A 57,671-nucleotide genomic window follows, 5' to 3' on the forward strand; every position below is an offset into this window, starting at 1 on the left:
AAAGCTTTTGCCCAAGGGAACATTTTCGGCGATGGTCACGACGCGGGAGTTTTCATGGGGACGAAGGCGTACTTTGGCGACCAGACTGCCACTGCCTTTACTGGCCTTGTATTGGTATTCAAGCTTGAGCATGGGTTGTGTGCTCTGGAAGGCATGAATTTGCCCGATGACCACCTTGCCCGAGGAGGGCACCTGATTGACGGTCAGCGTGGCATTCAAAAAGTTGTCGGAGGCGGTGTAGAGCCAGTTACGCAAGGCGCCGTCCGAGCGGGTTTCACGTAATTCGCTGCGCGGGTAGATGGCATTTTCGGTTTTGCTGCCGGTCACGGGAGCCCAGAAAAACAAGGTGCCTGTGTGTGAATGGAAATAGTTGTTCTTATAACCGTTGAGCAACTGCGGGGTAGTGATGGTCGCGGGAGGATTGCCGACAGGAACGCTTAAATTCCAGGTAGCCAAATCGATCATTACGAGCCTCAAATTATGGGCACTTACAGGCATAAAACCCGTTCGAAGGGTCTAAACCAAGGCTTGGAAGGGACTTCTTTATAAAGCGTAGCGGGTAGCCAGTAACAGTAGTGGCACCACTTAAATCTCAAATTCGCTACACTGTCGACCTTTTACGCTGTAGCGTTGCGCCTCATGAATGCCCTCAAATACCTTCAGGCTTATCCCCAGACCTTACAGGATCAAGTACGCCAATTAATTGAGCGCGATCAATTGGGCAGTTACTTGAGTGAGCGTTATCCACAACGTCACGCCGTGCAAAGCGACAAAGCCTTGTACGCCTACGCGCTGGAACTTAAACAGGAACACCTGCGTAACGCGCCCTCTTTCGATAAGGTGCTGTTCGATAATCGCCTTGACCTGACTCATCGCGCGCTGGGGCTGCACACCACCATTTCGCGGGTACAGGGTGCCAAGCTCAAATCCAAGAAAGAGCTGCGCGTGGCATCGTTATTCAAAGACGCCGCGCCCGAGTTTTTAAAGATGATCGTTGTCCACGAGTTGGCGCATCTCAAAGAGTCGGACCACAACAAGGCGTTTTATAAATTGTGCGAATACATGCTGCCGGGTTATCACCAGCTGGAGTTTGACCTGCGGGTGTATCTCACGTGGCGGGATATGCAAGGCAAATAGTATTCATAGGGAGCGTGTGATGGACGTCAGCAAAACCAAAAGCAGTTTCTACCGGCGTTTGTATGTGGCCTGGTTAATTGATAGTCAAATCGCCAGCAGTGTACCGGCGCTGACCGAGGTCACCGGTATGCCGCGCCGCACAGCTCAAGACACCATTGCCGCCTTGGCCGATCTGGATATGGTCTGCGAGTTCGAGCAGCAGGATGGCGCCCGTAATCATGCCGGACGCTATCAGATTCGCAGCTGGGGCCCGATTGACAAGGCCTGGGTGGGCGAACATGTCGCCCAGATCAAGCAGGTCCTGGGTTATCCCTGAATCGTCTCGGCACGGCGCATGCCGATGTGCTCAATGCCATCTTCAAGGTAGGGATCGCCGGCAGTGACGAATTCGTAGCGCTCATAGAACGGCGTCAGGTACGTTTGAGCGGACATGAAAATCGGCATCCCCGGCCAGTACTCTTCGATGTTTTCCAGTGCTTTGGACATGAGTGTATGCCCCAGCTTTTGCCCTCGGCCGTCGGGGGCAACGATCACGCGGCCAATGACCACGTCACCGCCCTGTGATTCCGGGTCGAGCAGGCGTGCATACGCCACCAGCTCATCTTCTTGCCAGCCCATCAGATGCAGGGTGTCGCCTGTGAGGTCTTGCCCGTCAACGTCTTGATACGCGCACTTTTGTTCAACCACAAAGACTTTTGAACGCAGTTCGAGGATGGCATAAAGCTGCTCTTTGCCCAGGTCGTTGTGGTGTTTGCACAGCCAGTCGGTCTTCACAGTCTTATCCTTGTTATAGAAACGATGACTGCGATAGTAGGCGTCATCTTTGTTCTCGCCAAGGTTTAAGGCGCTTTGATCAAGTGCGCTGCAAGTGTGCGTAAGGGGCCAAGCTGGCGGCAAATCAGCGCCAGTTGGGTTTGCACCAGACGCTGGTTTTCATCGATGTCATCGGGCATTTGCTCAAGTTCGTTGGCCAACGCCTCTTCGTCATCACTTTGTACGGCAACAGGGTGTTTGGTGTTCAGGCCGTGCGCGATCAGGTCGATGCTGTCGGCAATTTTACGTCCGGCGCCTTCGATCAGGTGCTCGCGAACCTCCGCTGGCAACTGGGCGTCACGGTGCGCGCCCAGGCCGGACAGGTAATTGAGCAGCGTGTGCGAGAGCACTAAAAAGCGAAAGCCCATGTCGGCATCCTTACGGAAGTGCCCTGGCTCCATCAGCATATTGGCCAGTGTGGTCGACAGCGCCGCGTCGGCGTTGTGGGCGTTGCGTCGAGCCAGTCGATAGGCCAGATCGTCACTTTTGCCTTGCGCGTATTGATGCATGATCTGACGCAGATACTGGCTGTTACAACTTAAGGTATTGGCCAGCACCTTGTTCAAGCGGCGCCCTTGCCAGTCGGGCAGGAACAGGAACACGGCGGCTGCGGCAATGACGCTCCCTACCAGGGTGTCGAACAGCCTTGGCAGAAACAAGCCGTAACCATCGCCCACCTGATTGAAGCAAAACAGAATCATCAGCGTGATCGCCGCGGTGCTCAAGGTGTAGCGCGTGGTGCGGTTGATGAAGAACACCACCCCGGCCACCACCGCAAACATTGACTGCACCAGCGGGTTGGGGAACAGGTCGAACAGCGCCCACCCCACGGCCAGGCCGATGGCGGTGCCGATGATGCGCTGGCTGAACTTGCGCCGTGTCGCGCCGTAGCTGGGTGAGCAGACAAACAGGGTGGTCAGGATGATCCAGTAGCCTTGGCTGGGGTGAATCCAGTGCACCATCGCAAAACCGATGCTCAGGGCCAGCGGCAAACGCAGCGCGTGGCGAAAAATCAGTGAGGTGGGTGTCAGGTGCTGGCGCAAGCGCGACCAGACATCCTTCAGGTTACGCGGTGAGCGATCCAGCAGGCTGCTGTCGGTGGCATCAGCCAACGTGTCAGGATTGCTTGCATCGCTGAGTAACCGGTCGAGGGTTGCGAGGTTTGCGGCCAGCGCCCGCAGCGAACGCAACAGCCCGCGCCAGGCCGGGTTGCTTTGAATGCGCAAGTGTTCGAGCGAGGCGTGCAAGTCGCCCAAGGCTTCGGCAAAGCTGTCGTCATAGACGAAGGGCTGGCGCAGCTTGATCGACTCCGACAGTCGCTGGCAGGCGACGCCTTGCTGGCGCAGCAGGCGCTGGCAACGGAACATCACATCGCTGTGGAAAAACGCATCGGCCAGCGCGTTATACGGGTAATGCGACGAACTGGCACGCTCGTGGATGTCCTGGGCGAGGAAGTAAAGCTTGAGGTAACGGCTCAGCTTGGAGCCCGGCCGCGAGTTGCCGACACGGTGCAAAATGATTTCTTTGGCGGTATTGAGCGCAGCCACGACTTTGCCGTTTTGTTGCGCCAGCTCCAGTCGTCCGGCCTCGATATCCATGTTGCGGATGGGCTCAAACAACGAGGATTTGATTTTCAGGTACAGGCCCAGTTCCCAGAACAACCGCGCCAGGCTTTGCTGCACCGGCTGATTGGAGAACAGCGCTTGCCACAGCACTGACAGCAGCCCGTACCAGGCGGCCCCTGCCACCAGCAGCAGCGGCTCGTGCCAAAAATCGGTGACTTGCCCACCGCGCTGATCGACCCCGATCATGGTGTAGACAGCCAGAATCAGGGTGGCCGAGGCAATCGCACCATAGCGTTCGCCCACTGCACCGAGCATGGTCAGGGCAAAGGCGGCCAGCGCGAGTGCGCAAACCATCAGCAGTGGATAAGGGAAGAGCAATTCGACCGTAAACGCCGAAGCACTGAAACACACCAACGTGACCAGCAATGCATTCAGGCGGCCTTGCCAGCTGTCATCAGTCTCGGACAGCGCGCTGGCGATGATCCCCAGAAACAGTGGGATCAACAGCGACATCTCGTCTTGATACCAGCAAAAAGCCATGCTGCCGGTCAAAGCGATAAACACACGAACGCTGTAACTGAACTTGTCCCGCGCCCACAGGCGGCGCAGGGAGTGACTAACGCTTTTCGATGACATGAAGTGGCGGTGCCTTGCGAGTCGATTCGCTAAATTGAGCCAGTTATGACGACAGTGCAATGACACTGTTCACATCCGCTGCAAAATATTTTTGGCTATTACAGGATGTTACACAAACTGTGCGGCGGCGTAGCCCGAGGCCCATGCCCACTGGAAGTTAAACCCGCCCAGATGCCCACTCACATCCAGCACTTCGCCGACGAAATACAAACCGGGGCTTTTGAGCGATTCCATGGTCTTGGACGACACCTCGCGGGTATCGACCCCGCCCAGTGTAACTTCGGCCGTACGGTAGCCTTCGGTTCCGGCGGGCACAACTTTCCAGCACGCCAGTTTGTCGGCAACCTCAGCCAGTTCAGCCGGTGTGTACTGCTTCATGGGCTTGGACACAAACCAGTGCTCAGCCAACAGGTTGGCCATTTTCTTGGTGAAAATTTCACCCAGCAGGGTTTTAAGCTCGCTGTTCGGGCGCTCCGCCTGCTGAGTGTGCAGCCACTCCAGCGCATCCAGGTCCGGCAGCAGGTTGATTTCAACCGTGTCGCCCGGGTTCCAGAACGACGAAATTTGCAAAATCGCCGGGCCGCTTAACCCGCGGTGGGTGAACAGGATGTTTTCGCGAAAGCTCTGATCGTTACAGCTCACCAAGCAGTCCACCGAGGTGCCGGAGAGTTCGGTGCAGATCTCTTTGAGCTGGTCGGTGATGGTGAACGGCACCAGTCCGGCACGCGTGGGCAGCACGCTGTGGCCAAACTGGCGAGCCACTTGATAGCCAAAACCGGTCGCGCCCAAGGTCGGAATCGATAGACCGCCGGTGGCGATTACCAGTGACTGGCAATTCAACTGACCCAGCGTGGTGTTAAGGCGATAGCCCGTGTCGGTTTTTTCGATCTGCTCAACCGAGGTGTCCAGGTGCAGGCTGACGCCCGCCTGTTTGCACTCATCGAGAAGCATCTCAAGGATGTCACTGGATTTGTTATCGCAGAACAGCTGGCCCAGTTTCTTCTCGTGATACGGCACACCATGCTTGGTGACCATCTCGATAAAGTCCCACTGCGTATAGCGGGCCAGGGCCGACTTGCAGAAGTGCGGGTTCTGGGACAGGAAATTGTTGGGCTCTGTGTACATGTTGGTGAAGTTACAGCGACCGCCGCCCGACATCAGGATTTTTTTCCCGGCCTTGTTGGCGTGGTCGATCAGCATCACCGAGCGCCCACGTGCGGCGGCGGTCAGCGCGCACATTAAACCTGCGGCGCCTGCGCCAATAATCACAACGTCGGTGGTACGCAAAGCAATGTCCTCGGTGAAGCTGCCCTCACCCCAGCCCTCTCCCTAAGGGAGAGGGAGCTTGATTGAGGTGATTTCGAATGTTGTGTAAATCAGCCCCCTCTCCCTAAGGGAGAGGTAGCTTGATTGAGGTGATTTCGAATGTTGTATAAATCTGCCCCCTCTCCCTCAGGGAGAGGGTTGGGGTGAGGGGGCGTTTAAAGCGTCTTACAAAACCCGAACACGCAACACGCGGCCTTTGATTTTGCCTTCGCTCAAGCGCTGGGCGGCCTGTTTGGCCACGGTGCGGTCAACGGCAACATAGGCCTGGAAATCAAAGATCGCAATTTTGCCGACCTGAGCGCCGGGGATGCCGGCGTCGCCAGTCAGAGCACCGAGAATGTCGCCCGGACGCACTTTGTCTTTACGACCGGCACCAATCACCAGCGTGCTCATGGAAGGCAGCAGCGGCGCGCCACCCTGAGATTTCAGGGTGTCCAGCGTTTCCCAGTTCAGAGGCGCTTTTTGCAGCTGTTCAATGGCCTGAGCGCGGTGCGCTTCCGACGGTGCAACCAGGCTGATGGCGATGCCTTTTTCACCGGCACGGCCGGTACGGCCAACACGGTGGATGTGGATTTCCGAATCACGCGCCAGTTCGACGTTGATCACCATGTCCAGTGCGTCGATGTCCAGACCACGTGCCGCCACGTCAGTGGCGACCAGGACGGATGTCGAGCGGTTGGCAAACATTGCCAGCACCTGATCGCGGTCGCGCTGTTCCAGATCGCCATGCAGGCCGACTGCCGAAATGCCTTTGGAGGTCAGGTGGTCGACCGTTTCTTGAACCTGCTGCTTGGTGAAGCAGAAGGCCACGCACGATTGCGGACGGAAATGCGCGAGCACTTTGGTCACGGCGTCCATGCGTTCTTCTGGGGAAATCTCGTAGAAGCGCTGTTCGATCTGGCTGTCGGTGTGCATCGCTTCCGCTTTAACTTGCTGCGGGTTGCGCATGAACTTGGACGACAGCTGTTTGATGCCGACCGGGTAAGTGGCCGAGAACAGCAGGGTCTGACGACGCTCCGGGGTTTGACGGATGATGTCTTCGATGGCGTCGTAGAAACCCATGTCGAGCATGCGGTCGGCTTCATCGAGCACCAGCGTGTTCAAGCCGTCCAGCACCAGCGAGCCTTTGCGCAAGTGCTGCTGGATACGACCCGGTGTGCCGACAATGATGTGCGCGCCGTGTTCCAGCGAGCCGATTTGCGGGCCGAACGACACACCACCACACAGGGTCAGTACTTTGATGTTGTCTTCGGCACGGGCCAGACGGCGAATTTCTTTGGCGACCTGGTCGGCCAGTTCGCGCGTCGGGCAGATGACCAGCGCCTGGCAACCGAAGAAGCGCGGGTTGATCGGGTTCAGCAGGCCGATGCCGAAGGCAGCAGTCTTGCCGCTGCCGGTCTTGGCCTGAGCGATCAGATCCATGCCTTTGAGGATCACCGGCAAGCTCTGCGCCTGAATCGGCGTCATCTGGGCATAACCGAGGGAGTCGAGGTTAGCCAGCATGGCGGCGGACAGAGGCAGAGTGTTAAAAGCGGTGGCAATGGTGGTCACGAGACTGGCCTGCAAAACAAAATGTCGCGCAGTGTACCAGTCCCGTGCCCTTCGCCAGAAGATTCTGGACGAGATGTCATCCAGATCGCTTCAAAAAACCGCTTAATGTTCCAGTTCATGCTCTGAGTTGGCTTTGGGTTTGCGTCCGTCCTGCGGTGACAGCTGCAGGAAAATCGCCGCCGCCAGCATGGCCATGACCCCTACGGTCAGGAAGGTCAGCTGAAAGGCCCCGAGCACAGTGTCAACGCCATCCCCGCCACCGCCGCCGGTGAATCCGCCCAACAAGGCACCGGCACAGGCCACCCCCAGACTCAGCGATAGCTGCGCCACCACGGACAGCAAACTGTTGCCACTGCTGGCGCTGGCGTCATCGAGGTCGATCAGGGTCACGGTGTTCATCGCCGTGAACTGCAAGGAGTTGATCGCGCCCAGTACCGCCAGCATCCCCAGCAGCAACGGGTACGGTGTGTGCTCAGTGACCAGCCCCATGCTGGCCAGCATGATGCCCAGCGCGAAGGTATTGACGGTGAGCACGGTGCGATACCCCGCCCGCTCAATCAGAGGGCGCGCCACCCACTTGGCCAGCATTGCCGCGCCAGCCAGCGGCAACATGCTCATGCCAGCCTGGGACGGTGAATAGCCCAGCGCCACCTGCAACAACAACGGCACCAGAAACGGCAAGGCGCCGCTGCCGAGACGGGCGAACAGATTGCCCAGAATACCCACGGCAAAGGTTTTGGTCTTGAACAGCACGGGGGAGAACAGCGGGTTACTGATATTGCCTGCGCGCAACCAGTAAGCGGCCAGGCAGGCCATACCGGCGAACAACAGCAGCATCACTCGCAAATGCGGTAAATGCAGCTCGCCCAAGCCCTCCATGGCAATGGTGATAAACACCATCGCCGCGCCAAACAGCACAAAGCCCAGCGCATCGAAACGGGTACGCTCGTTGCCGCGCAGGTCAGGGATAAAGTGCCACACCGCCCAGCACCCGAATGCCCCCACGGGCAGGTTGATCAAGAAAATCCAGTGCCAGCTCAGGTACTGCACCATCCAGCCGCCCATCGTCGGCCCGATCAGCGGGCCGAGCAGGCCGGGGATGGTGATAAACCCCATGATGCGCACCAATTCCGAGCGCGGGTACGCCTTGAGCACCACCAGCCGCCCGACCGGTAACATCAGGGCACCGCCCAGCCCTTGAATCACCCGAGCGCCGATCAGTTCATTGAGGGTGCCAGATACGGCACACAATAATGAGCCAAGGCTGAACAGCAAAATGGCGCTGAAAAAGATTTTTTTGGTGCCAAAACGATCGGCGATCCAGCCGGAGGCCGGGATCAGCAAGGCCACGGTGAGCATGTAAGCAACGATGACGCCTTGCATGCGCAGCGGGTTTTCATCGAGACCGCGGGCCATGTCGGGCAGGGCCGTATTGAGGATAGTGCCGTCAAGCGACTGCATGAAAAACGCGATGGCGACTACCCAAGGCAACCAGCGAAGGGTTTCAGGACTGAGAACCGGACGTGCGGGCATAGGACCTCTTTGTTATTGGGCTAACCGGATTTTCGTAGCAGCTGCCGCAGGCTGCGTCCGGTTGCGAAGCAATCGTAAAAACTGTGAGTGCGGTTTTACAGGATGGCTACGCAATCGATTTACGACGACTACGTCGCCGGACGCAGCCTGCGGCAGCTGCTACGAGATCGTTACAACGTCAAAGTAATACGTTTAACCAGTGCCCCCGGCAGCAGGTTGGAGGCGGTCTGGCGTTGGTCGTAGGTGCTTGCCGACAGCAGTAACTCGCGTTCGGCCGTCAGGGCTTCGAGTTGCGACCCCAGCAGACTATAGACGCTGTCATCAAAGCGCATGGTATTGACCGGCGCCTTGATCTCGCCGTCCTCGACCCAAAAGGTTGCAAAGCGAGTCATGCCGGTCAGGCGTGCCGCGGGCTGGTCAGAGTAGTTCAAGTACCACAGGTTGCTGATGTACAGCCCGGTGCCCAATTGCTTGAGAATGTCGGCCTGTTCCAGTGTGCCTGCACCCATCGCCAGTGCGCTCGGCGCTTCGCCCTCCGGAGCACCGTTGACTTGCAGGCCGTACTCGGCAGCACTGCGCGAACCGACGAGTTGCTGGTTGGCCTTACCGTGTTTGACCAGGGACAAATCCTGACGCGGATAGCCTTCGCCGGAAAAGGCCGGGCTCAGCGACTGGCTGACCTGTTCATCGAATGACACCAGCGGGCTTAACTGAGCGTCCCCTGCATAGAGTTTTTGCAGCGAGCTGGCTTTACTGGCCAGCGCCTGTGCCGAGAAGCTGCCCAAGCTCAGCAGGCTCATCACCTCTTCCAACGCCGCCGGGGCCAGGTAGGCGCGGTACTCACCGGGCGCCAAGGCTTTCACCGGGCGATCCAGAAACGCCAACTGTTCGCGCGCCAGTTGCATGCGTTGGGCGAAGCGCTGGCTGTCCCAGTCGGCGCCGGCGTAGCTGGCTTTGACGGCTTGGCCATTGCTATGGAACAGGCTCCAGTCGAAGTTGAAACTGTTGGCCTGATGCCAGCCGAATGCGCCTTCGGAACTGGCGTAGCCATAGCAGATGGGCCCGCTGGCATAGAAACCGACCAAATCGACGCCGTCAGCGGCGCGACGAATATCGTCCAGCACGGCAGCGGTGTCGGGCAGCGGCTGATCCTGAACCTTGTGGCTGTGCCAAGGTTCAGGGTTGAGCAGCAGGTACGGGTCGGTCGGCAGCAGCGGCAAGGTCTCGCGCAGTTGTTTGAGCGCTTGGGCCAATCGCAGTTGATCGACCGCCGGGTTACCGCCCAGGGTGATGGTCACGTCAGCATGACGGCCCTCGTTGATCAGCTTGAGGCTCAAACTGGCCTGCTGCACCTGACCGGCCTGACGCACCTTGGCCTTGTTGAAGCGGATAAATTCCGACGACTCGGCGTCGTAGCTCAAGGTGAACTGCTCTGGAGCCTTGATCGCAGCGCGTAGCCACTGCACCAGCGCCTCGAACTGCTCGGCCTGACTCTTTAATGGATTCATCAGGCATCGCCTCCAAACACGTCGATTTGACTGAACACACACGCCGGGGACGCATGCCCCACACGGATCACCTGGTTAGGCTCGCCCTTGCCGCAGTTCGGCGTACCGAGCACCTTGAAGGTGCTGGCGTCGCCCACGGCGCTGAGGTTTCGCCAGAACTGCTCGGAAATGCCCCGGTAGTTGGGGTTTTTCACCACGCCTTTGAGCTCACCGTTTTCGATCAGTTGGCCCCACTCACAACCGAACTGGAATTTGTTGCGCGCGTCGTCAATTGACCATGAACGGTTGGTGGCCATCAAAATGCCGTTTTCGATACCGCCAATCATCTGATCCATCGATTGATCGCCCGGCTCGATGTTGAGGTTGGCCATGCGGTCAATCGGCGGGCGGTTCCAGCTGCTGGCGCGGCTGTTGGCCACGCCTTCGAGGCCCGAGCGGAACTGCGACAGGGCGCTGCCCAATGGTCGCAGCAATACCCCTTGGCGAATCAGGAACTCCTTGTGCGCCGGGGTGCCGTCATCGTCATGGCTGTAACTGGCGAGTTGCTCCGGGATGTCAGGGTCGAAGGTCACGTTCAGCAGGCTGGAGCCGTATTGCAGGCTGCCAAAGTCGCTGGTTTTGACAAAACTGGTGCCCGCGTAATTGCGCTCGTCGCCCAGGATGCGGTCCAGTTCCAGCGGGTGGCCGATGGATTCGTGGATTTGCAGAATCATCTGGTCGGGCATCAGCAGCAGGTCGCGTTTGCCCGCTGGCGTGTTAGGCGCCAATAGCAATTGCAGGGCCTGATCGGCGACGTTCGGGGCAGCGCCGATCAAGCCGCAGCGGCTGATCACATCTACGCCGCCTTGCTGGCCAAAGTTGTCGCGGCCCAGGCTACGGGTCTGGCTGTCTTGTCCGTCATAGCCGGTGACTGTCATGCCGGGGTAAACGAAACGCTGCGCCTGACGCAACTCGGCGCCCGCGCTGTTGAGGTAGATCTGCTCGACGGTGTTGAGGCCCAGCGATACGACCCAGCTCACCAGACGCTCATCCTTGGGCACCGCAGCGGACTCGCTGGCCAGCAAATCAAAGCAGTGGTTCAGCGACGGGAAGGCTTGATCGAGGTGGGGTGAAAAATAGTCGGCGCGCTCATGGGACACCGGCTCCCGGCTCAGGTTGAGCAGGGCATGTGCGGCAATCAGTTGCGCCTGCGCTTCGGCGCGATCCAGTGCGGCTTGCAGGCCGGTTTGGGACAGGTCGTTGGTGGCGGCATAAGCTTCAATGCCGCGCAGGCGAACGGCCAGCATGGCGCCTTGGTCGTGCTTGAAGGCGGGAGGTTCTGCGACGTTCTTGCGCACTGACAGGTATTGCCCGGCTTCGCTGACGTAGCGAAGGGAGAAAAACTCGGCCCGGGTGCGCAGTGCGTCAAAGCGCTGTTTGAGCTGAGGGTAAAAGTCGAACATGCACAGACCTCCTTGTTAGAACCAGAAGCCCCTCACCCTAGCCCTCTCCCAGAGGGAGAGGGGACTACAAGCGGAAGCAGATCAAAGCCCCCTCAGCCTAGCCTTCTCCCGGAGGGAGAGGGACTAAATGCGGAAGCAGAAACGCGCAACGCCACTGATCAGCTCCCTCTCCCTCCGGGAGAGGGTTGGGGTGAGGGGCTTGCAGTTAAACCGGGCAACCCTTGGCGCGCAAAATCGCGTCAAAACGGTCAGGGTCCAGCGTGCCCGCTTCAATGGCTTTAAGCGTCGCCTGTTCACGGGCCAACAAATCATGGCAGCGCTTGAGTAATTCCGGCAGTTCACTGCGCGACGCTGCGACCACGCCGTCACCGTCGCCAATCATCAAGTCACCCGGCATCACCAACATGCCTGCACACGAAATAGGCACGTTGATTTCACCGCCACCATCCGTACTCGGGCCACGGTGTACGCCGCCGATGGCGTAGGCCGGCAGTTCACCGGTTTGCCACTCGTCGAGGTCGCGCAGGGCACCGTTGATCACCACACCGACAATGCCGGCCTTGAGCGCCATAGCGCGCATGATGCCACCGAACACGGCACGGGTCAGGTCGGCACTGCCGTCAATCACCAGCACATCGCCGGGGCGAGCCATTTGCATGGCTTTAAGGATCATCAGGTTGTCGCCGGGGCGAACCCGTACGGTCAGCGCGCTGCCCAACATCGGGCGCGTGCCGTGGAACGGCTTGAGACCCAGCCCACCTACGTTGCGGCCCAGACAGTCACTGACGGCGGCGGCAGGGATCTTGCTGAATTCGGTGAGCCATTTTGGATCGAGAGGTTCTGCGTTTGGATTAATCAGAAAGCCGGTCGGCCATTTGCTGGATGAGACAACATCAAACATAGAAAACCTCTTGGCCAGGCAAGGCTGGCATGTCGGGTGGGGCGGGGGGGTGTTACGCGAAACGAGGCACTAGATTAGGCCTGCGCTCAAGCGGGGGCAAGCAGGGGAAGATGAAAGTAAAAATTACACAAAATTCGTAGCAGCTGCCGAAGGAACGAGGCTGCGTTCGGTTGCGAAGCGACCGTAGACCAGAGAGCGCGATTCATCAGAGGAATCGCGTCAGCTGAATTTACGACGGCTGCACCGCCGAACGTAGCCTCGCTCCGCTCGTCAACTGCTACGCAGGTTCCTTATTGCACAGCACGCAGCGGTTTGCCACGTACCGGTGCATCGCCTGCCACGTAGTAGTCGGCAGTGCTGCGCGGCAGCGGTTGGCGACCACGGATCTTGTCGGCGATTTTCTCGGCGATCATGATCGTCGGTGCGTTCAGGTTGCCGGTGGTGATCAATGGCATGATCGAGGCATCCACCACACGCAACCCCTGCATCCCGTGAACACGGCCTTCGCCATCCACGACAGCCATCTCATCGGTGCCCATTTTGCACGAGCAAGACGGGTGGAACGCGGTCTCGGCATGCTCGCGAATGAAGGTGTCGAGCTCTTCATCAGTTTGCTTGTCGATGCCGGGGCTGATTTCACGGCCACGGTAAGCGTCCAGTGCCGGCTGCTGCATGATTTCGCGGGTCAGGCGGATGCCGTCACGAAATTCCTGCCAATCCTGCTCGGCAGCCATGTAGTTGAACAGAATGCTTGGGTACTCACGCGGGTCTCTGGATACAACATTGACCCGGCCACGGCTTGGCGAGCGCATGGAACCCATGTGCGCCTGAAAACCGTGCTCTTTCACACCATTGCTGCCGTTGTAGTTAATCGCAACGGGCAGGAAGTGGTACTGAATGTTCGGCCACTCGAACTCTTCGCGAGTACGGATAAAACCACCGGCTTCGAACTGGTTGCTCGCGCCAATGCCCTTGCCCAGGAACAACCACTCAGCACCAATTGCAGGCTGGTTGTACCAGAGCAGCGAAGGGTACAGCGACACCGGCTGAGTGCAGGCGTATTGCAGGTACAGCTCAAGGTGATCCTGCAAGTTCTGGCCCACGCCCGGCAGGTCATGCACCACAGGAATATCGAGGCTGTTGAGCAGCTCTGCCGGGCCAACACCGGAGCGTTGCAGCACGGTCGGTGAACCGATGGCGCCGCTGCACAGCAACACTTCCTTGCGCGCCTTGGCTTCGATACGCACGTGGTTGTCGCCGATCATGTAATGCACGCCAACCGCACGCTTGCCTTCAAACACAATCTTGTCAGTCAGGGCGTGGGTGACGATTTTCAGGGTCGGGCGCTGCTTGGCCGTGTCCAGATAACCGCGTGCGGTGCTGGCGCGACGGCCGTTAGGCGTCACGGTACGGTCCATCGGGCCAAAGCCTTCCTGCTGATAACCGTTCAAGTCTTCGGTACGTGGGTAACCGGCTTGCACGCCCGCTTCAACCATGGCGTGGAACAGCACATTGTTACCAGGTTTAGGCGTGGTCACGCTGACCGGGCCATCGCCACCGTGGTAATCGTTGGGGCCGATGTCACGGGTTTCGGCTTTGCGGAAATACGGCAAGCAGTCCAGATACGACCAGTCTTCGAGGCCAGGGTTTTTTGCCCAGCCGTCGTAGTCCATCGCGTTACCACGGATGTAACACATGCCGTTGATCAGCGACGAGCCGCCCAGGCCTTTGCCGCGGCCACATTCCATGCGGCGGTTATCCATGTGCGGTTCTGGATCGGTTTCAAAAGCCCAGTTGTAACGGCGGCCTTGTAACGGGAAGGCCAGCGCCGCCGGCATTTGAGTGCGGAAATCGAAACGGTAATCCGGGCCGCCTGCTTCAAGCAGCAGCACGGTGACGCCTTCGTCTTCAGTCAGACGGGCTGCCAGGGTGTTACCGGCAGAGCCGGCACCAATGATGATGTAGTCGTATTCAGTCGTCATGCTTCCTCCAGCGGGAAGTTACACGCTTCAAGCTGCAAGTCAGAGCAGCGAGCGTTGTCAGTGAGAAAGGATGGGCAAGTTAAAGCCGTTTTTAATCTGGCTTTAACTTGCCGCTTGCAGCTAAAAGCTTGCCGCTATCAAAACACCGAAACGTAATCGCCCAACTCGACCTGCACCGATTTGATCTGGGTGTATTGCGCCAGCGAGCTGATACCGTTTTCACGGCCAATGCCCGACTGCTTGTAACCGCCCACCGGCATTTTCGCGTCGGATTCGCCCCACGCATTGATCCAGCAAATGCCCGCTTCCAACTGATGAATCACGCGGTGGGCGCGGCTCAAGTCTTTGGTCACAAGGCCTGCCGCCAAACCGAACTCGGTGTCGTTGGCGCGGCGGATCACTTCTTCTTCGGTGTCGTAAGTGAGGATGCTCATCACTGGGCCAAAGATTTCTTCTTTAACGATGGTCATGTCATCGGTGCAGTCGCTGAACACGGTCGGTGCCACGAATGCGCCTTTGCCCAGTTCGCCTTCCGTCAGACGCTGGCCGCCGCACAGCAGGCGCGCCCCTTCTTCCTTGCCCTTGGCAATGTAGCCCAGCACGCTTTCCATGTGAGCAAAGCTGACCAGTGGGCCGAAGTTGGTGTTTTCATCTTCCGGATTGCCGATGCGGATGCGAGCAACGCGCTCCACAATCTTGGCTTCAAACGCGGCTTTGAGCGCAGTCGGGATAAACACGCGGGTGCCGTTGGTGCACACCTGGCCCGAACTGTAGAAGTTGGCCATCATCGCGGTATCCGCTGCACGATCCAGGTCGGCGTCGTCGAAAATGATCAGCGGCGACTTGCCACCCAGCTCCATGGTCACTTCTTTCAAGGTCGATTGCGTGGCGCTGGCGGTTACTTTCTTGCCGGTTTGAACGCCGCCGGTGAACGAGATTTTCTCGATGCGCGGGTGCTCGGTCAGCCAGGCGCCGACTTCACTGCCACTGCCCGTCAGCACGTTGAAAACGCCGTCTGGCAGGCCAGCTTCGGTGAAGATTTCCGCCAGTTTCAAGGTGGTCAGCGAAGTCACTTCGCTGGGTTTGAAGATCATGGCGTTGCCCGCGGCCAGTGCCGGTGCGGATTTCCACAGGGCGATCTGGATCGGGTAGTTCCACGCGCCGATACCGGCGACCACGCCCAACGGCTCGCGACGGGTATAAACAAACGAGGTGTCACGCAGCGGGATTTGCTCACCTTCGATGGCAGGCGCCAGGCCCGCGTAATACTCCAGCACGTCAGCACCGGTGACGATGTCAACGTAGCGGGTTTCAGAATAGGCCTTGCCGGTGTCCAGCGTTTCCAGCGCGGCCAGCTCATCGTTGCGCTCGCGCAGGATGTCGACAGCACGACGCAGAATGCGTGAACGCTCCATGGAGGTCATGGCGGCCCAGATTTTCTGGCCTTTTTCGGCGCTGACTACAGCACGTTCAACATCTTCTTTGGTGGCGCGTTGCACTTGAGCGAGGACTTCGCCGTTAGCCGGGTTGATGGCATCGAAGGTAGCGTCGCTACCGGCGTCGGTGTAGCCACCGTCGATGTAGAGTTTTTGCAGTTCGAAACGGGCCATAAAATCCTCGCAAGTGCATAAAGTGGTTGGCGTTGGTCGTGAAGCCGGTTGCCATCTAACTGGGGCAACTCAACGTCACGACAGTTCAGGGGTTAAGCGTTTATTGAGGCCTAACTCACCTGTTTCGCCAGTTGTAGATCCATATATTCGTAGCAGATGCGTTGTGCCTGATCGGTGTCGAAGCCATCACCGGAAAGGGCACCCCGCAACCATAGACCATCAATCAATGCCGCCAGACCGCGCGCCGCACTGCGGGCCTGGGCCTGGGGCAGTACACGTCGAAATTGGCAGCACAGATTGGAATACAAACGGTGGTCGTTGATGCGCTGCAATCTGTGCAACGACGGCTGGTGCATGCTGGCGGCCCAAAAGGCCAACCAGGTTTTCATTGCCGGGCCATTGACCTGGCTGGCGTCGAAGTTGCCCTCGACGATGACCTGCAAATGAGCCCGCGGGCTGTCGTCACTCAGCGCCTGACGACGTTCGGTGACGTTGTCGATCAAGACGTTCATCAAGTACCGCATGGTGGCGGCAATGAGTCCGTTCTTGTCTTTGAAGTAGTGACTGATGATGCCGTTAGACACACCGGCCAAACGGGCAATCAGCGCAATGCTGGCATCCGCCATCCCGACCTGATCGACCGCCTGTAACGTGGCTTCGATCAACTGCTGACGGCGTATGGGTTGCATACCGACCTTGGGCATTTCGTGCGTCTCCTTGGGCCGGCGAGCAGTGCAATTGAATCACTGAACGACGGCCAGTCTATTTTGTTTTGATTGAACGTTCAATCAACAAAGAATAAGCTCTGCGACAATTCGTCGCGATTCATGCCGTTTTCCTACGCGTGAATGGCGCAAAACGGCACTTTTAATTCCCGGTAACCCCTGTGGGCGCCTACGCATACGACAGGGTGAATCAGGTTTTTTAGCGGTGCCTTTATATCACCCGACCGTTGGTCGCTATCTAGGAAGATGGTCGGGTGGCGTGCTGCCTCAAGTTTTCTCTCGCGCTGCCTGGAGCATCCGTGCCATGAGTTCTGCTTCTCTAATAAAGACCCCACCGCAAAAGGTGACGGTCAACGGTTGGGTGTTTTACACCTCCACTGCCTTGATACTGTTGCTCACTGCCATTTTGATCGCGGCTCCCGAAGAAGCGGGCCGTATTCTGGGAGTTGCCCAGCAATGGCTGTCGCGCAGCTTCGGTTGGTACTACATGGTAGTGATCGCCGCTTACCTGATTTTTGTCGTCGGGCTGGCGTTCTCTTCCTACGGTAAATTGAAACTGGGCACCAAACAGGACACCCCCGACTTTAGCTACGGCGCGTGGGCGGGGATGCTGTTTTCGTCGGGTATCGGTATTTCGCTGTTGTACTTCGGTGCTTCGGAGCCGCTGGACCACTACTTCAATCCGCCCGAAGGCGTGTCGGGCAGCCATGAGGCCGCACGGCAAGCCTTGCAGCTGACGTTTCTGCATTGGGGCCTGCATGGCTGGGCGATTTACGCGTTGGTGGGGTTGGCGGTGGCGTACTTTGCCTACCGTCACAACCAGCCGCTGGCCTTGCGTTCGGCGCTGTACCCGTTGATGGGCGAGCGTTGGGTCAAAGGCGCGGCGGGCCACGCAGTGGATGGTTTTGGCATGTTCGTGACGTTGCTCGGGTTGGTGACCAACTTGGGCATCGGCTCGATGCAAGTGTCGTCGGGGCTTGAGAACCTGTTCGGCATGGAGCACAGCAACACCAACTTGCTGATCGTGATTATCGTGATGAGCACCGTGGCTACCATCGCGGCAGTCTCGGGGGTAGAAAACGGCATTCGTCGGCTCTCCAACCTCAACATCGTTTTGTTCAGTGGTTTGCTGATTTTCGTGTTGCTGTTTGGCCCCACCCTGCACCTGCTCAATGGCCTGGTGCAGAACACGGGTGATTACCTGAACGGCATCATCATGAAAACCTTCGACTTGTACGTGTACGTGGGCGATACACCGAGAACCGAAGGCTGGCTGGGCCTGTGGACCTTGTTCTACTGGGCGTGGTGGATTTCCTGGGCACCGTTTGTGGGCATGTTTATCGCGCGTATTTCCCGTGGTCGTACGGTGCGTGAACTGGTGGCAGGTGTGTTGCTGATCCCGCTGGGCTTTACCTTGGCGTGGCTGTCGATCTTCGGTAACTCGGCGCTGGAGCTGGTGGTCAATCAAGGAGCGGTCGAGCTGGGTAAAACCGCGCTGGAACAACCGTCGATGGCCATCTATCAACTGCTTGAGCATTACCCTGCGTCGAAAATCGTGATTGGTGTGTCGATCTTTGTCGGTTTTGTGCTGTTCCTGACCCCGGCGGACTCTGGCGCGGTGATGATGGCCAACCTGTCGTGCAAAGGCGGTGACGTTGATGAAGACGCCCCGCACTGGTTGCGTATCTTCTGGTCGGCGGTGATCACGCTGGTGACCATTGGCCTGTTGTTCGCCGGTAACTTTGCGGCCATGCAAACCATGGTCGTGCTGGCGGGCTTGCCGTTTTCGGTGGTGTTGGTGCTGTTCATGTTTGGCTTGCACAAGGCCATGCGTCAGGACACCCAGATGGAATTGGAACAGGCTGAACTGGCGGCGCGTGGTCGTCGCGGATTCAGCGAGCGTTTGACGGCCCAAGACCTGCAACCCACGCAAGCGGTGGTGCAGCGTTTCATGGACAAACACGTGACCCCGGCCCTGGAAGAAGCCGCCGTACAGCTGCGCAGTCAGGGGCTGGACGTGCAAACCCTGTTGGGCAGTGCCAAGCGCTGCATGGGCTTGCGGGTGGAGATGGACGAAGGGAATCCGTTTGTCTACGAGGTCAGCTTGGACGGCTATTTGGCGGCACCGAGCGACTCGGGTGACGATGAAGTGCGCAGTCGTTATTACCGGGCCGAGGTGTACCTGCACAACGGCAATCAAGAGTACGACCTGATGGGCTTTACCCAAGAGCAAATCAGCCGTGATGTGCTCGACCAGTTTGAAAGCCATCGCCAGCTCCTTGGCAGGGTTTATAGCTGAGGAGTGCCAAAGCCCCTCACCCTAACCCTCTCCCGGAGGGAGAGGGGACTGACCGCGTCGTGTGTGGTTGCAGCTGTGTCCTGTCAGGTCAATGCAAAACGTCAATAACCCCCAATCGGTTCCCTCTCCCTCCGGGAGAGGGTTAGGGTGAGGGGCTTTTCCGCTAACCCAGATTCTTGCCCAACAACGCGTGGTACAACTCGGTATCCCCCAATATCCCCACCACTTTCTGGTTGTCATGCAGCACCAGCTTGTTGCCCGTCTGATAACGAATCTGCAATGCATCGCGCATGCCAATGTTGCTGTCCACCAGCGTCGGACCGCGTCCTAACCCTTCTACCGCCTGCCCGCTGCGCCAATGTTGCAAGTCCAGCGCGCCCGCACCCTGGCGCACGCCTTTGATGGTGTTGCCTTCAGCCAGGTCGATCCACGAATCATCCCCCGGATCAATGCACACCGAGCCATTGACGCGTTTGCAGTTGTCCAGCGTGCGCATCAGGCTGCGGCCACACAGCACGTTCAGCGGGTTGGTATGGGCGACAAAGGTGCGCACGTAATCGTCCGCCGGGTTGAGCACGATCTCTTCCGGCTTGCTGTACTGGATGATCTTGCCGTCTTTCATGATCGCAATACGGCTACCCAGCTTGAGCGCTTCGTCGAGGTCATGGCTGACAAACACAATGGTCTTGCTGAGCTTTTGTTGCAGCGCCAGCAACTCGTCTTGCAAGCCTTGGCGGATCAACGGATCAAGCGCTGAAAACGGCTCGTCCATCAACAAAATATCGGCATCCATCGCCAGCGCCCGGGCCAGTCCGACCCGTTGCTGCATGCCGCCGCTCAGTTCATCCGGTTTTTTATTCCGCCATTGGGTCAGGCCCACCAACTCCAGCTTTTCGTCCACCAGCGTGCGCCGTTCCTTTTCCGGGCGGCCCTGCATTTCGAGGCCAAAGCTGATGTTTTCACGCACCGTCAGCCACGGCATCAACGCGAACTTTTGAAACACCATCGCAATGCGTTGGGTGCGCATCATTTTCAGCTCGGCAGGCGTGCATGAGGCGATGTCGATTTGCTTGCCTTCATGCTCCACAAATAACTGACCGCGGCTCACCGTATTAAGGCCGTTGATACAGCGCAAAAGGCTGGATTTGCCGGAGCCCGACAAGCCCATCAACACACAGATCTCACCTTTGTCGATGTCCAGGCTGGCCTTTTCGACGCCGACAATTTGCCCGGTTTTTTTCAGGATCTGATCCCGCGACAAGCCTTGATCCAGCAGGCCAAGCGCCTCGCGCGGGTCTTTGGCGAAGATAACGTCGACCTTATCGAAACGAATAATGCTCATGCGTCGGCTCCTGCTTTGGCGTCGGGCTGTTTGCAGATCCGGTCAAGCATGATGGCCAGCAACACAATGGCCAGCCCGGCTTCAAAGCCCAAGGCAATATCGGCCGTGTTCAGGGCATTGACCACCGGCTTGCCCAGCCCGTCAGCGCCCACCAGCGCGGCAATTACCACCATCGACAGCGACAGCATGATGCATTGGGTGATCCCCGCAGCGATGCTCGGCATGGCGTGGGGCAATTCGATGCGGGTGAGCAACTGGCGGCGCGAGCAACCAAATGCCTTGCCCGCATCAAGCAATTCATGGGGCACGTTGCGAATGCCCAGATAGGTCAGGCGAATCGGCGCCGCAATCGCAAACACCACCGTTGAAATCAGCCCCGGCACCACCCCAAGGCCAAACAGAGTCAGCGTCGGAATCAAGTAAACAAAGGTCGGCACGGTCTGCATCAAGTCCAGAACCGGGCGCATAAAGGTGTAAAACATCGGTTTGTGCGCGGCGAGAATCCCCAGCGGCACGCCAATGATCACGCACACAAAGGTGGCGAACAGCACCTGCGCCAGGGTTTCCATGGTCTCTTGCCAATAGCCCAGATTGAGGATCAGCAGAAACGACAGGGCCACAAATACCGTGAGCCCCCACTTGCGCTGGATCACATGAGCCAGCAGCGCCACCAGCCCGATAAAGGCAAAAGGGTTGAACCAGGTCAGCGCAAACGTCACGCCGTGGATCATCGTTTCGAGGGTGCTCGCGATGGCATCGAAGGTGCTGGCGCCGTGTCGCGTCAACCAGTCAACGAAGCCTGCGATGTACTCGCCCAGCGGGATTTTTTGATCGATCAGCATGGTTGTGAACATCCGCATGCAGGGGGAATTGAAACGGCACCAGACGGGCAGGCCGCCTGGCACCCGCGATTACTGCGCGAGGCTGGCTTTTACGGCCTCGGCGCCCGGCTTGCCATCAACGGTGGTCACGCCCGCCAACCAGGTGTCCAGCACCTGCGGGTTCTGCTTGAGCCACGCGCGGGCGGCCACGTCCGGTTTGACCTTGTCATCCAGCACCTTGCCCATCAGGGTGCTTTCCATGTCGAGGGTGAACACCAGGTTTTTCAGCAGTTGGCCCACGTTCGCGCACTCTTCGGTGTAGCCCTTGCGCGTGTTGGTGTAGATGGTTGCCTGGCCGTAGTTGGGGCCGAAAAACTCATCACCGCCGGTGAGGTATTTCATCTTGAAACGGGTGTTCATCGGGTGCGGCTCCCAGCCCAGGAACACCACGTCGGTGCCCCGGCGTTGAGCGCGATCTACCTGCGACAACATCCCGGCTTCGCTTGACTCGACCACCTTGAAACCGGCGTCCTTAAGGCCAAAGGCGTTCTTGTCGATCATGGTCTGAATCATGCGATTGCCATCGTTACCCGGCTCGATGCCGTAGATCTTGCCGTCCAGCTCCTTTTTGAATTTCGGCAGGTCGGAGAAGTCCTTTAAACCCTTGTCATACAGCGCTTGTGGCACGGCGAGGGTGTATTTGGCGTTCTCGAGATTGGCGCGCACCGTTTCGACAGTGCCCGCGTCACGGTAGGGTTTGATGTCGTTTTCCATGGTCGGCATCCAGTTACCCAGAAACACGTCCATGTTCTTGCCATCGGCCAGCGACTTATAGGTAACGGGCACTGAAATCATGGTGGTTTTGGTTTTATAGCCGAGGGCTTTGAGCACCTCGCTGGTCACGGCGGTGGTGACGGTGATGTCGGTCCAGCCGACATCCGAGAAATTGACCGTGTTGCATTGCTCCGGCTCTGCAGCCTGGGCAGAGACGTTCAGACTCAGCAATGCAGCCAACAACAACGGTGAGGAATGTTTCATGGAACGACTCCTGAGTGTCTAAATGGCGGTCTTCGATACGAAAACCCGCCCGTAACAGTTGCGGTTGGGTGATGCTCGGCACGCTGAAGCCCGCGCATCTTGCAATCGAGTCGAGACTGATCATGTAACAGCGAAAATCAAACGCCTACAGGGGGCGTCGCATCCAGTACAGGTAGGGTCGTATCTGATGCCAGCCAGGTCGTATCTGGACGTTTATGCGCCAAAAAGTGATGGATTCACCTGTCAGCACCGGCAAAAACGGCCAAGGCGCTGGCAGGCAATAGCGGGTCGTAGCTGGACGTTTTGGCGCGCCACAAAGAGCCGATGATGCAGGCAATCACTGTCGAGGTTCCTGTTCATGGCTATCAGCGTGTTTGACCTGTTCAAGATCGGCATTGGCCCTTCCAGCTCCCACACCGTGGGCCCGATGCGGGCGGCGGCGCTGTTTGTGCAGGGGTTGCGCGAGCGAGGCCAGTTGCCACAGGTGCGCCGCGTTGAAGTGCAACTCTATGGTTCGTTATCGGCCACCGGCATTGGCCATGGCAGCGACAACGCCGTGATCATGGGCTTGATGGGCGAGTGGCCGGATGCCATCGACCCGGCCTGCATTGGCCCACGCATTGCCCAACTGCGTGAGCGTCGAACGTTGCTGCTGGACGGTCATTTGCCGATTGCCTTCGAGTGGTCGCAGGACATGCGCCTGATTGACGAGAACCTGCCTTTCCACCCCAACGCCATGTCCTTGATCGCTGAAAGTGCGCAAGGCGAGTTATATCGCGACACGTACTACTCCGTCGGGGGTGGTTTTGTGGTGGACGCCGCCCAAGCGGCCAGTGGCGTACTGGACATGGACCGCACGGCCTTGCCCTATGACTTTTGCAGTGCTGCGCAATTGCTGCAGCTGTGCCATGAACATCATCTGAGCGTCGCTGCATTAATGATGGCCAACGAACGTATCTGGCGCAGCGAAGACGAAATCCGCTGTGGCTTGATGACGCTCTGGCGCGCCATGCAGGACTGCGTGGAACAAGGCCTCAAACACGAAGGCATCCTGCCCGGCGGCTTGAACGTGCGCCGCCGTGCTGCACGCTTGCACCGCAGCTTGCAGGAGCTGGGTAAACCCAACGTCATCGGCTCAACCTTGAGCGCGATGGAATGGGTCAACCTGTTCGCCCTGGCGGTCAATGAAGAAAACGCGGCGGGCGGGCGCATGGTCACTGCGCCCACCAACGGCGCGGCGGGCATCATCCCGGCGGTGCTGCACTACTTTATGAAATTCAGCGATGACGTCAGCGAAGCCCACGTGGTGGACTACTTATTGAGTGCGGCGGCGATTGGCATTTTGTGCAAAAAGAACGCCTCCATTTCGGGGGCCGAAGTGGGGTGTCAGGGCGAAGTGGGTTCTGCCTGCGCCATGGCGGCAGCGGGGCTTGCGCAAATCCTCGGCGCCACGCCGGAACAGCTGTGCAACGCGGCCGAAATTGGCCTGGAACATAACCTGGGCCTGACCTGCGACCCGGTGGGCGGGCTGGTGCAAGTGCCGTGTATCGAGCGCAACGCCATAGCGGCCGTCAAAGCCATCAACGCCGCGCAAATGGCCCTGCGCGGCGACGGCCAACACTTTATTTCGCTGGACCGCGTGATCCGCACCATGCGCGACACCGGCGCCGACATGCACGACAAATACAAAGAAACCTCACGCGGCGGGTTGGCGGTGAGTGCGGTGGAGTGTTGAGGGCGGATTAGTTTTTTTCGCGCGGTACCCAAATATTGCCGATGGAGAGGCTGATGAGATAACGCTCCTCATCAGGGTGCCTGTCGTCCTTGAATCGGTGCAGGCTTAGCATGGTCTGGTAGGTGTCATCGGCCTGCCAGAAAGTGGTCCCGCCTTTGTTTATGTCGCGCAGCCGTGTACGCCACTCGGGCGTGTCGGCAGAGGTTAATTCCCAACCTAGAGGATCAATCCCTCGACATATCTGCCTTTGGCGGGCGTTTTTTAACGCGTCACTCCGTATCCATAAATGAGCTGTCGCCTGGCGCGATTTAACGAGATTTAACAGCGCTGAGAGACCTTGCGAGTACGGTCTTTTAGTCAGAACGACCAGTAGGCAGACGGTGCCCTCGGGAGCACGCTCGTTGCACTTTCCTACTTATCTCGAAGCCTGCCCATGTTGACTCATCATTACCGATACGACCCGTTGAATCGCTTGACTCATTCGGCAAATACTCAGCGTTTTTATCATCACTCACGCATGACGACTGAGATTCAGGGCACGGTGCGCTACAGCGTTTTTCAAAGTGGCGACACGGTATTGGCCCAGACACGCGCTGATGGTGAGGCCAGTGAATGCAGCTTATTGGCCTCAGGCATGCAGCGGTCGGTCTTGCAGGTGGTCAGCCCTGATGGCAGTCGCAGCGCTGCCTATAGCCCCTATGGCCATAGTTGCGAGCCTCCTGTGCTGGGGTTTAACGGCGAACGTGCCGACCCGGTCACGGGTCACTATCTATTGGGCAACGGCTATCGGGCGTTTAACCCGGTATTGATGCGCTTTAACAGCCCGGACAGTTGGAGCCCTTTTGGGCGAGGCGGGATTAACAGCTATGGCTATTGCGAGGGTGACCCTGTTAATCGAGTCGATCCGAGCGGGCATTTCTGGCGGCGATTAATCCGCGCAGTTACCGGGCTGGCGGGCAAGCGTTCAGCCGCAAAGCCGATAGCGCTCGCCGCGCCACCTCTTGCTTTGGCGAAAAGGGGGTATGAAGCACTGGAAGATTTCAGACAGTTGATACCGGACATCTACGTGGCGAGGCAGCAAGATGAATTTGGCAAATTCACCACGCAATTGGTCGCAGGCCATGGAAACATTTATACAACCCGTGGTGGCATAAGTTTCGGGTATATGCTCTCAGGGGACCGCCCCCTCGGTGCACCCATGCTCAGCAAACTGTTATCAAAGAAGGTGAGTTTTAAGGGCATTAAAGAAATAAATTTAGTGATGTGTCACTCGGCCGATTTAAAAGAGGCTTCATTTGCCCAGTACTTGGCAAATGATATGGGGCTTCCGGTCACCGGCTATTTGAACAAACCCTGTCGTATAGAGCCTGAATTTATCGCGGAACATGTGCCTCGAATCGAACCCTGGCCTAGAAGAGTATTACTTAAAGACGGCTTTGTTTTCGATCAAGCGAGGATTATCAGAGAGGGGGTGCAGGGTGGTTCCTACGATCCAGTACGGTTTCTACCTTCGCCCAGAAATGGCAGTTAGTGCCTGCGGGTTGAGGCCAAACACACAACATCAGGACTGACCGGGTTTTAACGCGCCTGCTTGCCTCAGGCGCGCGCGGCTCAGTGCGTCGTCAGACCGTCCAGCGATTTATCGACATAGGCTTTGGCCAGCTCCACCAAATGCGTCACCGATAACACCAGATCGCGCTGCAACCCGCTCAACCCCTTCCCCGCCTCATTCGCCGAAGCCCCCGCGCAGCGCAACAAGTCTGACGCTTGGGCCAAAGCCGCTTCTAAATTGACACTGTCGGGGATGGCATACGTGGGCATACCCGCGGGGCATAGAGGCTTAGGGGGGAGCAGGTAGTGGTCGAGGGCGCGATCAGCGGCGGCGCGGTCCAGCGACTGTGCATCGCGCTGAGCAGCATCGTGCAGGGTGAAACAGGGTGGGTCGGGGGTAATCTTTTTCATGGCACATCTCCCAATCAATCAAAGGAGCTGTCACCTGTCGCTACTAAACGAATGGGTGGCAGCCGTACGCAGGTTAGTAGACCGGTGATCAGGAAACCGGCGCACCCGAAGGCGCCCTGCGCACGGCCACCATAAAGTTTGGCCGAAAAAAAGCGCCTCGCTAAGGTGGCGCCTTGCGCCTGATCACATCGTCGAGCTACTAAACCCGACCGCTGATGGACAGCGATGGGCCGAGACTAGACCTCGAGATTGGCAGGCGCAAGCGAACGGGATTTTCTCGGAAGTTTCACCGGATTGAAAGGGACGCGTCGTACAAAGGACTGATTCGGGCGCTGTTTAAGTGCGCAACGACCTCTTATGGAGCACTGTGCGTTTTGTGACATGTGCACAGAGCTTAACGCGTGGTGCTTCCCACAAATGCTACCGATGTGCTCAACACGGTCGGTGCCCGATGTTACAGCCGTTTAAATTGCGTTTACGCGCGGGTTTGCTGCCCCGTTGACTAGACACTTTGCGACGTCGTTTTCAGGTGTTGTTGAATGGCCATTCAAGTTTAGGCATGGCAATTGCGTTGTGATTGCCAAGCCTCCTTGACCGGCGGCCAGAACAAGAGCCTGCGCCTGAGGCCATCACCCGCTTGTGTGAGGAGATACCGCGATGACGTCGTTCAACTCCGGGGCCCAACCCCAGAACCGTACGCCTCAATCCATCGGCTTTTTGCTGCTGGACAATTTCACGCTGATTTCACTGGCGTCAGCGATTGAACCCTTGCGCATGGCCAACCAGTTGTCAGGCCGTGAACTGTACCGCTGGAGCACCCTCAGCGCTGACGGCAGCCAAGTGTGGGCCAGCGACGGTCTGCAAGTGACCCCCGATGCCAGCATGTACAAGGCACCCGCGCTGGACATGGTGATCGTCTGCGGCGGTATTGGTATTCAGCGCACGGTGACCCGCGAGCATGTGTCCTGGCTGCAAAGTCAGGCACGCCAGTCGCGTCGCCTCGGCGCGGTGTGCACCGGCAGTTGGGCGCTGGCGTATGCCGGTTTGCTCGATGGTTTTGATTGCAGCGTGCATTGGGAATGCCTGGCGTCGATGCAAGAGGCCTTCCCGCGGGTGGCCATGAGCACGCGGTTGTTCACCCTTGATCGCACCCGTTTTACCAGTTCGGGCGGCACCGCGCCGCTGGACATGATGCTGCACTTGATCAGCCGCGATCATGGCCGGGAGTTGTCGGCGGCCATCTCGGAAATGTTTGTGTATGAACGCATTCGCAATGAACAGGATCACCAGCGAGTGCCGCTTAAACACATGCTGGGCACCAATCAGCCGAAGTTGCAGGAAATCGTCGCCCTGATGGAGGCCAATCTGGAAGAGCCGATTGATCTGGACGAGCTGGCGGTGTACGTGACGGTGTCACGGCGCCAGTTGGAACGGCTGTTTCAGAAGTATTTGCACTGTTCGCCGTCACGGTATTACCTCAAGTTGAGGTTGGTGCGGGCGCGTCAGTTACTCAAGCAAACGCCCATGTCGATTATCGAAGTGGCGGCGGTGTGCGGGTTTGTGTCGACGCCGCATTTTTCCAAGTGTTACCGCGAGTATTTCGGCATACCGCCACGCGATGAGCGCGTCGGTTCCAATACGGCTCAGCAGACTTCAACACTGGTGCCGATTACGCAGTCGCTGCTGCTGGCGCCTTTGGCTGGGCCGATGTCGGCGTTGCATCAGGCGCGCAACGAATCGACCTTTGCCAGTGTGAGAATTTAAAGCCCTTACAGGCCCCTTACTCTCAGTGGGGTGAGGGGTGCTGGAACTGCGCCAGGCCCGGCAGCAGGTGCCGGTCAATCGCCTCGCGTACGGCGGGCAAAATGGTTGCGCTGCCGGTGTAGAGCTTTTCGACCAGCCCCTTGAGCGCCTGCGCGCTGGTATCGTTCAAACCACAGACCACGGCTTTGCACGCCTCGTCGGCGCTGCCCGACACTTCAAACCCCAGTGAACGCAGTTGGTTAAGCAAGTCGTGCTGATCAATCAAATCCGCGTGCATCATGCTTTTTATCCTTCTGTGAAACGCGTTGGAGCTTTGATTCTGGTAGGGCTTTGGCAAAGCGGCAAGGGAGGTGTCCGGTTTGCCTAATTACGGGTCGTTTTGAGACTCGCTTAGCCCTTGAGCAACGCCGCGCACGCGACCTTGAACGCTTCATGCTGATACTTGTTCAGCGTGGCGGGCAGTTCGAAAGCGTGCTTTTTGAATTGTGCGTTGAGGGTTTGCGGTGACAGCAATTGCACGTCGCAATCGTCCAGCAACTGGAGGATGCCTTCAATTTTGAAGGTGGTCGGGCCGCCCGCGAACTCACCTTTTTTACTGCGCTTTTTGATCACCATGCGGGTGATGCCCTGGGCTTTTACAAACGCTGCCAGGTTGGCCGCAAAGGCTTTGACGCTGGCCGCGTCCTCATCGTCGTCGAGGGCGAGCTTTTTAGTGGCAACGGCCACGTGTTCCAGGTGGGGCGTTACCAGCGCGAAGATCGCTTCGCTGCCTTTGATTTCGATACCGCAAATAGTCATATAAAACCTGTGCTCATCAAGTCGAATGCCAATCCGTAGCAGCTGCCGAAGGCTGCGTCCGGCTGCGCAGCAGTCGTAAACCCACTGGGCACATTCTGCCTGCAAGGTTGCAATCTGCAGTTCTACGGCCGCTTCGCAGCCGGACGCAGCCTTCGGCAGCTGCTACGGGTATCAAATGCTGTGCTCACTCCTGGCCGATCGATTCCAGAAACTCTGAACGGTCGTCGCTGATGGCGGCCATGCAGTCATTCAGGGCGATGTTGTAGGTGTCTGTGCCGGCCGTGGCCGGGAACACCGCAATGGCGCAATCGGCGTCACGCTGATGCAGCCACAGCGCCTGCGCGGCTTTGATCTTGCTGATGATGTTATTGAGTTGGGTCGGATTTGAGCCGTACAGCGAGGTCATGCGCGCCTGCAGGGCTTCGTAGTTTTCGGTCAGCAATTGCTCGGCGGCATTTTTGCTGAACACGGAACACGCCAGAGTTTGCTGGTCGTTTTCGACGGCATCACACGGGTTGTAGTCGGCATCATCGGCTGCGTAGGCGCCGCTGGTGATCAACGCCAAGGCCAGGAGAATCGATTTCATTGCGGCTTCCTAATCCAGAGTTGGAGCCGATTCTGGCTGATGCGTCGGCCAATGAACAGCCAAGGCGCTGATTGACGCTTTCGGCAATCGCGCTGTCGCTTTTGCACCCGGCTGTTTTTGACCCCAAGCCTATGCTGGCCCCAAAGCGCCGGCAGACGATTCGGCGCAGCAATCGCCGATAAGGGGACGCCTGATGAGCCCAGCCGAGTTGCACGCAGACAGCATCGTTATCGACGGGCTGATCATTGCCAAATGGAACCGCGATTTGTTTGAAGACATGCGCAAGGGCGGCTTGACCGCTGCCAACTGCACCGTGTCGGTGTGGGAAGGGTTTCAGGCCACCATCAACAATATCGTCGCCAGCCAGACCCTCATTCGCGATAACAGTGATCTGGTGATCCCGGTCAAAACCACGGCCGACATTCGCCGCGCCAAGGAGCAGGGCAAGACCGGGATCATTTTTGGCTTTCAGAATGCCCATGCGTTTGAAGACCAATTGGGCTATATCGAGATCTTCAAGCAGCTGGGCGTGGGTGTGGTGCAGATGTGCTACAACACCCAGAATCTGGTGGGTACTGGCTGCTACGAACGCGATGGCGGACTGTCGGGGTTTGGTCGCGAAGTGGTGGCTGAAATGAACCGCGTGGGGATCATGTGCGACCTGTCCCATGTGGGTTCCACAACCTCTGAGGAGGTGATTCTGGCCTCAAAAAAACCGGTCTGCTATTCGCACTGCTTGCCGTCCGGCCTGAAAGAACATCCTCGTAACAAATCCGACGCCGAACTCAAATTTATTGCCGACCACGGTGGCTTTGTTGGCGTGACCATGTTCGCGCCGTTTCTGGCCAAGGGCATCGACTCAACCATTGACGACTACGCCGAAGCCATCGAGTACACGATGAATATCGTCGGTGAAGACGCGATCGGTATTGGCACCGATTTCACCCAGGGGCACGGTCAGGACTTTTTCGAAATGCTGACCCACGACAAGGGCTACGCCCGCCGTCTGACCAGCTTTGGCAAGATCATCAACCCGCTGGGCATCCGCACCGTGGGCGAGTTTCCCAACCTCACCGAAACCTTGCTCAAGCGCGGTCACAGCGAACGCGTGGTGCGCAAGATCATGGGCGAGAACTGGGTCGGCGTCCTCAAGGACGTTTGGGGCGAGTAACCCAAACACACTTTTTGCGTAGCAGCTGCCGAAGGCTGCGTTCGACTGCGAAGCAGTCGTAAACCCGTATTGCACAATTTTCCCGCAAGAGCGAGGCGTCTGGTTTTCGATCGCTTCGCGCTCGGACGCAGCCTTCGGCAGCTGCTACGGGACTCAATCATTTTTTGGAGTGTGATGTCATGGCTAAAATCGCCCCGCAATTGCCTATCGAAGTCGACAGCGAAACCGGCGTCTGGACCTCCGACGCGTTGCCCATGCTGTATGTGCCGCGTCACTTTTTCGTCAATAACCACATGGGCATCGAAGAGGTGCTGGGGGCCGAGGCTTATGCCGAGATTCTCTATAAGGCCGGTTACAAATCAGCCTGGCACTGGTGCGAAAAAGAAGCTGAATGCCACGGCCTTGAGGGCGTTGCGGTGTTCGAGCATTACATGAAGCGCCTGTCGCAACGGGGCTGGGGGCTGTTCACGCTGCTGGACATCGACCTCGATAAGGGTACGGCCACCATCAAGCTTGAACACTCTTGTTTCGTCTATGTGTACGGCAAGGTAGGGCGCAAGGTGGATTACATGTTCACGGGCTGGTTTGCCGGCGCGATGGATCAGATTCTGCACGCCCGGGGCAGCAGCCTTCGTACCGTGGCCGAGCAGGTGTACAGCGGTTCGGAAGAAGGCCACGACCACGGTCTGTTTATCGTCAAGCCGTTGTAAGCCGAGGATCGGGATATGGCGTTCGAAGCAATGTTTGAGCCGATCAAAATCGGCAAGCTGACCATCCGCAACCGCGTGCTGAGCACCGCTCACGCCGAGGTGTATGCCACCGACGGCGGCATGACCACCGAGCGTTATGTGCAGTACTACGAAGAAAAAGCCAAGGGCGGTATTGGCCTGGCGATTTGTGGCGGCTCTTCGGTGGTGGCCATCGACAGCCCGCAAGAGTGGTGGAGTTCGGTCAACCTGAGCACCGATCGCATCATCCCGCACTTCCAGAATTTGGCCGATGCCATGCACAAGCACGGCGCCAAGATCATGATCCAGATTACCCACATGGGCCGTCGCTCACGCTGGGACGGGTTCAACTGGCCGACCCTGATGTCACCCTCCGGCGTGCGTGAGCCGGTGCATCGGGCCACGTGCAAGACCATCGAGCCGGAAGAGATCTGGCGCATCATCGGCAATTACGCCAGCGCCGCAGGCCGGGCCAAGGCCGGTGGCCTTGACGGGGTGGAGCTGTCGGCGGTGCATCAGCACATGATTGACCAGTTCTGGAGCCCGCGTGTGAACAAGCGCACCGATGAATGGGGCGGCAGTTTTGAAAATCGCATGCGTTTTGGTCTCGAAGTGCTCAAGGCCGTGCGTGCTGAAGTCGGCCCGGATTTCTGCGTGGGCATCCGCCTGTGCGGCGATGAATTCCACCCCGACGGCCTCAGCCATGAAGACATGAAACAGATCGCCAAGTATTACGACGACACCGGCATGCTCGATTTTATCGGCGTGGTCGGTTCAGGCTGCGACACCCACAACACGCTGGCCAACGTGATCCCCAACATGAGTTATCCACCGGAGCCGTTTTTGCACTTGGCGGCGGGCATCAAGGAAGTGGTCAAGGCGCCGGTGTTGCACGCGCAAAACATCAAGGATCCGAATCAGGCGACCCGGATTCTGGAGGGCGGCTACGTCGACATGGTCGGCATGACCCGTGCGCATATCGCTGACCCGCACCTGATCGCCAAAATCAAAATGGGCCAGGTTGACCAGATCAAGCAGTGCGTGGGCGCCAACTATTGCATCGACCGTCAATATCAGGGGCTGGACGTGCTGTGCATTCAAAACGCCGCGACGTCGCGTGAATACATGGGCGTGCCGCACATCATTCAGAAAACCACCGGGCCTAAACGCAAGGTGGTGATCGTTGGCGCAGGGCCTGCGGGCATGGAAGCGGCGCGGGTGGCCGCCGAACGCGGGCATGACGTGACGCTTTTCGAGAAAAAAGACACGATTGGCGGGCAAATCACCACGGCCTCCAAAGCGCCACAGCGCGATCAAATGGCTGGCATCACGCGCTGGTTTCAATTGGAGCTGGCGCGCTTGAACGTCGATTTGCGGTTGGGCACGGCGGCGGATGTGCCGACGGTTCTGGACCTGCGCCCGGACATCGTAGTGCTGGCGGTCGGCGGCCACCCCTTTGTGGAACAGAACGAGCACTGGGGGGCGGCGCAAGGGCTGGTGGTGAGCAGTTGGGACGTGCTCGACGGTAAGGTCGCGCCGGGCAAAAACGTGTTGGTGTACGACACCATTTGCGAATTTACCGGTATGTCGGTGGCTGATTTTGCGGCGGACAAGGGCGCGCAGGTCGAGATTGTGACTGACGACACCAAGCCTGGCGTAGCGATTGGCGGTACGTCCTTCCCCACCTATTACCGCAGCCTGTACCCCAAAGAAGTGATCATGACCGGCGACATGATGCTGGAGAAGGTCTACCGCGAAGGCGACCAGTTGGTGGCCGTGCTGGAGAACGAATACACGGGGGCCAAAGAAGAGCGGGTGGTCGATCAAGTGATCATTGAAAACGGCGTGCGCCCGGATGAAGCGCTGTATTACGCGCTTAAACAGGACTCCCGCAACAAGGGCCAGATTGACGTTGAAGCGTTGTTCGCGATCAAGCCGCAGCCGTGTTTGGGTGAGGCGGGTGAGGGTTACTTGCTGTTTCGCATCGGTGACTGCGTGGCTCAGCGCAACGTGCATGCGGCGATCTATGACGCGCTGCGGTTGTGCAAGGATTTTTGAGTACACCGTGGCCCTCACCCTAACCCTCTCCCAGAGGGAGAGGGGGCCAATGTGTGGTGATCTTGAGTCCGAGTGCGGTCAGTCCCCTCTCCCTTTGGGAGAGGGTTAGGGTGAGGGTCATGTGACCCCACCGAATTTCAAGGGGAGCCCCCCATGCTGAATGTCCTACTGCCTCTGCTGCTTTTCGCCGCGCTCAGCCTGGCCATCATCGGCGCCTTTCGCCGTATCAAGCTGTGGCGCCAGGGTCGCCCGTCCAAAGTCGATCTGCTTGGCGGTCTGCTGGCCATGCCGCGTCGGTACATGGTCGACCTGCATCACGTCGTCGCCCGTGATAAATACATGGCCAACACCCACGTCGCCACGGCGGGGGGCTTTGTGTTGGCGGCACTGCTGGCCATATTGGTTCACGGCCTGGGCCTGCATAACCGCATCCTCGGCTACGCGTTGCTGTTCGCCACGGCGCTGATGTTCATTGGCGCACTATTCGTCTTCAAGCGCCGCCTCAATCCCCCCGCGCGCCTGTCCAAGGGCCCGTGGATGCGCCTGCCTAAAAGCTTGCTGGTGTTCTCGGCCAGTTTTTTCATCCTCACCTTGCCCGTCGCAGGGTTGCTGCCTGAAGGCTTTGGCGGCTGGATGTTGGCGGCAGTGTTGGCCGTGGGCGTGGCGTGGGGCGTGTCGGAAATGTTCTTGGGCATGACCTGGGGCGGGCCGATGAAGCACGCGTTTGCGGGTGCCCTGCATCTGGCTTGGCACCGCCGCGCCGAGCGCTTTGGTGGCGGTCGTTCCACAGGTTTAAAACCCCTGAACCTGAATGATCGCAGCGCGCCCTTGGGGGTCGAAAAACCCAAGGACTTCACCTGGAACCAACTGCTCGGTTTCGACGCCTGCGTGCAATGCGGCAAGTGCGAAGCTGCGTGTCCAGCATTCGCCGCAGGCCAGCCGCTCAATCCGAAAAAGCTGATTCAAGACATGGTCGTCGGGTTGGCGGGCGGCACAGATGCGCAGTTTGCCGGCAGCCCCTATCCCGGCAAGCCGATTGGCGAACATGGCGGCAACCCCCACCAACCCATCGTCAATGGCCTGGTCGACGCTGACACCTTGTGGTCGTGCACCACCTGCCGGGCCTGTGTTGAAGAGTGCCCGATGATGATCGAGCACGTGGACGCCATCGTCGACATGCGCCGCTTCCTCACCCTGGAAAAAGGCGCCACCCCGAACAACGGTGCACAGGTGCTCGATAACCTGATTGCCACGGACAACCCCGGCGGCTTTGCCCCCGGCGGACGGATGAACTGGGCGGCCGATTTGAGCCTCGACGTGATGCGCGATACCCCTGCGGTGGACGTGTTGTTTTGGGTGGGTGATGGTGCGTTTGATATGCGTAACCAGCGCACCTTGCGTGCGTTCGTCAAAGTGCTGAAAGCGGCGGGCGTGAACTTTGCGGTGCTGGGCCTGGAGGAACGCGACAGCGGTGACGTGGCCCGGCGGCTGGGCGATGAAGCCACGTTTCAGGGGCTGGCTAAACGCAATATCCAGACGCTGGCGCAGTACCGGTTCAATCGTATCGTCACCTGTGACCCGCACAGTTTCCATGTGCTGAAAAACGAATACGGCGCGTTTGGCGGCGACTACCAGGTACTCCATCACAGCACCTTTATGGCCGAACTGATCAAGGCCGGTTTATTGGATTTGAAGGCCGACACGGGCGGCAGCATGACCTATCACGACCCGTGTTACCTGGGCCGTTATAACGGCGAATACGAGGCACCGCGCACGGTGTTGCGTGCGCTGGGTATCGAGGTCAAGGAGATGCAGCGTTCGGGGTTTCGGTCGCGTTGCTGTGGCGGCGGCGGTGGGGCGCCGATCACCGACATCCCCGGCAAACAGCGCATTCCCGACATGCGCATGGACGATATTCGCGAGACGGGGGCCGAGCGGGTGGCGGTGGGCTGCCCGCAATGCACGGCGATGCTTGAAGGCGTGGTCGAGCCACGGCCGCAGATCAAGGACATTGCCGAGTGGGTGGCCGATGCCCTGATCGAGCCCGTTACGCCCGCCCAACCGGCTAAACGTCTGGAACCTGAGGTGATGGCATGAGTGATCTTATACGCCGTGACCCGCGTGCCGAGCGTATCGCGCGTAATCGTCTGCATCCGCTGCATGTTGCGATGCAACCGGCACAACAGCGCTGGATGGGGCCTAACGGGGTGATGCGCAGGAATGTTCATGGCGTCGGGTTTATCGGGCCCAACGGCATCAAACGCATAGACCGCAGCGGCGCGCAGCAGGTTGGCCTCAGCAAGCGCTCAGCCAGCATTGAGGTGCAGTTACCGCTGCACCAAGTGCCCGCCCCGGCGTTCTACATTGCCGTGGTGCCGGACATGGTGGGGGGGCGCTTGAGCAGCCACGACCGCGATGTGCTGGGGCTGGCCCGGCAACTGGCAGGTGCAGACGGTGCAGTGCTGGCGGTGGTGTGGGGTGACTGTAAAGAAACGGCCTTTGACCGGGCTGGCGTTGATCGATTGCTGGTGCTCGACAGTCACGGTTATGCCCCTGAGCAGCAGGTGCTGGGTTTACAGGCTGTGGATATTCAGTTTGCGCCTCGGCATTGGTTGTTGCCCGACAGCCGTGCCAGCGGCGGGGAGTTGGGGCGGCGTTTTGCGGCCCGTGTGGGCGAGCGGCCGGCTACGCGGGTATGGCAGGTCAAGGACGGTCAATGTATCGGCCGCGCCGGCGCGGGTTTGCAGGACGTGATGCGGGGGGTACCGCGCATCATTTTGGCGGCAGGGGAATGTGCAGAGCCGGTGAGTGATACACGCCACGAGGTCATTGGGGTGCAGTTATCCACAGCCGTGGTGCCGTGTTTGGCGCGAATCGAAGACTTAGGCGCGGTGGAGGTCGATCCGGCTGCCATACCCATGGCGGAAGCGGAATTTATTCTCAGCGGTGGCAATGGCGTTAAAGACTGGGCACTTTTCCACAGGGCGGCTGCAGCCTTGGGGGCGACGGAGGGTGCCTCCCGTGTGGCCGTGGACGATGGTTTTATGGGACGTGAGCAGCAGGTGGGTGCCAGTGGTACATGGGTGACCGCTCGGGTGTATGTGGCGGTCGGAATCAGTGGTGCGATCCAGCACCTGCAAGGGATTGGTGCCTGCGACAAAGTGGTGGCCATTAACCTGGACCCGGCTTGCGACATGGTCAAACGGGCGGATTTGTCAGTGATTGGGGAGGGTGCGGCGATTCTTCAGGCATTGATTGTGGCTGTGGATAAGTGGCGGCAAGAGATTAAGCGTGATGCAGCCTAGAAGCCCCTCACCCTAGCCCTCTCCCAGAGGGAGAGGGAACTGGTTCAAGGTGTTTTTGAGTCTGCATGCGGTCAGCCTCCTCTCCCAGAGGGAGAGGGAAATGGCTCACGGCGTTTTTGAGTCTGCATGCGGTCAGCCTCCTCTCCCAGAGGGAGAGGAATTGGTTCACGGTGTTCTTGAATCTGCATGCGGTCAGTCCCCTCTCCCTCCGGGAGAGGGCTAGGGTGAGGGGCTTTTGATTTGGAGACTAAAAAATGACCATCGCCACTGTTGCACTGGTATCCATCGGCGCGCACCCGGCTTCGGGCCGCCCTCGACGAGCCGAACACGATGCCCGTGCAGTCGAACTGGGCCTGCAATTGGCTGGGGATAACTTGCACGTGCTACACGCTGGCAACCCCCATGAGCCGGCATTACGGGCCTATCTGGGCATGGGCCTGTCTGAATTGCACGTGCTGGAACAGCCTGCGGGTGCCGATGCACTGCCAGCGTTAACGGACTATTTGCGTGAATCCGGTGTGCAACTGGTACTCGCCGGCAGTCAGGCCGAAACCGGCGAAGGATCGGGCATGCTGCCCTATCTGTTGGCCGAGCAATTGGGTTGGCCCTTGCTGGTGGGCATCGCGCACATTGAATCTATCCACAATGGTGTCGCGCTGGTGCTGCAAGCGCTGCCCCGTGGCCAACGTCGTCTTCTGAAAGTGCGCCTGCCCTTTATGGCCACTGTGGATAACGCCGCCCCCAAGGCCCGGCAAAGCGCTTATGGCCCAGCCACGCGGGGTAACGTTAATGTGGAAACCGTGGATGTGGTGCTGGAGGAGTTATCCACATCACCGCTTTTCCAACCTGCCAAGCCCCGCCCCAAGCGTTTGAAAGTGATTAAAGCGAAAAGTGGTGCAGAGCGCATGAAAGCAGCCACGGCCAAGGCCGTGGGTGGTTCTGGCCAAGTGCTCAAGGGTGTGACGGCAGAAGAGGGCGCCGAGGCCATTTTGAAGTTATTCATCGAGGAAGGTGTGATTCGCTGACTTGCCCACAAAGTCTGTTAGCGCTTATGTGGATAAGTTGTTTGCTGTCGGCTAAGCGCCATGCAGTCCGTGGCTTTCACGCTTCTGATCAAAAAATAGACAATTGACGTGATTATCCACTGCGTGACGGCTTAACCCTTGAATTATGGTGCTTTAAAAGGGTTTTCCACAATGAAGAGGGGCGGTGCATAAGTTGCGCACATTCTCTGTTGGCGGTTATGTGGATAAGGTGTTCGCTTGTGGCTGCAAGCCACGTATACCGTGGCTTACACCGAGTTGTACAAAAAATAGCCAATCGGCCTTCGAGCCTGAAATTGTCCACTTCCCCACAATTGCTGTGGGTGTGGCTGTGGATAAGATGTTGGTGAACCCCTGCGGCCCTTTGATTGCAGAGGGTGTAGCGGTCTGATTAAAAAATGACCAGCTGGCCGTAACAACTGGATATAAAGGCCCGTGACACGTGTATTGCGGCGTTTAATAGGTTCACGCTAAAAAAGCGCTTACATGTCTTGGGAATCACATTTATGACGGTTTTTATGCGTCCGGCTCGGCGTAGCGATGCGCGTGAGATTGCTCGCTTGTTTCAAATTTCGTCTGAAGGCTGTGCCGACTACATCTGGAGTCTGATCGCAGAGCCAGGGCAACCCTTGCTGGACGTAGGCGAGATGCGCTATGCCCGTGAGGGAGTTATTTTTTCTTACGAAAACTGTCAGATAGCCGAAGCTGAAGGTCAGGTCATCGGCATGATGCACTGTTTTGAAATGCGCCACGATCCTGAGGCTCAGCCTGAAACCGATGCGGTACTGGCCCCTTACGCGGATATGGAAATACCCGACACCCTTTATATTTCAAGCCTGGCGTTGCATGAGGGCTGGCGCAACCGTGGCTTAGGCCAGCAGTTTCTACAGCACGCCCATGCGCGGTGTGGTGAGTTGGGCCTCAAGGGCTTGAGTCTGATCGACTATGAAGCCAACAGCGGCGCCCGGCGCTTTTATGAGCGCCATGGATTCGAGATCGTCAAAACCTGCCAGATAACGCCCCACCCGCTGATTCGTGTCACCGGGCAGGCGCATTTGATGTATTGCCCGCAAGGTTAGCGCTATTGAGCTACTGCCCCTTTTAGGTACGGTGCGGGCGCAGCGCCCAAATTGTTGAGCAAGCGCTCGCTGTACCAGTCGATAAAGTTGACCACGCCAAACTCGTAGGTTTTGGAATACGGCCCCGGTTGGTAGGCGATGGAGTTGATACCGCGCTGGTTCTCTTCAGCGAGCCGGCGGTCTTGATCGTTGGTGGCGTCCCAGACTTTGCGCATCCGCTCTACGTCGTAATCCACCCCTTCGACCGCGTCCTTGTGCACCAGCCATTTGGTGGTCACGACGGTTTCTTGCGCACTGATGGGCCACACGGTGAACACAATGATGTGGTCGCCCATGCAGTGGTTCCACGAATGGGGCAGGTGCAGGATACGCATCGAGCCCAAATCCGGGTTTTTGATCCGGCCCATCAGTTTGGTGCAGCCCTGCTTGCCATCCAGCGTCATTGATACAGTGCCCTTGAGCAGGGGCATGCGCACGATGCGGTTACGCAGGCCGAAGCTGGCGTGGGCATAGGGAATCTTCTCGACGTCCCAGGCAGCAGCAGAAGCGGCTACATGGTCCTTGAACGCCTGATCGGCACGCGGGTCGGTGACGTCGTCCCACTCCAGCAGGGTTTTCAGCAGCTCAGGGTGTGACGCGTTGCAGTGGTAGCACTCGCGGTTGTTTTCCAGCACCAGTTTCCAATTGGCTTTTTCCACCAGGGTGGTTTGAATCGCCACTTTGGTGTTCTCCATGTCGTAGGGTTCCATGTAGTGATTCAGCGTGGCCAGAAACTCGTCAATGGCGGGCGGGTTCTCAGCCAGGCTGATAAAGACATAGCCGCCTGCGGTCTTCACGTTCACGGGTTTGAGGCCGTACTGCTTCATGTCGAAATCGGCGCCCATCTCTGTGCCGGCAAACAGCAGGCGCCCGTCCAGCTCGTAGGTCCACTGGTGGTAATGGCACACCAGCTTGGCCACTTTGCCTTTTTCGCTGGTACACAGCCGTGAACCACGATGGCGGCACACGTTATGAAAGGCATGCACTTGGCCCTCGGCACCGCGAATCACGATGATCGGGTTGTGGCCCACTTGCAGGGTCAGGAAGTTGCCCTTGGTCGGGATCTCGCAGGTCATACCGGCGATCAACCATTCCTTCTGGAAGATTTCCTGCATGTCGATCTCGAACAATCGCTCGTCGTTGTAGAACGGCTGCGGCAACGAAAACGTCCGTTCGCGGCTGTGCAGCATCTGGGCGGTGGCCAGGCGTGCGGGTTCCAGCGGGTCGCCCAGGCTCAGGGTGGCGGTGATGTCCATCGTTGTCGTCCTCATGGCCATCGGGTGTGGCCTGGCAGTGGCTGATCAGTTGCGCTGAGTGTGCGTTCAGCGCGTGGCGATGCCATATCTGCGGGCGACATGGCCCCATCTGTTGACGACGCGTGAGGGCCTGTTTTCAGGGGCTGGTCGCGATAAGTATGTGAATGTCGCGAATAGGTAAATGGTCGCCTCGGGGCCTGCGCAGAATCGCCAGCATGAGGCCGGTAGTCGGCCGTGGAGAAGCGCATGTCCAACAGCTTTCTGAACCCGGTAACCACCCAGACCTGGGCCAATGGCCGACACATCGTGCGTTGCGTCAAAGTGATTCAGGAAACCTGGGATGTGCGCACCTTTTGCTTCATGGCGGATCAGCCAATTCTGTTCTTTTTCAAGCCGGGGCAGTTCGTGACCCTGGAGCTGGAAATCGATGGCGAGGCGGTCATGCGTTCGTACACCATCTCAAGTTCGCCTTCGGTGCCGTACAGCTTTTCGGTGACCATCAAGCGCGTGCCGGGCGGGCGCGTGTCCAACTGGTTGCACGACACGCTGCAAGAAGGCCAGGAGCTGGCGGTGCATGGTCCGGTGGGGTTGTTCAACGCCATCGATGCACCAAGCCCCAAGGTGTTGTATTTGAGCGGTGGCGTGGGGATTACCCCGGTCATGTCGATGGCGCGCTGGTTTTACGACACTAACGCCAATGTCGACATGGTGTTTATCCACAGCGCCCGGTCGCCCAAAGACATCATTTACCACCGCGAGCTGGAGCACATGGCGTCGCGCATCGACAACTTCAGCTTGCACCTGATCTGTGAGAAGCACGGGTTGGGCGAACCTTGGGCGGGGTATCGCGGTTATTTGAATCACAAGATGCTCGATTTGATGGCCCCCGATTTCATGGAGCGCGAAGTGTTTTGCTGCGGGCCAACGCCTTACATGAATGCGGTCAAACGTCTGTTGGAAAGCAACGGCTTTGAGATGAGCCGTTATCACGAAGAGTCATTTGGCGCGACGCCGCCCGAAGCGCGGGCCGATGCGGTGGAACAGGCCGAGCAGGCGGCCGATGCGCCGGAGCTGGACGTGGCGGACTTGAATCAGGTGGAGTTCACCGCATCCGGTAAAAGCATCCGCGTCGGCCCGGCCGAAACGGTGCACGCGGCAGCGGCCAAGCTGGGTTTGTTGATTCCCAAGGCGTGCGGCATGGGCATTTGCGGCACCTGCAAAGTGCTCAAGCTGGGCGGCGATGTGGAGATGGAGCACAACGGCGGCATCACCGACGAAGACGTGGCAGAAGGCTACATCTTGTCGTGCTGTAGCGTGCCCAAAGGGGATGTGAGGATTGAATTCTGAACCCTATAGGAACAAAGGTTGGAAACCACAGTCTTTAGGGGGCTTAAAGGTGGGTGGCCGCTAGCTTAGCGGCTGACTTTTCTTTATCGTACGCGCCCTCTGAAACTGCTTGAGAACATCACCATGATTGAGTCATCCCTTAGCAAACTGGAACAACTGGTCAGCGATCTGGTTCAGCAAAAGCAAGAGCTGCTGGACACCAACGCGCAACTGAACGCTGAACTGGTTCAGGCCAAAGACGAAAACGAAAGCCTGCAACTGAGCCTGATGGAACAGGAAGAGAAGCAAGGCGCTACGGCTGCCCGTATTCAGGCACTGGTTGATCGCGCGAGCGTGAGCCCTGTCAACGCATGAGCGTGGACAGAGACGGTGTAAATGTCGTCTCGATTCTGGGTAACGACTACACGATCAAAGCGCCGGAGGGGGAGCAGCAAACCCTGATGGCCGCCACGGTCATGTTGAAGGCAGCCCTGGCCGAAACGAAAAGAAAGTACCCGAGCTTGATCGGGGACAAATTGTTGGTATTGGCCGCGTTGAACCTGTGTTCCCAGCAGATTGAATTGCAGCTGTGCCACAAACAGGAACTCGACCGTTATCAAGAGCAAGTCAGCGCCACGGTCGATGTGATTGAGCGAACCCTCGGACAAGTCTGATTATTCGCAAAACTCTGTAGCCGCTGCCGCAGGCTGCGATGGCTTGCGCAGCGACCCTAAGCTGTTGAAGGTCCTGTGGACCTTATCGCAGCCTTCGGCAGCGGCTACAGAGCACTGGCGCTTTACCCCGCCATCACTTCTCGAATATCGGCTGCCAGTTCCCGCACGCGGGTTTCTTCGGTGTCCCATGAGCACATAAAACGTGCGCCGCCTTTGCCGATAAAGGTGTAGAAGCGCCAGCCCTTGGCCGTCAGTGCCGCGACCGCCGGTTCTGACAGTTGCAGAAATACACCGTTGGCCTCGACCGGGAACATCAACTCAACCCCCGGAATATCACTGACCAGTTGGCTCAGCAACTGCGCGCAGTGGTTAGCGTGGCGCGAGTGTTTCAGCCAGGCATCGTTCTCCAGCAGGCCCACCCACGGGGCGGACAAAAAGCGCATCTTGGATGCCAACTGGCCGGCCTGTTTGCAGCGGTAGTCAAAGTCCACCGCCAGATCATGGTTGAAGAACAAAATCGCTTCGCCCACTGCCATGCCGTTTTTAGTCCCGCCGAAGCACAGCACATCGACCCCGGCTTTCCAGCTCAGGTCAGCCGGCGAGCAGCCGAGAAAGGCGCAGGCGTTGGAAAAACGTGCGCCATCCATGTGCAGCAACAGGCCCAATTCTTTACAGGTTGCGCTGATGGCGCGGATTTCTTCCGGGCGGTAAACGCTGCCCACTTCCGTGGCCTGGGTGATGGTCACCACACGCGGTTTTGGGTAGTGAATGTCTTTGCGCTTGAGGGCGATTTCACGGATGGACTCAGGTGTGATCTTGCCGTTTTCAGTGCGGGCAATCAGCAGTTTGGAACCGTTGGAAAAGAACTCCGGGGCGCCGCATTCGTCGGTCTCGACGTGGGCGGTTTCGGAGCAGATCACGCTGTGGAAGCTCTGGCACAGCGATGACAGGGCCAACGAGTTGGCCGCAGTGCCGTTAAAGGCAAAAAACACCTCGCAATCGGTCTCGAACAACGTGCGAAAGTCATTGGCGGCGCGCAGGGTCCACTCATCGTCGCCGTAGGAGCGCTGGTGGCCGTGGTTGGCTTTTTCCATGGCAGACCAGACTTCAGGGCAGATACCGGAGTAGTTGTCGCTGGCGAATTGTTGGCTCTTGTCAGTCATTTCCCGGTTCCTGGGTCGAAGATCGTGATGCACTTTATCCAAGAATTTGCCGGGTGCACAGACACGACTCAAGATGCGGAAAGATCCTACATCTAAGTAACCCTACATCGTGCTAAAACGCAGAACTGACTTTATTGACGGATTTGTTAATTGAGCTTGGTTTAACTGCGCAACTTTTTGCGCACTTTTATCTCATGTTTGTCATTTGATGAAACAACTAATGCTGTTTGCGCGGATGCACATGTATTCAACTTCGGGTGGGTGATCATCGTGAAGTTACGGGTTCATATCATCTCGTTAACAGCGTCACTGATATTGCCCGTTGCAACTCTTTGGCCTACAGGAGCCTGATGCATGATCAAGCGACCTCTACAAAACCCCAACGACCTCAATCTCAGACGCACCGATGCCAAAGTGGCGTTGGGTGTTTGCCCGTTAATGAAAAGCACCGTTCAACTGCTGCCCCTGCGTTACGGGCTGGTGGATAACCCGGCGCTCGACCCGTCCGCTGAAATCGCCATGCCTTACAGCCTGAAGAGTCGCCCGTTGGGCATTCGCCTGCTGCGCGATGGCTGGCTCTATGTGATCGACGACGGCAACGGCGAGTTAACTGAATACCGGGTCTATAACGGCGTGGTGGAGTCGATGCTGTTTCAGGGTAAGGAGGTGGTCGAGGACGAGCGCGAAGATCCGATCAAATCGCCGACGTTGATCTTCCCTAAAACCAGCACCTTGTATGTTGGGTATGCCGAGGTGCAATGGTCGGCCAACAAATGCCGACAAGTGATTAACGACCCCGCCGAGCGCAATCACTTTATGCAGGCCGTGGATCTGAGCCGGGCTGACTGCATCAAAGGCGCCAAGCACTTGCTCACGGAACCGATGGTCGATCGATGGCTGGCAGAGCACGCCACTCAGCAGCTGGAATATGAGCAGGATCAATTGGAGGCTAATGCTTCACTGGCAGAACACGCCGCCTTCAGTGAGCGGCGTCGTTTGCAGGCTGAGCTACCCGAGCATGAACGTCGCCCCTACCTGTGGGAAAACCCGCCGCGTTTTAGCTACTACTCCATTGCTCGTCTAAAAGGCGCTATTGAGCCGCAGTACCACTTCGACACGCTGTACCTGGTGCTCGATGACACCTTGGGCGTCTTGCGCGACTTGGCTAATTATCAGGATCAGGTCGCAGGCTGGGTCGGTGACTGGGCCAATGGCGGCGGCAATGACGGCGAGCAGGAAGGCCACAACGAACGCGATTACCTGCTGGCCTGCTACATCGAATCCCTCAGCCAATTGAGTGACCCCGATGTGTCGGTGCTGGCCGGAGCAACCGATGACCCGGCGATCAAGGCCATGTTTGCCGAGCTGGAAAACATGCCTGAGCCGGACCGAGGCGTGACCAAAGCGGCGATGCTGGAATACGTCAACAAAGGCGGGCTGATGACCCCGCCAGCGGGAAGCCCGGTGCCGGCGGATTTGCAGGTGTTGCGCGAAAGGGCAGAGGCGCAGGCGATAGGCGCGGCTCATTCAGGTGGTGCGGTCTATGAGCATGCACTCGGTGCGCTTGAAGATGTAGATAGACGTTATTACACGCCTACGCACTTTCGTTTATCCCCCGAGTTTTATATCAAGAAGCATTTCGAGGCTCTAATTGCGCTTGGCAAACTTCATGGCAAACGAATTACTGAGATTTTGTACGGTGCCAAATTCGGCCAACGTGGCGTTAATGATCTGATCGACCGGGAAGCCATGGACCGGGACCTGCTGGCTCACCGCACCGGGCTCGCTCGCTGGAATGACCTGCTTGAGCGCATCACCGCCGACCGCGTGGCGCTGACCACCACCTGCGGCTTTCACAACAACGCCTGGTACCTCGACCCGAAACTCAGTCAGCAGGAAGGTTTTGCCTTCACCCTTGAATATGCCTGCCTCAAAGACATTTGCCGCAGCGACGAAGCCTGCGATCAACTGTATGAATTCATCAAGCGCCATCCACAATTTAGCCGCCCGCTGTACTACACCTTGCCCTACAGCGAACAAACCGGTTTGTGGGTGCAATACGCCTTTTTGAATGCGGCGGGCATGACCGTGTTTAACAACACACGCGGGCTGATCGAGCAGCTGCGCAGCATTGAACATGGGCGTTTACCGGCCTTGGACGATCTGCCTGACAGCAAGCGTATCGTCGCCAACGCCGCGCAAAATAGCTTGGCGCCAGCCCTGAATCGCGGGCTGGAAAAACTGGTGGCCGAGTTTGCTGAGGTGTTCAAAGGGCAGCCCATGCCCGACCTTGATCAACTGTTTCGCAACCTGCCCTTTGCGTTGAAATCGAAAATTTTGCAGGCCGCTAAAACCGAAGGTGTGACGTTTAAATTTTCCACACCTGAAGAAAAAGCCAGCCTGCGCTACACGCTGGAAGAAGTACGCAAACAACGGGAAGAAATGAAGAAGCTTAAGCGCGAGCGTAAACAAGCCATCAGGAATGCGCGAAGCAAGGGGGGAAAGGGGCATACATCAGCCCAGTCGGTAGAAGCTCAGCAGAAGATTAATTATCTGAACTGGCAACTGGATTTGGGCGAAAAACGCCTGGCAGCGAGTATCAGCCCGATAGTGGAACTGCCGGATGAACATGCACGGCTGTTCGGCGCAACCCCAGAGCGCGCCGGGTTGACGGTGATCTTCCCGAACGAAGGCCAACGGCAAGCCGCCAGTTTGATGAGGGACTTTCGCGATGGCGTGAAAAATGCGCCGGCATTGAATGTGCTGGGGGATGGGGCGGCGTTATTGCTGTTTGTGGCGCAGGCGGTGAATTTGGCGCAGGTGGTAAATGATACAAGGGCATTCCCAGTAAGTGACAGGGATTGGAGTGCATTTAGAAGTGCTCTTATTGCGACAGCAGCGGAAGGTTTTGCAGCCGCGCAGGGTGTTTTTGATACGGCACTTAGTGCGCAGGCAAAAGCTTTGGGTGTCAGTCTGAAATCGAATACCCTCCTTGGTTTGCTAGTCACAATAGGTAAGTTGCATGTTGGGTTGGGGTTTGGAACTTATGTTTTTGGCTTGATTGCAGCGATCGTTAGTTTCAAAGGCTATCACGGCCAATGGTTACAAGCGGTGCGTAGTGGCAATCGTGGCGCACAGCAGGGTGCTGTTTTGTCGATGATTGGTTCAGGAGGCTTAGCACTTAGCAATACCTATGGTTTGTATAACACCACTAGAGCAAGCCTTAACGTACTGATGGCCGCTAAAGGTGCAGCCCGAGAAGCTGCGTGGGTTGCTTCAGGCACACGTCTGGCAACAGTGTTTTTTCGGACCAATTTGTTCGGTGGAATGTTCACTCTCTTGGAGTTGGGCGGAACTTGGTTATATAACCGCTACAACACCACCCCTCATGATGAGTGGTTACAAAGCACGCCATGGAGTCGCGATGCAGATAAGCGTAGAAGCTTGACTCTTATAGAGTTTCAGAACCATTTAACCAAACTTTTACAGGCCCCGTTCGTGCAGATTAAGGGCGTTTCTGGGGATTCGTTCTGGCTTAGTCTCTTGCCCAACACCAAGGTTGGTGAGATTTTTCTGATAGTTCCAGGTTTAAGTGTTGCGGATTTCCACGCTTCACTGGAGGGGAAAATAAGGAATAAATTATTTATAGGTGCTCAGCGTATTACAAAAATAATGCATGGCGGTCGTGAACGTCCTGCGGAGCAGCGGGAAGTGATCAGTGATGAAGTGTGCTTGGGTTTGCAGTTGGTGGTGAGTAATCAAAAAAAGATGGGGGATGGTGAGTCACTGATGTTGAAACTAATCTATCCGCGAAATCCTGAACCTGTTTTTGGCAAATTTTCAGAAGAATTATTGCTGGTGATTAATCTGCAATATTTCGATGAGAATGAACAAGTGATGGAGCAGACACGCTGTATCCGTTTCAATATTTTGGAGGAGGGGCGCTTTCCTTCAGCGGAATACTCAATAACTGTTCCAGAGACACCGCTGGTTGGTGTGGAAGTAACTGCATTGGACGTGTCGCAATGAGTGGGCCGGTAGAAAACAGCGCTTCTAATAATCGTGCGGGCGATGTCGAATATTTCCCCTCAGGTCGCCAAACTTATTTAGCCCCTTTGCCCTTGCCGACATTTGAGCATCCCTTCTGTCCCTATATCAGTGGATATAACGAGATCTTTCTAGATTTTGGCGGAGGTGAACCTAATGTTTTTTCCTATCAAATATGGCTGGGGGGGCCATTTACTTGCTCATTTTTAGTTGCTTTCGGGGGGCCTATATTAGGTGGTTTTTTGACGCTAATACTAGGGGACAGCGTAAGCGAAAGTTGGCAGTCGATGATTGGCATATTCTTGGCGTGTTGGGAATCAGCATTGGGAATGTGGCTCCTATCCTCAGCCATTTGTTTATTCGTTTGGTTCCAAGCCCACAACCTCTTCACCAAAGTGATCCCCACCCGTTTCAACCGCCAGCGCCGCGAAGTGTGTTTTATGCCCGATGGCGCTACTGAACCCTTATTCGTCCCCTGGGAATCCCTGTCAGCTTGGGTCGTGCAAGCACAAGGCGCCACCCAATATGGCGTCACCCGCCAATACGGCATGGGCATGGGGTTTGAGCATGAGGGCGAGTTGGTCCGGGTTGAATTCCAATGCGGCAGTTTGCAGTTGGCAATTTCCAACTGGGAGGCTGTTCGCGGCTATATGGAATATGAACTCAACGACCTCTCAACTCTTCAAGACCCCCTCGGACTGCAAGAACCCGGCGACCCGCCTCACGAAGGCCTTCACACGTTCCGCAATGCCCGCGCCGGTTTGCATCGGCGCTTGCGCGAAAAGGAAGTGGGCCGGATCTACGCTTTCTTTTGGTACGTCTACCACGTGATGACGCTGTGGACGCTGCCCAACCATTTAGTGGAATGGGAAATAAAACGCATCGCCAAAGTCGGCCGTCGGGCGTTACCGCCCGCCATGCAAGCATGGTCCGAGCCGTTGCCGCCCGAACAATGGGCCAAGCCCAGCAGTGAACTGTTGCGACTGAGCGCCAAGGTCAAAGCTCTGATCAAACGCTACCCGCGTACGCCGATTACTGAGATATATGCCGAGGTGTATCGCAATGACAGTAGAGCTTAAAAGTAAATCCGGGGCTAAACGTGCGGGCGATGTCGAATATTTCCCCTCAGGTCGCCAAACTTATTTAGCCCCCTTGCCATTGCCGACAAGTGAGCATCCCTTCTGTCCCTATATCAGTGGATATAACGAGACCTTTCTAGATTTTGGAGGAGGGGAGCCCAATGTATTTTCCTATCAGTTGTGGTTGGGGGTACCGTTTACTGGTGCATGTATCGTTGCTTTTGGATTTCCACTCCTTGCTGGTTTTCTTTTTGCTGTATTGGGGAGCAATGCTGAGGAGATTTACCATGCGATAATTGGTTGTTTTTTTGCAGCTTGGAGATATGCAGTTGTCATGTGGCTGCTAGGAACTTTTATATTCCTTTTAGTCTGGTTCCAAGCCCACAATCTCTTCACCAAAGTCATCCCCACCCGTTTCAATCGTCAGCGCCGCGAAGTGTGTTTTATGCCCGATGGCGCGACTGAACCCTTATTCGTCCCCTGGGAATCTCTCTCCGCATGGGTCGTGCAAGCACAAGGCGCCACCCAATATGGCGTCATCCGCCAATACGGCATGGGCATGGGGTTTGAGCATGAGGGTGAGTTAGTCCGGGTCGAGTTCCAGTGTGGCAGTGTGCAGTTGGCGATTTCCAACTGGGAGGCTGTTCGCGGGTATATGGAATATGAACTCAACGACCTCTCTACCCTTCAAGATCCCCTCGGACTGCAAGAGCCCGGCGACCCGCCTCACGAAGGGCTTCACACCTTCCGCAATGCCCGCACCGGTTTGCATCGGCGCTTGCGCGAAAAGGAAGTGGGCCGGATCTACGCTTTCTTTTGGTACGTCTACCACGTGATGACGCTGTGGACGCTGCCCAATCGTTTGGTGGAATGGGAGATAAAACGCATCGCCAAAGTCGGCCGTCGGGCGTTACCGCCCGCCATGCAAGCATGGTCCGAGCCGTTGCCGCCTGAACAATGGGCCAAGCCCAGCAGTGAATTGTTGCGACTGAGCGCCAAGGTCAAAGCCCTGTGCAAACGCTACCCGCGCACACCTATTACAGAGATCTTTGCCGAGGTGTATCGCAATGACAGTCGGACTTAAAAGTAAATCCGGGGCTAAACGTGCGGGCGATGTCGAATTTTTCCCTTCTGGTCGTCAAACTTATTTAGCCCCCTTGCCCTTGCCGACAAGTGAGCATCCCTTCTGTCCCTATATCAGTGCTTATAACGACACTTTTATGGATTTTGGAGGCGGCGGGCCTAAAGTATTCACTTATCAATTTAATTTGGGAGTTCCATTTACATTCGTCTGGTTGGTTGCATTCGGTTTTCCGTTATTAACCTTTCTCATTATTCTTATGGTTGGTGAGACTAATGTCAGGGATAGTTTTCAATTTGCATTGGAATTCTTTCATGTAATGTGGCCGCAAGCGTTAGGGATGGGACTATGCCTTTCAGTAGTGTTACTTATCATCTGGCTCTACCATCACAACCTCTTCCCCAAAGTTATCCCCACCCGTTTCAATCGTCAGCGCCGCGAAGTGTGTTTTATGCCCGATGGCGCTACTGAACCCTTATTCGTCCCCTGGGAATCGCTATCCGCGTGGGTCGTACAAGCACAAGGCGCGAGTCAATACGGTGTCATCCGCCAATACGGTATGGGCATGGGGTTTGAGCATGAGGGCGAGTTAGTCCGGGTTGAATTCCAATGCGGCAGTTTGCAGTTGGCAATTTCCAACTGGGAGGCTGTTCGCGGCTATATGGAATATGAACTCAACGACCTCTCTACCCTTCAAGATCCCCTAGGACTGCAAGAGCCCGGCGACCCGCCTCACGAAGGCTTTCATACCTTCCGCAATGCCCGCGCCGGTTTGCATCGGCGCTTGCGCGATAAGGAAGTGGGCCGGATCTACGCTTTCTTTTGGTACGTCTACCACGTGATGACGCTGTGGACGCTGCCCAATCGTTTGGTGGAATGGGAAATAAAACGCATCGCCAAAGTCGGCCGCCGGGCGTTGCCGCCCGCCATGCAAGCATGGTCCGAGCCGTTGCCGCCCGAACAATGGGCCAAGCCCAGCAGTGAACTGTTGCGACTGAGCGCCAAGGTCAAAGCCCTGATCAAACGCTACCCGCGTACGCCGATTACTGAGATTTATGCCGAGGTGTATCGCAACGAGCCAAAGCCGCCGCGCAGCGCTTGAGTGTGTGAAGAGGGCGCACAGGTGGGCCATGTCGTAAACGCACCATTGCGTGGCGTCCGTGGGCATTTGATGCTTGCGCACCCGCCCTACCATCGGTCTCAACGGGCTATAGCCCCACAGACCAAGGGCGCGCTGGCGCTGGGAGAATCGTCATGTTCAGCAAGCAGGATCAGATTCAGGGTTACGACGACGCTTTGTTGGCCGCGATGAAGGCCGAAGATCAGCGTCAGGAAGACCATATTGAGTTGATCGCTTCGGAAAACTACACCAGTCAGCGGGTGATGGAGGCACAAGGCAGCGGCCTGACCAACAAGTATGCCGAAGGCTACCCCGGCAAGCGCTATTACGGCGGTTGTGAGCATGTGGATAAAGTCGAGCAGTTGGCCATCGACCGCGCCAAGCAGTTGTTCGGGGCCGATTACGCCAACGTGCAGCCGCACTCCGGCAGTCAGGCCAACGCGGCGGTGTATCTGGCATTGCTGAATGCGGGCGATACGGTGCTGGGCATGAGTCTGGCCCACGGCGGGCATTTGACCCACGGCGCCAGTGTCAGCTTCTCCGGCAAGCTGTACAACGCGGTGCAGTACGGTATCGACACCGCCACCGGTTTGATTGATTACGACGAGGTGGAGCGACTCGCCGTCGAGCATCAACCGAAGATGATCATTGCCGGCTTTTCGGCTTACTCCAAAACCCTCGACTTCCCACGTTTTCGTCAGATTGCGGACAAAGTCGGTGCCTATCTGTTTGTCGATATGGCCCACGTTGCCGGTCTGGTGGCGGCGGGCCTGTACCCGAACCCGCTGCCCTACGCGGATGTCGTGACCACCACCACCCACAAAACCCTGCGCGGGCCTCGCGGCGGGCTGATTCTGGCCAAGGCCAATGAAGCGCTGGAGAAGAAATTCAATTCAGCGGTGTTCCCCGGCGGGCAGGGCGGCCCGTTGATGCACGTGATCGCGGCCAAGGCGGTGTGCTTTAAAGAGGCGCTGGAGCCAGGCTTTAAAACCTATCAAAAACAGGTCATCGACAATGCTCAGGTGATGGCCGATGTGTTTATCAAACGCGGCTATGACGTGGTATCGGGCGGCACGGACAACCATCTGTTTCTGGTCAGCCTGATCCGTCAGGGCCTGACCGGCAAAGACGCTGACGCCGCAATGGGCCGGGCCCATATCACGGTGAATAAAAACGCAGTGCCCAACGACCCGCAATCGCCGTTTGTGACTTCGGGCCTGCGTATCGGCACCCCGGCGGTCACGACCCGCGGTTTCAAAGTAGCGCAGTGCACGGAGCTGGCAGGCTGGATGTGCGACATCCTCGATCACCTCGGCGATGCCGATATCGAGGCCGATGTGGCGCGTCAGGTGACGTCGCTGTGCAAAGACTTTCCGGTTTATCGCTGAGCGCGGTTTTGGAGTAATCCCTATGCAACGGTACTCAGGCTTCGGCCTCTTCAAACACTCCCTCAGCCACCACGAAAACTGGCAGAAGATGTGGCGCACACCGACCCCGAAAAAGGTGTATGACGTGATCATTGTCGGCGGTGGCGGTCACGGGTTGGCCACGGCTTATTACTTGGCCAAAGAGCACGGCATCACCAATGTGGCCGTGGTCGAAAAAGGCTGGTTGGGCGGGGGTAACACCGCGCGCAACACCACCATCGTGCGTTCCAACTATTTGTGGGACGAGTCGGCGCATCTGTACGAACACGCGATGAAGTTGTGGGAAGGTCTGTCGCAAGACTTGAACTACAACGTGATGTTTTCCCAGCGCGGTGTCTACAACCTGTGTCACACCTTGCAAGACATGCGCGACTCCGAGCGCCGGGTCAGCGCCAACCGCCTTAACGGGGTGGACGGTGAGCTGCTCAATGGCAAGCAAGTGGCGGACGAAATTCCCTACCTCGATTGCTCCAAAAATACCCGCTACCCGATTATCGGCGCCACTGTGCAACGGCGCGGCGGCGTGGCCCGACACGATGCCGTGGCCTGGGGCTTTGCCCGTGCCGCGGATGCACTGGGCGTGGACTTGATTCAGCAAACCGAAGTGCTGGGTTTTCGCAAAGAAAACGGCGTGTGCATCGGTGTTGAAACCAGCAAGGGTTTTATTGGTGCCAAGCGCGTGGGCGTGGTCACGGCCGGTAACTCGGGGCATATGGCGCGTCAGGCCGGCTTTCGTTTGCCCATTGAATCGCACCCGCTGCAAGCGTTGGTCTCTGAGCCGATCAAGCCGATTATCGACAGCGTGATCATGTCCAACGCCGTGCACGGTTATATCAGCCAATCCGACAAGGGTGACCTGGTCATTGGTGCCGGTATCGACGGCTGGGTTGGCTACGGTCAGCGCGGGTCATACCCGGTGATCGAGCACACCATTCAGGCGATTGTGGAAATGTTTCCGGTGTTGTCCCGCGTGCGCATGAACCGCCAATGGGGCGGCATCGTCGACACCACCCCGGATGCCTGCCCGATCATCTCCAAAACCCCGGTGCCGAATTTGTTCTTCAACTGCGGCTGGGGCACGGGTGGCTTCAAGGCCACACCGGGCTCGGGCAACGTGTTTGCCGCCAGTTTGGCCAAAGGCGAAATGCACCCGCTGGCGGCACCGTTTTCCATTGACCGGTTTTACAACGGCGCCCTTATTGACGAACACGGCGCTGCCGCGGTCGCGCACTAACAGGAGAATCACCCATGTTGCATATCTTCTGTCCTCATTGCGGCGAACTGCGCTCCGAAGAAGAATTTCACGCCAGTGGCCAGGCGCACATTCCGCGCCCGCTCGATCCCAATGCCTGCACCGACAAGGAGTGGGGCGATTACATGTTCTTCCGCGATAACCCGCGTGGCCTGCATCACGAGCTGTGGAACCACGTGGCCGGTTGCCGTCAGTTTTTCAACGCCACGCGCAACACCGTGACGTACGAGATTCTTGAAACCTACCTGATCGGCACCCAGCCGCAGTTCACCGAACAGGCCGCGCCCGTCGCGCCAACCGCCACCCGCGAGCAGGGAGAAAAGGTATGACTCAGACCCATCGCTTGCCCAACGGCGGCCGCGTCGATCGCACCAAAGTGCTGACATTCACCTTCAATGGCCAATCGTACAAAGGCTACGAAGGCGACACACTGGCGGCTGCATTGCTGGCCAATGGCGTGGACGTGATCGGCCGCAGCTTTAAATACTCCCGCCCCCGGGGTATCTATGCCGCAGGCGCTGAAGAGCCCAATGCGGTGCTGCAGATTGGCGCCACTGAAGGGACACAAATCCCCAACGTGCGCGCCACCCAGCAAGCCTTGTATCAAGGTCTGGTGGCCACCAGCACCAATGGCTGGCCGAACGTCAACAATGACGTGATGGGCATTCTTGGCAAGGTCGGCGGCAAATTGATGCCGCCGGGCTTCTACTACAAAACCTTTATGTACCCGCAGTCGTTCTGGATGACATACGAAAAGTACATCCGTAAGGCGGCCGGGCTGGGCCGCTCGCCGACCCAGAATGATCCTGACACCTACGACAACATGAACCACCATTGCGACGTGCTGGTTGTCGGCGCCGGGCCTGCCGGGTTGGCGGCGGCTTTGGCAGCGGCTCGCAGCGGTGCGCGAGTGATCGTGGCGGATGAGCAGGAGGAGTTTGGCGGCAGTCTGCTCGACAGCCGTGAAAGCCTGGACGGCAAACCGGCGATGGACTGGGTGGCTGAGGTGATGGCTGAACTCACAGCGCTACCGGATGTAGTGCTGTTGCCTCGGGCGACGGTGAACGGCTATCACGACCATAACTTTCTGACCATTCACGAACGCCTGACTGACCATCTGGGTGACCGGGCGCCGATTGGCCAGGTGCGTCAGCGTCTGCACCGGGTGCGCGCCAAGCGCGTGGTGCTGGCGACGGGGGCGTGTGAGCGCCCGCTGGTGTACGGCAACAACGACGTGCCGGGCAATATGCTGGCGGGGGCGGTGTCGACGTATGTCCGTCGCTATGGCGTGGCACCGGGCAAAAAACTGGTGCTGAGCACCAACAATGATCACGCCTATCGCGTGGCGTTGGACTGGCTCGATGCAGGTCGAAACGTGGTGGCAGTGGCCGATGCTCGGGGTAATCCACGGGGTGCGCTGGTCGAAGAAGCACGGGCCAAGGGCATCCGCATTCTGACCGGCAGTGCAGTGATTGAAGCGCGCGGCAGTAAGCACGTGACCGCTGCGCGGGTGGCGGCGATTGATCTTAAACAGAACAGCGTGACCAGCCCCGGCGAATGGCTGGAGTGCGATTTGGTGGCCACGTCGGGGGGCTACAGCCCGGTGGTGCATTTGGCTTCTCACTTGGGCGGCAAGCCGACCTGGCGTGAAGATATTCTCGGTTTTGTCCCCGGCGACGCGCCGCAAAAGCGCGTGTGTGTAGGCGGCATCAACGGCGTGTATGGCTTGGGCGACAGCCTGGCCGATGGCTTTGAAGGCGGTGTGCGTGCGGCCAGCGAAGCGGGGTTCAAGGCGGTCGAGGGCGTGCTGCCCAAGGCCCTGAATCATTACGAAGAAGCGACGTTGGCGCTGTTCCATGTGCCCCATGAAAAAGGCACGGCGCGGGCACCGAAGCAATTTGTCGACTTGCAAAACGACGTCACCGCAGCGGCCATCGAGCTGGCGACCCGTGAAGGGTTTGAGTCGGTGGAGCACGTTAAACGCTATACCGCGCTGGGGTTTGGCACCGATCAGGGCAAGCTGGGCAACGTCAACGGGCTGGCGATTGCCGCTCGCTCGCTGAACGTGACCATTGCACAAATGGGCACCACCATGTTCCGCCCCAACTACACGCCGGTGACGTTTGGCGCGATTGTGGGGCGTCATTGCGGGCATATCTTTGAGCCGGTGCGCTACACCGCGCTGCAAGCCTGGCACGTCAAGCAAGGTGCCGAGTTTGAAGATGTCGGCCAATGGAAGCGCCCGTGGTACTTCCCGCGCAACGGCGAAGATATGCAGGCGGCAGTGCAGCGCGAATGCAAGGCGGTGCGTGACAGCGTCGGCATTCTGGATGCGTCCACACTGGGCAAAATCGACATTCAAGGTCCGGATGCGCGAGAGTTTCTCAACCGTGTCTACACCAACGCGTGGACCAAACTCGACGTGGGCAAAGCCCGTTACGGGCTGATGTGCAAAGAAGACGGCATGGTCTTCGATGACGGCGTGACCGCGTGTTTGGCCGACAACCATTTTGTGATGACCACCACCACGGGCGGCGCGGCCCGTGTGTTGCAGTGGCTGGAAATTTATCAACAGACCGAATGGCCGGAGTTGAAGGTGTATTTCACCTCTGTCACCGACCATTACGCGACGCTGACCTTGTCTGGCCCTAACAGCCGCAAGCTGCTGAGCGAAGTGACTGACATTGATCTGGACCGTGAAGCGTTTCCGTTTATGACGTGGAAAGAAGGCCTGGTCGGCGGTGTGCCGGCGCGGGTGTTCCGTATCTCATTTACCGGCGAACTGTCTTACGAGGTCAATATCCAGGCTGACTACGCGATGGGCGTGCTGGAGAAAATTGTCGAGGCGGGTAAGGCGTACAACCTGACGCCGTATGGCACCGAAACCATGCACGTGCTGCGTGCCGAGAAGGGTTTCATCATCGTCGGTCAGGACACCGACGGCTCCATGACCCCGGACGATTTGAACATGGGCTGGTGTGTGGGCCGCACCAAACCGTTTTCGTGGATCGGCTGGCGCGGCATGAACCGCGAAGACTGTGTACGTGAGCAGCGCAAGCAACTGGTGGGCCTCAAGCCGATTGATCCGGGCAAATGGCTGCCGGAGGGCGCGCAGCTGGTGTTCGATCCCAAACAAGCGATCCCGATGACGATGGTCGGCCACGTGACATCCAGCTACGCCCACAACTCGTTGGGGTATTCGTTTGCGATGGGTGTGGTCAAGGGTGGGCTCAAGCGCATCGGCGAGCGGGTGTTCTCGCCTCAAGTGGATGGCAGCGTGATCGAAGCTGAAATTGTGTCTTCGGTGTTCTTCGACCCGAAAGGCGAACGGCAGAATATTTGAATGGGTGATCACATGACCACAGCCAATGTTTACCAACAACGCCCGGAGCCGGGTGCAAAAGCCGAATCGTCGTTGCACCACACCGACCTTTCGAAGCTGATCGGCAAAGGCCGGCAAAACCCCGGTGTAACGGTGCGCGAGAAAAAACTGCTGGGCCATTTGACCCTGCGCGGCGATGCCAAGGACCCGGCTTTTGCCGAAGGTGTGCACAAGGCGCTGGGCCTGGAATTACCGGTGGCTTTGAGTTTGGTGGCTAAAGGTGACTCTTCGTTGCAATGGATGGGGCCTGATGAATGGTTGCTGATCGTTCCCGGTGGGCAAGAGTTTGCCGCGGAGCAAGCGCTGCGGGCGGCGCTGGCGGGACTGCATATTTCTGTGGTCAACGTCAGTGGCGGCCAGCAGTTGCTGGAACTGAGCGGGCCGAAGGTGCGCGAGGTGCTGATGAAGTCCACCAGTTATGACGTGCACCCGGACAACTTTGCGGTGGGTAAAGCAGTGGGCACGGTGTTTGCCAAGTCGCAGTTGGTGATTCGCCACACCGCTGAAGACACATGGGAGCTGCTGATTCGGCGCAGCTTTTCGGAGTATTGGTGGCTATGGTTGCAGGATGCGGCAGCTGAGTTTGGGCTGAGCGTTGAGGCCTGAGTGAAGGCCGGCCCTCACCCCAACCCTCTCCCGGAGGGAGAGGGGGCTAATGTGTGGCGTTGCATACATTTGCTTTTGCTCTAAGTCCCCTCTCCCTCTGGGAGAGGGTTAGGGTGAGGGGCTTTTGCGTTTCATATCAAAACTACAAGGGACTCCCTCATGAGCCGTGCCCCCGACACCTGGATTCTCACCGCCGATTGCCCAAGCATGCTGGGCACCGTGGATGCGGTGACGCGTTACTTGTTCGAACACCGTTGCTACGTCACCGAGCACCATTCCTTTGATGACCAGCGCTCCGGTCGCTTTTTTATTCGGGTCGAGTTCCGCCAGCCTGACGGGTTCAACGAAGGTGAGTTCCGCGCCGGCTTGCAGGAGCGTAGCCAGGCCTTCGGCATGACCTTCGAACTGACGCCCCCGCACCATCGCCCTAAAGTGGTGATCATGGTGTCCAAGGCCGATCACTGCCTCAACGACCTTCTTTACCGCCAGCGCATCGGCCAATTGTCGATGGACGTGGTGGCCGTGGTGTCCAATCACCCGGACCTCGAACCCCTGGCCCAATGGCACGGCATTCCCTACCACCACTTTGCCCTCGACCCGGCCAACAAACCCGCGCAAGAGGCCAAGGTGTGGCAAGTGATCGAAGACACCGGCGCCGAACTGGTCATTCTCGCGCGCTACATGCAAGTGCTGTCACCCGAGCTGTGCCGCAAGCTGGACGGCAAAGCGATCAACATCCATCACTCACTGCTGCCCGGCTT

General features: G+C 57.9%; 47 protein-coding genes (2 of these 47 cut by a window edge). 26 read left to right on the top strand and 21 right to left on the bottom strand.

The window, feature by feature from the left end; translation table 11 throughout:
- On the bottom strand, nt 1-465 hold the 5' portion of the coding sequence (locus FJD38_RS14460) for a polysaccharide lyase family 7 protein (protein WP_122785440.1). 204 nt of this gene lie to the left of the window's left edge; only the first 465 of its 669 coding nucleotides appear in the window; it begins with the start codon at nt 463-465; its stop codon lies beyond the left edge, outside the window.
- A gap of 174 nt (nt 466-639) precedes the next feature.
- Here FJD38_RS14460 and FJD38_RS14465 point away from each other — a divergent pair, with 174 nt between their 5' ends.
- Together FJD38_RS14465 and FJD38_RS14470 are read left to right on the top strand one after the other, a co-directional pair.
- Entirely contained in the window at nt 640-1,137 is a 498-nt protein-coding gene (locus tag FJD38_RS14465; RefSeq protein ID WP_146385897.1) for a M48 family metallopeptidase, read from the top strand.
- A gap of 19 nt (nt 1,138-1,156) precedes the next feature.
- The gene (locus tag FJD38_RS14470) at nt 1,157-1,453 is read left to right on the top strand and encodes a winged helix-turn-helix domain-containing protein (RefSeq protein ID WP_122785438.1); all 297 of its coding nucleotides are present in this window, start codon (nt 1,157-1,159) and stop codon (nt 1,451-1,453) included.
- Here FJD38_RS14470 and FJD38_RS14475 read toward each other — a convergent pair.
- The 11 genes from FJD38_RS14475 to betI form a co-directional block, all read right to left on the bottom strand.
- Nucleotides 1,444-1,911 (bottom strand): GNAT family N-acetyltransferase, encoded by a 468-nt coding sequence (locus tag FJD38_RS14475; protein WP_122785437.1) that lies wholly within the window; start codon nt 1,909-1,911, stop codon nt 1,444-1,446. The two genes, FJD38_RS14470 and FJD38_RS14475, sit on opposite strands and share 10 nt — an antisense overlap.
- A gap of 65 nt (nt 1,912-1,976) precedes the next feature.
- Nucleotides 1,977-4,151 (bottom strand): YccS family putative transporter, encoded by a 2,175-nt coding sequence (yccS, locus tag FJD38_RS14480; RefSeq protein ID WP_122785436.1) that lies wholly within the window; start codon nt 4,149-4,151, stop codon nt 1,977-1,979.
- Between the two features lie 108 nt (nt 4,152-4,259).
- On the bottom strand, nt 4,260-5,438 hold the full coding sequence (locus FJD38_RS14485; RefSeq protein WP_146385899.1) for a BaiN/RdsA family NAD(P)/FAD-dependent oxidoreductase: 1,179 nt from the start codon (nt 5,436-5,438) through the stop codon (nt 4,260-4,262).
- Nucleotides 5,439-5,642: 204 nt separating this feature from the next.
- Nucleotides 5,643-6,980 carry an ATP-dependent RNA helicase DbpA gene (dbpA, locus tag FJD38_RS14490; protein ID WP_233609082.1) on the bottom strand — a complete coding sequence of 446 codons (1,338 nt, stop codon included), beginning with the start codon at nt 6,978-6,980 and terminating at the stop codon, nt 5,643-5,645.
- A gap of 150 nt (nt 6,981-7,130) precedes the next feature.
- Nucleotides 7,131-8,561, bottom strand: coding sequence for a multidrug transporter subunit MdtD (mdtD, locus tag FJD38_RS14495; protein ID WP_122785433.1), 1,431 nt, complete (start codon nt 8,559-8,561; stop codon nt 7,131-7,133).
- A gap of 170 nt (nt 8,562-8,731) precedes the next feature.
- Nucleotides 8,732-10,069, bottom strand: coding sequence for a TldD/PmbA family protein (locus FJD38_RS14500; RefSeq protein WP_146385900.1), 1,338 nt, complete (start codon nt 10,067-10,069; stop codon nt 8,732-8,734).
- Complete coding sequence (locus FJD38_RS14505) at nt 10,069-11,511, bottom strand: TldD/PmbA family protein (protein WP_146385902.1); 1,443 nt, start codon at nt 11,509-11,511, stop codon at nt 10,069-10,071. Before FJD38_RS14505 ends, FJD38_RS14500 begins: the two co-directional genes overlap by 1 nt.
- A gap of 205 nt (nt 11,512-11,716) precedes the next feature.
- On the bottom strand, nt 11,717-12,412 hold the full coding sequence (locus FJD38_RS14510) for an RraA family protein (RefSeq protein WP_122785430.1): 696 nt from the start codon (nt 12,410-12,412) through the stop codon (nt 11,717-11,719).
- Between the two features lie 290 nt (nt 12,413-12,702).
- A complete protein-coding gene (betA, locus tag FJD38_RS14515; protein ID WP_122785429.1) occupies nt 12,703-14,394 on the bottom strand; it encodes a choline dehydrogenase in 1,692 nt (563 codons plus the stop codon).
- 137 nt (nt 14,395-14,531) lie between these two features.
- The gene (gene betB / locus FJD38_RS14520; protein WP_122785428.1) at nt 14,532-16,004 is read right to left on the bottom strand and encodes a betaine-aldehyde dehydrogenase; all 1,473 of its coding nucleotides are present in this window, start codon (nt 16,002-16,004) and stop codon (nt 14,532-14,534) included.
- A gap of 110 nt (nt 16,005-16,114) precedes the next feature.
- On the bottom strand, nt 16,115-16,708 hold the full coding sequence (gene betI / locus FJD38_RS14525) for a transcriptional regulator BetI (protein ID WP_122785427.1): 594 nt from the start codon (nt 16,706-16,708) through the stop codon (nt 16,115-16,117).
- A gap of 382 nt (nt 16,709-17,090) precedes the next feature.
- On the opposite strand from betI, the gene FJD38_RS14530 reads away from it, so the two are divergent.
- The gene (locus FJD38_RS14530) at nt 17,091-19,028 is read left to right on the top strand and encodes a BCCT family transporter (protein ID WP_240891161.1); all 1,938 of its coding nucleotides are present in this window, start codon (nt 17,091-17,093) and stop codon (nt 19,026-19,028) included.
- A 163-nt stretch (nt 19,029-19,191) separates the two neighbouring features.
- On the opposite strand, the gene choV is transcribed toward FJD38_RS14530, so the two are convergent.
- The 3 genes from choV to FJD38_RS14545 form a co-directional block, all read right to left on the bottom strand.
- Nucleotides 19,192-20,370 (bottom strand): choline ABC transporter ATP-binding protein, encoded by a 1,179-nt coding sequence (gene choV / locus FJD38_RS14535; RefSeq protein ID WP_146385904.1) that lies wholly within the window; start codon nt 20,368-20,370, stop codon nt 19,192-19,194.
- Entirely contained in the window at nt 20,367-21,212 is an 846-nt protein-coding gene (choW, locus tag FJD38_RS14540) for a choline ABC transporter permease subunit (RefSeq protein WP_146385907.1), read from the bottom strand. The genes choV and choW overlap by 4 nt, the downstream gene beginning before the upstream one ends.
- A 69-nt stretch (nt 21,213-21,281) precedes the next feature.
- Nucleotides 21,282-22,229: a choline ABC transporter substrate-binding protein gene (locus FJD38_RS14545; protein WP_122785424.1), complete on the bottom strand. Its 948-nt coding sequence runs from the start codon at nt 22,227-22,229 to the stop codon at nt 21,282-21,284.
- 358 nt (nt 22,230-22,587) lie between these two features.
- On the opposite strand from FJD38_RS14545, the gene FJD38_RS14550 reads away from it, so the two are divergent.
- Nucleotides 22,588-23,964 (top strand): L-serine ammonia-lyase, encoded by a 1,377-nt coding sequence (locus FJD38_RS14550; protein WP_146385909.1) that lies wholly within the window; start codon nt 22,588-22,590, stop codon nt 23,962-23,964.
- A gap of 433 nt (nt 23,965-24,397) precedes the next feature.
- Nucleotides 24,398-25,495 carry an RHS repeat-associated core domain-containing protein gene (locus tag FJD38_RS14555; RefSeq protein ID WP_146385911.1) on the top strand — a complete coding sequence of 366 codons (1,098 nt, stop codon included), beginning with the start codon at nt 24,398-24,400 and terminating at the stop codon, nt 25,493-25,495.
- An 80-nt stretch (nt 25,496-25,575) separates the two neighbouring features.
- Here FJD38_RS14555 and FJD38_RS14560 read toward each other — a convergent pair whose 3' ends face one another.
- Entirely contained in the window at nt 25,576-25,926 is a 351-nt protein-coding gene (locus FJD38_RS14560; RefSeq protein ID WP_122785421.1) for a DUF6124 family protein, read from the bottom strand.
- A gap of 657 nt (nt 25,927-26,583) precedes the next feature.
- Here FJD38_RS14560 and gbdR point away from each other — a divergent pair.
- Nucleotides 26,584-27,690: a choline metabolism transcriptional regulator GbdR gene (gbdR, locus tag FJD38_RS14565; protein WP_146385913.1), complete on the top strand. Its 1,107-nt coding sequence runs from the start codon at nt 26,584-26,586 to the stop codon at nt 27,688-27,690.
- A 22-nt stretch (nt 27,691-27,712) separates the two neighbouring features.
- Here gbdR and FJD38_RS14570 read toward each other — a convergent pair whose 3' ends face one another.
- From FJD38_RS14570 to FJD38_RS14580, 3 genes are all read right to left on the bottom strand, one after another.
- Nucleotides 27,713-27,970 (bottom strand): hypothetical protein, encoded by a 258-nt coding sequence (locus FJD38_RS14570; RefSeq protein WP_122785419.1) that lies wholly within the window; start codon nt 27,968-27,970, stop codon nt 27,713-27,715.
- 110 nt (nt 27,971-28,080) lie between these two features.
- A complete protein-coding gene (locus FJD38_RS14575; RefSeq protein WP_122785418.1) occupies nt 28,081-28,488 on the bottom strand; it encodes a DUF3010 family protein in 408 nt (135 codons plus the stop codon).
- A gap of 184 nt (nt 28,489-28,672) precedes the next feature.
- Nucleotides 28,673-29,074, bottom strand: a complete 402-nt coding sequence (locus FJD38_RS14580; RefSeq protein ID WP_122785417.1) for a lysozyme inhibitor LprI family protein — start codon at nt 29,072-29,074, stop codon at nt 28,673-28,675.
- Between the two features lie 193 nt (nt 29,075-29,267).
- Here FJD38_RS14580 and FJD38_RS14590 point away from each other — a divergent pair, with 193 nt between their 5' ends.
- From FJD38_RS14590 to FJD38_RS14620, 7 genes are all read left to right on the top strand, one after another.
- Nucleotides 29,268-30,245: a dipeptidase gene (locus FJD38_RS14590; protein WP_122785415.1), complete on the top strand. Its 978-nt coding sequence runs from the start codon at nt 29,268-29,270 to the stop codon at nt 30,243-30,245.
- A 179-nt stretch (nt 30,246-30,424) separates the two neighbouring features.
- Nucleotides 30,425-30,955 (top strand): 4-vinyl reductase, encoded by a 531-nt coding sequence (locus FJD38_RS14595; RefSeq protein WP_122785414.1) that lies wholly within the window; start codon nt 30,425-30,427, stop codon nt 30,953-30,955.
- 15 nt (nt 30,956-30,970) lie between these two features.
- Nucleotides 30,971-33,031 carry a dimethylglycine demethylation protein DgcA gene (gene dgcA / locus FJD38_RS14600; RefSeq protein ID WP_146385917.1) on the top strand — a complete coding sequence of 687 codons (2,061 nt, stop codon included), beginning with the start codon at nt 30,971-30,973 and terminating at the stop codon, nt 33,029-33,031.
- A 153-nt stretch (nt 33,032-33,184) separates the two neighbouring features.
- Complete coding sequence (gene dgcB, locus FJD38_RS14605) at nt 33,185-35,128, top strand: dimethylglycine demethylation protein DgcB (RefSeq protein WP_146385919.1); 1,944 nt, start codon at nt 33,185-33,187, stop codon at nt 35,126-35,128.
- On the top strand, nt 35,125-36,336 hold the full coding sequence (gene etfA / locus FJD38_RS14610; RefSeq protein ID WP_146385922.1) for an electron transfer flavoprotein subunit alpha: 1,212 nt from the start codon (nt 35,125-35,127) through the stop codon (nt 36,334-36,336). The genes dgcB and etfA overlap by 4 nt, the downstream gene beginning before the upstream one ends.
- Before the next feature lie 254 nt (nt 36,337-36,590).
- Nucleotides 36,591-37,361, top strand: coding sequence for an electron transfer flavoprotein subunit beta (etfB, locus tag FJD38_RS14615; protein ID WP_146385924.1), 771 nt, complete (start codon nt 36,591-36,593; stop codon nt 37,359-37,361).
- Between the two features lie 524 nt (nt 37,362-37,885).
- Nucleotides 37,886-38,458, top strand: a complete 573-nt coding sequence (locus tag FJD38_RS14620) for a GNAT family N-acetyltransferase (RefSeq protein ID WP_146385926.1) — start codon at nt 37,886-37,888, stop codon at nt 38,456-38,458.
- Nucleotides 38,459-38,460: 2 nt separating this feature from the next.
- Here FJD38_RS14620 and gbcA read toward each other — a convergent pair whose 3' ends face one another.
- Complete coding sequence (gene gbcA, locus FJD38_RS14625; RefSeq protein ID WP_146385928.1) at nt 38,461-39,753, bottom strand: glycine-betaine demethylase subunit GbcA; 1,293 nt, start codon at nt 39,751-39,753, stop codon at nt 38,461-38,463.
- A gap of 246 nt (nt 39,754-39,999) precedes the next feature.
- Here gbcA and gbcB point away from each other — a divergent pair, with 246 nt between their 5' ends.
- From gbcB to FJD38_RS14645, 3 genes are all read left to right on the top strand, one after another.
- The gene (gbcB, locus tag FJD38_RS14635) at nt 40,000-41,100 is read left to right on the top strand and encodes a glycine-betaine demethylase subunit GbcB (protein WP_146385930.1); all 1,101 of its coding nucleotides are present in this window, start codon (nt 40,000-40,002) and stop codon (nt 41,098-41,100) included.
- Nucleotides 41,101-41,223: 123 nt separating this feature from the next.
- Nucleotides 41,224-41,454 (top strand): hypothetical protein, encoded by a 231-nt coding sequence (locus FJD38_RS14640; RefSeq protein ID WP_122785406.1) that lies wholly within the window; start codon nt 41,224-41,226, stop codon nt 41,452-41,454.
- Nucleotides 41,451-41,753, top strand: coding sequence for a cell division protein ZapA (locus FJD38_RS14645; protein WP_122785405.1), 303 nt, complete (start codon nt 41,451-41,453; stop codon nt 41,751-41,753). The genes FJD38_RS14640 and FJD38_RS14645 overlap by 4 nt, the downstream gene beginning before the upstream one ends.
- Nucleotides 41,754-41,875: 122 nt before the next feature.
- On the opposite strand, the gene FJD38_RS14650 is transcribed toward FJD38_RS14645, so the two are convergent.
- Nucleotides 41,876-42,916, bottom strand: coding sequence for a threonine aldolase family protein (locus tag FJD38_RS14650; protein WP_146385932.1), 1,041 nt, complete (start codon nt 42,914-42,916; stop codon nt 41,876-41,878).
- Nucleotides 42,917-43,270: 354 nt separating this feature from the next.
- Between FJD38_RS14650 and FJD38_RS14655 the strand changes: the two genes are divergently transcribed.
- From FJD38_RS14655 to purU, 10 genes are all read left to right on the top strand, one after another.
- Nucleotides 43,271-46,945, top strand: a complete 3,675-nt coding sequence (locus tag FJD38_RS14655) for a toxin VasX (RefSeq protein ID WP_146385934.1) — start codon at nt 43,271-43,273, stop codon at nt 46,943-46,945.
- 347 nt (nt 46,946-47,292) lie between these two features.
- Complete coding sequence (locus tag FJD38_RS14660) at nt 47,293-48,042, top strand: hypothetical protein (RefSeq protein WP_341874135.1); 750 nt, start codon at nt 47,293-47,295, stop codon at nt 48,040-48,042.
- Between the two features lie 334 nt (nt 48,043-48,376).
- Nucleotides 48,377-49,126 carry a hypothetical protein gene (locus FJD38_RS14665; protein ID WP_244302729.1) on the top strand — a complete coding sequence of 250 codons (750 nt, stop codon included), beginning with the start codon at nt 48,377-48,379 and terminating at the stop codon, nt 49,124-49,126.
- The gene (locus FJD38_RS14670; RefSeq protein WP_244302730.1) at nt 49,110-50,225 is read left to right on the top strand and encodes a hypothetical protein; all 1,116 of its coding nucleotides are present in this window, start codon (nt 49,110-49,112) and stop codon (nt 50,223-50,225) included. The genes FJD38_RS14665 and FJD38_RS14670 overlap by 17 nt, the downstream gene beginning before the upstream one ends.
- 152 nt (nt 50,226-50,377) lie before the next feature.
- A complete protein-coding gene (glyA, locus tag FJD38_RS14675) occupies nt 50,378-51,631 on the top strand; it encodes a serine hydroxymethyltransferase (RefSeq protein ID WP_122784112.1) in 1,254 nt (417 codons plus the stop codon).
- Nucleotides 51,632-51,653: 22 nt separating this feature from the next.
- Entirely contained in the window at nt 51,654-52,904 is a 1,251-nt protein-coding gene (locus FJD38_RS14680) for a sarcosine oxidase subunit beta (RefSeq protein ID WP_122784113.1), read from the top strand.
- Nucleotides 52,905-52,918: 14 nt separating this feature from the next.
- A complete protein-coding gene (locus FJD38_RS14685; RefSeq protein WP_122784114.1) occupies nt 52,919-53,251 on the top strand; it encodes a sarcosine oxidase subunit delta in 333 nt (110 codons plus the stop codon).
- Nucleotides 53,248-56,265 carry a sarcosine oxidase subunit alpha gene (locus FJD38_RS14690; RefSeq protein WP_146385938.1) on the top strand — a complete coding sequence of 1,006 codons (3,018 nt, stop codon included), beginning with the start codon at nt 53,248-53,250 and terminating at the stop codon, nt 56,263-56,265. Before FJD38_RS14685 ends, FJD38_RS14690 begins: the two co-directional genes overlap by 4 nt.
- 12 nt (nt 56,266-56,277) lie before the next feature.
- Nucleotides 56,278-56,910, top strand: coding sequence for a sarcosine oxidase subunit gamma (locus tag FJD38_RS14695; protein ID WP_122784200.1), 633 nt, complete (start codon nt 56,278-56,280; stop codon nt 56,908-56,910).
- A 159-nt stretch (nt 56,911-57,069) separates the two neighbouring features.
- A protein-coding gene (purU, locus tag FJD38_RS14700; RefSeq protein WP_122784116.1) for a formyltetrahydrofolate deformylase crosses the window boundary here: on the top strand, nt 57,070-57,671 show its 5' portion. Its footprint extends 256 nt past the window's final position; 602 of the gene's 858 nt are visible here — the first part of the coding sequence; the start codon lies at nt 57,070-57,072; its stop codon lies off the right edge, out of view.

The sequence above is a fragment of the Pseudomonas saxonica genome, from assembly GCF_007858365.1.
GTDB lineage: Bacteria > Pseudomonadota > Gammaproteobacteria > Pseudomonadales > Pseudomonadaceae > Aquipseudomonas > Aquipseudomonas saxonica.

What these genes read in the sequence shown, in the direction of transcription:
- FJD38_RS14655 (WP_146385934.1), top strand. Translation starts at nt 43,271, where the DNA reads ATGATCAAGCGACCTCTACAAAACCCCAACGACCTCAATCTCAGACGC.
- etfB (WP_146385924.1), top strand. Translation starts at nt 36,591, where the DNA reads ATGACCATCGCCACTGTTGCACTGGTATCCATCGGCGCGCACCCGGCT.
- FJD38_RS14695 (WP_122784200.1), top strand. Translation starts at nt 56,278, where the DNA reads ATGACCACAGCCAATGTTTACCAACAACGCCCGGAGCCGGGTGCAAAA.
- FJD38_RS14560 (WP_122785421.1), bottom strand. Translation starts at nt 25,926, where the DNA reads ATGAAAAAGATTACCCCCGACCCACCCTGTTTCACCCTGCACGATGCT.
- dgcA (WP_146385917.1), top strand. Translation starts at nt 30,971, where the DNA reads ATGGCGTTCGAAGCAATGTTTGAGCCGATCAAAATCGGCAAGCTGACC.
- FJD38_RS14550 (WP_146385909.1), top strand. Translation starts at nt 22,588, where the DNA reads ATGGCTATCAGCGTGTTTGACCTGTTCAAGATCGGCATTGGCCCTTCC.
- gbcA (WP_146385928.1), bottom strand. Translation starts at nt 39,753, where the DNA reads ATGGACATCACCGCCACCCTGAGCCTGGGCGACCCGCTGGAACCCGCA.
- gbdR (WP_146385913.1), top strand. Translation starts at nt 26,584, where the DNA reads ATGACGTCGTTCAACTCCGGGGCCCAACCCCAGAACCGTACGCCTCAA.
- FJD38_RS14590 (WP_122785415.1), top strand. Translation starts at nt 29,268, where the DNA reads ATGAGCCCAGCCGAGTTGCACGCAGACAGCATCGTTATCGACGGGCTG.
- etfA (WP_146385922.1), top strand. Translation starts at nt 35,125, where the DNA reads ATGAGTGATCTTATACGCCGTGACCCGCGTGCCGAGCGTATCGCGCGT.
- choW (WP_146385907.1), bottom strand. Translation starts at nt 21,212, where the DNA reads ATGCTGATCGATCAAAAAATCCCGCTGGGCGAGTACATCGCAGGCTTC.
- FJD38_RS14470 (WP_122785438.1), top strand. Translation starts at nt 1,157, where the DNA reads ATGGACGTCAGCAAAACCAAAAGCAGTTTCTACCGGCGTTTGTATGTG.
- FJD38_RS14595 (WP_122785414.1), top strand. Translation starts at nt 30,425, where the DNA reads ATGGCTAAAATCGCCCCGCAATTGCCTATCGAAGTCGACAGCGAAACC.
- FJD38_RS14580 (WP_122785417.1), bottom strand. Translation starts at nt 29,074, where the DNA reads ATGAAATCGATTCTCCTGGCCTTGGCGTTGATCACCAGCGGCGCCTAC.
- FJD38_RS14645 (WP_122785405.1), top strand. Translation starts at nt 41,451, where the DNA reads ATGAGCGTGGACAGAGACGGTGTAAATGTCGTCTCGATTCTGGGTAAC.
- FJD38_RS14650 (WP_146385932.1), bottom strand. Translation starts at nt 42,916, where the DNA reads ATGACTGACAAGAGCCAACAATTCGCCAGCGACAACTACTCCGGTATC.
- yccS (WP_122785436.1), bottom strand. Translation starts at nt 4,151, where the DNA reads ATGTCATCGAAAAGCGTTAGTCACTCCCTGCGCCGCCTGTGGGCGCGG.
- betA (WP_122785429.1), bottom strand. Translation starts at nt 14,394, where the DNA reads ATGACGACTGAATACGACTACATCATCATTGGTGCCGGCTCTGCCGGT.
- betB (WP_122785428.1), bottom strand. Translation starts at nt 16,004, where the DNA reads ATGGCCCGTTTCGAACTGCAAAAACTCTACATCGACGGTGGCTACACC.
- betI (WP_122785427.1), bottom strand. Translation starts at nt 16,708, where the DNA reads ATGCCCAAGGTCGGTATGCAACCCATACGCCGTCAGCAGTTGATCGAA.
- FJD38_RS14510 (WP_122785430.1), bottom strand. Translation starts at nt 12,412, where the DNA reads ATGTTTGATGTTGTCTCATCCAGCAAATGGCCGACCGGCTTTCTGATT.
- mdtD (WP_122785433.1), bottom strand. Translation starts at nt 8,561, where the DNA reads ATGCCCGCACGTCCGGTTCTCAGTCCTGAAACCCTTCGCTGGTTGCCT.
- dgcB (WP_146385919.1), top strand. Translation starts at nt 33,185, where the DNA reads ATGCTGAATGTCCTACTGCCTCTGCTGCTTTTCGCCGCGCTCAGCCTG.
- FJD38_RS14660 (WP_341874135.1), top strand. Translation starts at nt 47,293, where the DNA reads ATGTGGCTCCTATCCTCAGCCATTTGTTTATTCGTTTGGTTCCAAGCC.
- FJD38_RS14570 (WP_122785419.1), bottom strand. Translation starts at nt 27,970, where the DNA reads ATGATGCACGCGGATTTGATTGATCAGCACGACTTGCTTAACCAACTG.
- FJD38_RS14620 (WP_146385926.1), top strand. Translation starts at nt 37,886, where the DNA reads ATGACGGTTTTTATGCGTCCGGCTCGGCGTAGCGATGCGCGTGAGATT.
- FJD38_RS14640 (WP_122785406.1), top strand. Translation starts at nt 41,224, where the DNA reads ATGATTGAGTCATCCCTTAGCAAACTGGAACAACTGGTCAGCGATCTG.
- FJD38_RS14500 (WP_146385900.1), bottom strand. Translation starts at nt 10,069, where the DNA reads ATGAATCCATTAAAGAGTCAGGCCGAGCAGTTCGAGGCGCTGGTGCAG.
- gbcB (WP_146385930.1), top strand. Translation starts at nt 40,000, where the DNA reads ATGTCCAACAGCTTTCTGAACCCGGTAACCACCCAGACCTGGGCCAAT.
- FJD38_RS14575 (WP_122785418.1), bottom strand. Translation starts at nt 28,488, where the DNA reads ATGACTATTTGCGGTATCGAAATCAAAGGCAGCGAAGCGATCTTCGCG.
- FJD38_RS14505 (WP_146385902.1), bottom strand. Translation starts at nt 11,511, where the DNA reads ATGTTCGACTTTTACCCTCAGCTCAAACAGCGCTTTGACGCACTGCGC.
- FJD38_RS14680 (WP_122784113.1), top strand. Translation starts at nt 51,654, where the DNA reads ATGCAACGGTACTCAGGCTTCGGCCTCTTCAAACACTCCCTCAGCCAC.
- FJD38_RS14670 (WP_244302730.1), top strand. Translation starts at nt 49,110, where the DNA reads ATGACAGTCGGACTTAAAAGTAAATCCGGGGCTAAACGTGCGGGCGAT.
- FJD38_RS14545 (WP_122785424.1), bottom strand. Translation starts at nt 22,229, where the DNA reads ATGAAACATTCCTCACCGTTGTTGTTGGCTGCATTGCTGAGTCTGAAC.
- FJD38_RS14685 (WP_122784114.1), top strand. Translation starts at nt 52,919, where the DNA reads ATGTTGCATATCTTCTGTCCTCATTGCGGCGAACTGCGCTCCGAAGAA.
- FJD38_RS14555 (WP_146385911.1), top strand. Translation starts at nt 24,398, where the DNA reads ATGTTGACTCATCATTACCGATACGACCCGTTGAATCGCTTGACTCAT.
- glyA (WP_122784112.1), top strand. Translation starts at nt 50,378, where the DNA reads ATGTTCAGCAAGCAGGATCAGATTCAGGGTTACGACGACGCTTTGTTG.
- dbpA (WP_233609082.1), bottom strand. Translation starts at nt 6,980, where the DNA reads ATGCTGGCTAACCTCGACTCCCTCGGTTATGCCCAGATGACGCCGATT.
- FJD38_RS14665 (WP_244302729.1), top strand. Translation starts at nt 48,377, where the DNA reads ATGTGGCTGCTAGGAACTTTTATATTCCTTTTAGTCTGGTTCCAAGCC.
- FJD38_RS14465 (WP_146385897.1), top strand. Translation starts at nt 640, where the DNA reads ATGAATGCCCTCAAATACCTTCAGGCTTATCCCCAGACCTTACAGGAT.
- choV (WP_146385904.1), bottom strand. Translation starts at nt 20,370, where the DNA reads ATGAGCATTATTCGTTTCGATAAGGTCGACGTTATCTTCGCCAAAGAC.
- FJD38_RS14690 (WP_146385938.1), top strand. Translation starts at nt 53,248, where the DNA reads ATGACTCAGACCCATCGCTTGCCCAACGGCGGCCGCGTCGATCGCACC.